Annotated in this window: 61 protein-coding genes (2 of these 61 only partly in view); 26 read left to right on the top strand and 35 right to left on the bottom strand. The window is 65.3% G+C overall.

Going from position 1 to position 53,736, the window contains the following annotated elements:
- The 13 genes from ABJO18_RS11595 to ABJO18_RS11655 form a co-directional block, all read right to left on the bottom strand.
- Nucleotides 1-63, bottom strand: the start of a protein-coding gene (locus ABJO18_RS11595) for a helix-turn-helix domain-containing protein (RefSeq protein WP_348515919.1). It extends 1,275 nt beyond the left edge of the window; 63 of the gene's 1,338 nt are visible here — the first part of the coding sequence; its start codon is at nt 61-63; its stop codon lies off the left edge, out of view.
- A complete protein-coding gene (locus ABJO18_RS11600; protein ID WP_348506998.1) occupies nt 60-536 on the bottom strand; it encodes a hypothetical protein in 477 nt (158 codons plus the stop codon). Before ABJO18_RS11600 ends, ABJO18_RS11595 begins: the two co-directional genes overlap by 4 nt.
- Nucleotides 529-888, bottom strand: a complete 360-nt coding sequence (locus tag ABJO18_RS11605) for a hypothetical protein (protein ID WP_348506999.1) — start codon at nt 886-888, stop codon at nt 529-531. The genes ABJO18_RS11600 and ABJO18_RS11605 overlap by 8 nt, the downstream gene beginning before the upstream one ends.
- Entirely contained in the window at nt 885-2,531 is a 1,647-nt protein-coding gene (locus ABJO18_RS11610) for a DEAD/DEAH box helicase (protein ID WP_348507000.1), read from the bottom strand. Before ABJO18_RS11610 ends, ABJO18_RS11605 begins: the two co-directional genes overlap by 4 nt.
- Nucleotides 2,528-2,914 (bottom strand): hypothetical protein, encoded by a 387-nt coding sequence (locus ABJO18_RS11615; protein ID WP_348507001.1) that lies wholly within the window; start codon nt 2,912-2,914, stop codon nt 2,528-2,530. Before ABJO18_RS11615 ends, ABJO18_RS11610 begins: the two co-directional genes overlap by 4 nt.
- Complete coding sequence (locus ABJO18_RS11620) at nt 2,911-3,387, bottom strand: DUF4326 domain-containing protein (protein WP_348507002.1); 477 nt, start codon at nt 3,385-3,387, stop codon at nt 2,911-2,913. The genes ABJO18_RS11615 and ABJO18_RS11620 overlap by 4 nt, the downstream gene beginning before the upstream one ends.
- Nucleotides 3,380-3,763: a hypothetical protein gene (locus tag ABJO18_RS11625; protein WP_348507003.1), complete on the bottom strand. Its 384-nt coding sequence runs from the start codon at nt 3,761-3,763 to the stop codon at nt 3,380-3,382. The genes ABJO18_RS11620 and ABJO18_RS11625 overlap by 8 nt, the downstream gene beginning before the upstream one ends.
- Entirely contained in the window at nt 3,760-4,014 is a 255-nt protein-coding gene (locus ABJO18_RS11630) for a hypothetical protein (RefSeq protein WP_348507004.1), read from the bottom strand. The genes ABJO18_RS11625 and ABJO18_RS11630 overlap by 4 nt, the downstream gene beginning before the upstream one ends.
- A complete protein-coding gene (locus ABJO18_RS11635) occupies nt 4,011-4,262 on the bottom strand; it encodes a hypothetical protein (RefSeq protein ID WP_348507005.1) in 252 nt (83 codons plus the stop codon). Before ABJO18_RS11635 ends, ABJO18_RS11630 begins: the two co-directional genes overlap by 4 nt.
- Nucleotides 4,259-4,486, bottom strand: a complete 228-nt coding sequence (locus ABJO18_RS11640) for a hypothetical protein (RefSeq protein ID WP_348507006.1) — start codon at nt 4,484-4,486, stop codon at nt 4,259-4,261. Before ABJO18_RS11640 ends, ABJO18_RS11635 begins: the two co-directional genes overlap by 4 nt.
- A complete protein-coding gene (locus tag ABJO18_RS11645; protein WP_348507007.1) occupies nt 4,483-5,082 on the bottom strand; it encodes a hypothetical protein in 600 nt (199 codons plus the stop codon). Before ABJO18_RS11645 ends, ABJO18_RS11640 begins: the two co-directional genes overlap by 4 nt.
- On the bottom strand, nt 5,075-5,482 hold the full coding sequence (locus ABJO18_RS11650) for a hypothetical protein (RefSeq protein WP_348507008.1): 408 nt from the start codon (nt 5,480-5,482) through the stop codon (nt 5,075-5,077). Before ABJO18_RS11650 ends, ABJO18_RS11645 begins: the two co-directional genes overlap by 8 nt.
- A 106-nt stretch (nt 5,483-5,588) precedes the next feature.
- Nucleotides 5,589-6,095 carry a phage regulatory CII family protein gene (locus ABJO18_RS11655; protein ID WP_348507009.1) on the bottom strand — a complete coding sequence of 169 codons (507 nt, stop codon included), beginning with the start codon at nt 6,093-6,095 and terminating at the stop codon, nt 5,589-5,591.
- Nucleotides 6,096-6,733: 638 nt separating this feature from the next.
- Between ABJO18_RS11655 and ABJO18_RS11660 the strand changes: the two genes are divergently transcribed.
- Nucleotides 6,734-6,949, top strand: coding sequence for a hypothetical protein (locus ABJO18_RS11660; RefSeq protein WP_348335913.1), 216 nt, complete (start codon nt 6,734-6,736; stop codon nt 6,947-6,949).
- On the opposite strand, the gene ABJO18_RS11665 is transcribed toward ABJO18_RS11660, so the two are convergent.
- Both ABJO18_RS11665 and ABJO18_RS11670 read right to left on the bottom strand, forming a co-directional pair.
- The gene (locus tag ABJO18_RS11665; RefSeq protein ID WP_348515920.1) at nt 6,925-7,569 is read right to left on the bottom strand and encodes a hypothetical protein; all 645 of its coding nucleotides are present in this window, start codon (nt 7,567-7,569) and stop codon (nt 6,925-6,927) included. The two genes, ABJO18_RS11660 and ABJO18_RS11665, sit on opposite strands and share 25 nt — an antisense overlap.
- Nucleotides 7,570-7,794 carry a hypothetical protein gene (locus tag ABJO18_RS11670; protein ID WP_348335915.1) on the bottom strand — a complete coding sequence of 75 codons (225 nt, stop codon included), beginning with the start codon at nt 7,792-7,794 and terminating at the stop codon, nt 7,570-7,572.
- A gap of 58 nt (nt 7,795-7,852) precedes the next feature.
- On the opposite strand from ABJO18_RS11670, the gene ABJO18_RS11675 reads away from it, so the two are divergent.
- Entirely contained in the window at nt 7,853-8,533 is a 681-nt protein-coding gene (locus tag ABJO18_RS11675) for a helix-turn-helix transcriptional regulator (RefSeq protein ID WP_348335916.1), read from the top strand.
- Here the strand turns inward: ABJO18_RS11675 and ABJO18_RS11680 are convergent, their stop codons facing one another.
- Nucleotides 8,534-9,307, bottom strand: coding sequence for a TerB family tellurite resistance protein (locus tag ABJO18_RS11680; protein ID WP_348335917.1), 774 nt, complete (start codon nt 9,305-9,307; stop codon nt 8,534-8,536).
- Between the two features lie 142 nt (nt 9,308-9,449).
- On the opposite strand from ABJO18_RS11680, the gene ABJO18_RS11685 reads away from it, so the two are divergent.
- The 7 genes from ABJO18_RS11685 to ABJO18_RS11715 all read left to right on the top strand — a co-directional run bounded on the left by ABJO18_RS11685 (nt 9,450) and on the right by ABJO18_RS11715 (nt 15,089).
- On the top strand, nt 9,450-9,815 hold the full coding sequence (locus ABJO18_RS11685) for a hypothetical protein (protein WP_348335918.1): 366 nt from the start codon (nt 9,450-9,452) through the stop codon (nt 9,813-9,815).
- The gene (locus ABJO18_RS11690; RefSeq protein ID WP_348335919.1) at nt 9,812-10,282 is read left to right on the top strand and encodes a helix-turn-helix domain-containing protein; all 471 of its coding nucleotides are present in this window, start codon (nt 9,812-9,814) and stop codon (nt 10,280-10,282) included. Before ABJO18_RS11685 ends, ABJO18_RS11690 begins: the two co-directional genes overlap by 4 nt.
- Entirely contained in the window at nt 10,279-12,387 is a 2,109-nt protein-coding gene (locus ABJO18_RS11695; RefSeq protein ID WP_348335920.1) for a ParB/RepB/Spo0J family partition protein, read from the top strand. The genes ABJO18_RS11690 and ABJO18_RS11695 overlap by 4 nt, the downstream gene beginning before the upstream one ends.
- The gene (locus ABJO18_RS11700; RefSeq protein WP_348335921.1) at nt 12,384-12,710 is read left to right on the top strand and encodes a hypothetical protein; all 327 of its coding nucleotides are present in this window, start codon (nt 12,384-12,386) and stop codon (nt 12,708-12,710) included. Before ABJO18_RS11695 ends, ABJO18_RS11700 begins: the two co-directional genes overlap by 4 nt.
- Complete coding sequence (locus ABJO18_RS11705; protein WP_348335922.1) at nt 12,707-12,967, top strand: hypothetical protein; 261 nt, start codon at nt 12,707-12,709, stop codon at nt 12,965-12,967. Before ABJO18_RS11700 ends, ABJO18_RS11705 begins: the two co-directional genes overlap by 4 nt.
- A 210-nt stretch (nt 12,968-13,177) precedes the next feature.
- Nucleotides 13,178-14,302 carry a tyrosine-type recombinase/integrase gene (locus tag ABJO18_RS11710; protein ID WP_348335923.1) on the top strand — a complete coding sequence of 375 codons (1,125 nt, stop codon included), beginning with the start codon at nt 13,178-13,180 and terminating at the stop codon, nt 14,300-14,302.
- 10 nt (nt 14,303-14,312) lie between these two features.
- Nucleotides 14,313-15,089 carry a hypothetical protein gene (locus tag ABJO18_RS11715; RefSeq protein WP_348515921.1) on the top strand — a complete coding sequence of 259 codons (777 nt, stop codon included), beginning with the start codon at nt 14,313-14,315 and terminating at the stop codon, nt 15,087-15,089.
- A gap of 270 nt (nt 15,090-15,359) precedes the next feature.
- Here the strand turns inward: ABJO18_RS11715 and ABJO18_RS11720 are convergent, their stop codons facing one another.
- Nucleotides 15,360-16,370 (bottom strand): helix-turn-helix domain-containing protein, encoded by a 1,011-nt coding sequence (locus ABJO18_RS11720; protein WP_348335925.1) that lies wholly within the window; start codon nt 16,368-16,370, stop codon nt 15,360-15,362.
- A gap of 103 nt (nt 16,371-16,473) precedes the next feature.
- On the opposite strand from ABJO18_RS11720, the gene ABJO18_RS11725 reads away from it, so the two are divergent.
- The gene (locus ABJO18_RS11725) at nt 16,474-18,027 is read left to right on the top strand and encodes an amidohydrolase family protein (protein ID WP_348335926.1); all 1,554 of its coding nucleotides are present in this window, start codon (nt 16,474-16,476) and stop codon (nt 18,025-18,027) included.
- A gap of 70 nt (nt 18,028-18,097) precedes the next feature.
- Here ABJO18_RS11725 and egtD read toward each other — a convergent pair whose 3' ends face one another.
- Nucleotides 18,098-19,009 (bottom strand): L-histidine N(alpha)-methyltransferase, encoded by a 912-nt coding sequence (egtD, locus tag ABJO18_RS11730; protein WP_348515922.1) that lies wholly within the window; start codon nt 19,007-19,009, stop codon nt 18,098-18,100.
- Between the two features lie 57 nt (nt 19,010-19,066).
- The gene (gene egtB, locus ABJO18_RS11735) at nt 19,067-20,338 is read right to left on the bottom strand and encodes an ergothioneine biosynthesis protein EgtB (protein ID WP_348335928.1); all 1,272 of its coding nucleotides are present in this window, start codon (nt 20,336-20,338) and stop codon (nt 19,067-19,069) included.
- A gap of 242 nt (nt 20,339-20,580) precedes the next feature.
- On the opposite strand from egtB, the gene ABJO18_RS11740 reads away from it, so the two are divergent.
- The 5 genes from ABJO18_RS11740 to ABJO18_RS11760 all read left to right on the top strand — a co-directional run bounded on the left by ABJO18_RS11740 (nt 20,581) and on the right by ABJO18_RS11760 (nt 26,748).
- On the top strand, nt 20,581-21,705 hold the full coding sequence (locus ABJO18_RS11740) for a class I SAM-dependent RNA methyltransferase (protein WP_348335929.1): 1,125 nt from the start codon (nt 20,581-20,583) through the stop codon (nt 21,703-21,705).
- A 61-nt stretch (nt 21,706-21,766) separates the two neighbouring features.
- Nucleotides 21,767-22,822 (top strand): SMP-30/gluconolactonase/LRE family protein, encoded by a 1,056-nt coding sequence (locus ABJO18_RS11745; RefSeq protein ID WP_348335930.1) that lies wholly within the window; start codon nt 21,767-21,769, stop codon nt 22,820-22,822.
- A 70-nt stretch (nt 22,823-22,892) separates the two neighbouring features.
- Entirely contained in the window at nt 22,893-24,974 is a 2,082-nt protein-coding gene (locus ABJO18_RS11750) for an amidohydrolase family protein (protein WP_348335931.1), read from the top strand.
- Nucleotides 24,975-25,105: 131 nt separating this feature from the next.
- On the top strand, nt 25,106-25,957 hold the full coding sequence (locus tag ABJO18_RS11755; RefSeq protein ID WP_348335932.1) for a diacylglycerol kinase family protein: 852 nt from the start codon (nt 25,106-25,108) through the stop codon (nt 25,955-25,957).
- Nucleotides 25,954-26,748 carry a metallophosphoesterase gene (locus ABJO18_RS11760; RefSeq protein ID WP_348335933.1) on the top strand — a complete coding sequence of 265 codons (795 nt, stop codon included), beginning with the start codon at nt 25,954-25,956 and terminating at the stop codon, nt 26,746-26,748. Before ABJO18_RS11755 ends, ABJO18_RS11760 begins: the two co-directional genes overlap by 4 nt.
- Here the strand turns inward: ABJO18_RS11760 and ABJO18_RS11765 are convergent.
- On the bottom strand, nt 26,739-27,377 hold the full coding sequence (locus tag ABJO18_RS11765; RefSeq protein WP_348335934.1) for a response regulator transcription factor: 639 nt from the start codon (nt 27,375-27,377) through the stop codon (nt 26,739-26,741). The two genes, ABJO18_RS11760 and ABJO18_RS11765, sit on opposite strands and share 10 nt — an antisense overlap.
- Nucleotides 27,378-27,471: 94 nt before the next feature.
- Here ABJO18_RS11765 and ABJO18_RS11770 point away from each other — a divergent pair, with 94 nt between their 5' ends.
- From ABJO18_RS11770 to ABJO18_RS11785, 4 genes are all read left to right on the top strand, one after another.
- Entirely contained in the window at nt 27,472-28,842 is a 1,371-nt protein-coding gene (locus ABJO18_RS11770) for a HAMP domain-containing sensor histidine kinase (protein WP_348335935.1), read from the top strand.
- Between the two features lie 101 nt (nt 28,843-28,943).
- A complete protein-coding gene (locus ABJO18_RS11775; RefSeq protein WP_348515923.1) occupies nt 28,944-32,675 on the top strand; it encodes an autotransporter domain-containing protein in 3,732 nt (1,243 codons plus the stop codon).
- 165 nt (nt 32,676-32,840) lie between these two features.
- A complete protein-coding gene (locus ABJO18_RS11780; protein ID WP_348506789.1) occupies nt 32,841-32,993 on the top strand; it encodes a hypothetical protein in 153 nt (50 codons plus the stop codon).
- Nucleotides 32,994-33,009: 16 nt separating this feature from the next.
- Entirely contained in the window at nt 33,010-33,312 is a 303-nt protein-coding gene (locus ABJO18_RS11785; protein WP_348506790.1) for a GNAT family N-acetyltransferase, read from the top strand.
- A 36-nt stretch (nt 33,313-33,348) separates the two neighbouring features.
- Here the strand turns inward: ABJO18_RS11785 and ABJO18_RS11790 are convergent, their stop codons facing one another.
- The 4 genes from ABJO18_RS11790 to ABJO18_RS11805 all read right to left on the bottom strand — a co-directional run bounded on the left by ABJO18_RS11790 (nt 33,349) and on the right by ABJO18_RS11805 (nt 37,514).
- Entirely contained in the window at nt 33,349-34,413 is a 1,065-nt protein-coding gene (locus ABJO18_RS11790; RefSeq protein WP_348515924.1) for an ISAs1 family transposase, read from the bottom strand.
- Between the two features lie 297 nt (nt 34,414-34,710).
- Nucleotides 34,711-35,235 (bottom strand): hypothetical protein, encoded by a 525-nt coding sequence (locus tag ABJO18_RS11795; RefSeq protein ID WP_348506687.1) that lies wholly within the window; start codon nt 35,233-35,235, stop codon nt 34,711-34,713.
- Between the two features lie 117 nt (nt 35,236-35,352).
- The gene (locus ABJO18_RS11800) at nt 35,353-36,732 is read right to left on the bottom strand and encodes an L-serine ammonia-lyase (protein WP_348506689.1); all 1,380 of its coding nucleotides are present in this window, start codon (nt 36,730-36,732) and stop codon (nt 35,353-35,355) included.
- 107 nt (nt 36,733-36,839) lie between these two features.
- Complete coding sequence (locus tag ABJO18_RS11805) at nt 36,840-37,514, bottom strand: TetR/AcrR family transcriptional regulator (RefSeq protein ID WP_348506691.1); 675 nt, start codon at nt 37,512-37,514, stop codon at nt 36,840-36,842.
- A 35-nt stretch (nt 37,515-37,549) separates the two neighbouring features.
- Between ABJO18_RS11805 and ABJO18_RS11810 the strand changes: the two genes are divergently transcribed.
- The gene (locus ABJO18_RS11810; RefSeq protein WP_348506693.1) at nt 37,550-38,638 is read left to right on the top strand and encodes a DUF2855 family protein; all 1,089 of its coding nucleotides are present in this window, start codon (nt 37,550-37,552) and stop codon (nt 38,636-38,638) included.
- A 189-nt stretch (nt 38,639-38,827) separates the two neighbouring features.
- On the opposite strand, the gene kynU is transcribed toward ABJO18_RS11810, so the two are convergent.
- Both kynU and kynA read right to left on the bottom strand, forming a co-directional pair.
- Nucleotides 38,828-40,063 carry a kynureninase gene (gene kynU / locus ABJO18_RS11815; RefSeq protein WP_348506695.1) on the bottom strand — a complete coding sequence of 412 codons (1,236 nt, stop codon included), beginning with the start codon at nt 40,061-40,063 and terminating at the stop codon, nt 38,828-38,830.
- Between the two features lie 18 nt (nt 40,064-40,081).
- Nucleotides 40,082-40,930, bottom strand: coding sequence for a tryptophan 2,3-dioxygenase (gene kynA, locus ABJO18_RS11820; RefSeq protein ID WP_348506697.1), 849 nt, complete (start codon nt 40,928-40,930; stop codon nt 40,082-40,084).
- Between the two features lie 154 nt (nt 40,931-41,084).
- Between kynA and ABJO18_RS11825 the strand changes: the two genes are divergently transcribed.
- A complete protein-coding gene (locus ABJO18_RS11825; RefSeq protein WP_348506699.1) occupies nt 41,085-41,675 on the top strand; it encodes a HupE/UreJ family protein in 591 nt (196 codons plus the stop codon).
- A 55-nt stretch (nt 41,676-41,730) separates the two neighbouring features.
- Here ABJO18_RS11825 and ABJO18_RS11830 read toward each other — a convergent pair whose 3' ends face one another.
- From ABJO18_RS11830 to ABJO18_RS11845, 4 genes are all read right to left on the bottom strand, one after another.
- Nucleotides 41,731-42,657, bottom strand: coding sequence for a peptidase (locus ABJO18_RS11830; protein WP_348506701.1), 927 nt, complete (start codon nt 42,655-42,657; stop codon nt 41,731-41,733).
- A 165-nt stretch (nt 42,658-42,822) separates the two neighbouring features.
- Nucleotides 42,823-44,718: a M2 family metallopeptidase gene (locus tag ABJO18_RS11835; RefSeq protein ID WP_348506702.1), complete on the bottom strand. Its 1,896-nt coding sequence runs from the start codon at nt 44,716-44,718 to the stop codon at nt 42,823-42,825.
- Nucleotides 44,719-44,791: 73 nt separating this feature from the next.
- A complete protein-coding gene (locus ABJO18_RS11840; RefSeq protein ID WP_271186606.1) occupies nt 44,792-45,247 on the bottom strand; it encodes a YaiI/YqxD family protein in 456 nt (151 codons plus the stop codon).
- On the bottom strand, nt 45,244-46,377 hold the full coding sequence (locus tag ABJO18_RS11845) for a M14-type cytosolic carboxypeptidase (RefSeq protein WP_348506705.1): 1,134 nt from the start codon (nt 46,375-46,377) through the stop codon (nt 45,244-45,246). The genes ABJO18_RS11840 and ABJO18_RS11845 overlap by 4 nt, the downstream gene beginning before the upstream one ends.
- 119 nt (nt 46,378-46,496) lie before the next feature.
- On the opposite strand from ABJO18_RS11845, the gene ABJO18_RS11850 reads away from it, so the two are divergent.
- The gene (locus ABJO18_RS11850) at nt 46,497-46,979 is read left to right on the top strand and encodes a hypothetical protein (RefSeq protein ID WP_348506707.1); all 483 of its coding nucleotides are present in this window, start codon (nt 46,497-46,499) and stop codon (nt 46,977-46,979) included.
- Here the strand turns inward: ABJO18_RS11850 and ABJO18_RS11855 are convergent.
- Both ABJO18_RS11855 and msrP read right to left on the bottom strand, forming a co-directional pair.
- The gene (locus tag ABJO18_RS11855; protein ID WP_348506708.1) at nt 46,922-47,596 is read right to left on the bottom strand and encodes a protein-methionine-sulfoxide reductase heme-binding subunit MsrQ; all 675 of its coding nucleotides are present in this window, start codon (nt 47,594-47,596) and stop codon (nt 46,922-46,924) included. The genes ABJO18_RS11850 and ABJO18_RS11855 overlap by 58 nt on opposite strands.
- Nucleotides 47,597-47,599: 3 nt before the next feature.
- Nucleotides 47,600-48,613 (bottom strand): protein-methionine-sulfoxide reductase catalytic subunit MsrP, encoded by a 1,014-nt coding sequence (gene msrP / locus ABJO18_RS11860; RefSeq protein WP_348506710.1) that lies wholly within the window; start codon nt 48,611-48,613, stop codon nt 47,600-47,602.
- 178 nt (nt 48,614-48,791) lie between these two features.
- Between msrP and ABJO18_RS11865 the strand changes: the two genes are divergently transcribed.
- From ABJO18_RS11865 to ABJO18_RS11880, 4 genes are read left to right on the top strand one after another with little or no spacing between them, the layout of a single operon-like run.
- The gene (locus ABJO18_RS11865) at nt 48,792-50,336 is read left to right on the top strand and encodes a GNAT family N-acetyltransferase (RefSeq protein WP_348506712.1); all 1,545 of its coding nucleotides are present in this window, start codon (nt 48,792-48,794) and stop codon (nt 50,334-50,336) included.
- Nucleotides 50,324-50,806 carry a GNAT family N-acetyltransferase gene (locus ABJO18_RS11870; RefSeq protein WP_348506714.1) on the top strand — a complete coding sequence of 161 codons (483 nt, stop codon included), beginning with the start codon at nt 50,324-50,326 and terminating at the stop codon, nt 50,804-50,806. Before ABJO18_RS11865 ends, ABJO18_RS11870 begins: the two co-directional genes overlap by 13 nt.
- The gene (locus tag ABJO18_RS11875; RefSeq protein ID WP_348506716.1) at nt 50,803-52,293 is read left to right on the top strand and encodes a RimK family protein; all 1,491 of its coding nucleotides are present in this window, start codon (nt 50,803-50,805) and stop codon (nt 52,291-52,293) included. Before ABJO18_RS11870 ends, ABJO18_RS11875 begins: the two co-directional genes overlap by 4 nt.
- 2 nt (nt 52,294-52,295) lie before the next feature.
- Nucleotides 52,296-52,676, top strand: coding sequence for a GFA family protein (locus tag ABJO18_RS11880; protein WP_348506718.1), 381 nt, complete (start codon nt 52,296-52,298; stop codon nt 52,674-52,676).
- A 9-nt stretch (nt 52,677-52,685) separates the two neighbouring features.
- On the opposite strand, the gene ABJO18_RS11885 is transcribed toward ABJO18_RS11880, so the two are convergent.
- The 3 genes from ABJO18_RS11885 to ABJO18_RS11895 all read right to left on the bottom strand — a co-directional run.
- Nucleotides 52,686-52,814 (bottom strand): entericidin A/B family lipoprotein, encoded by a 129-nt coding sequence (locus ABJO18_RS11885; protein ID WP_271186615.1) that lies wholly within the window; start codon nt 52,812-52,814, stop codon nt 52,686-52,688.
- 113 nt (nt 52,815-52,927) lie between these two features.
- Nucleotides 52,928-53,056 (bottom strand): entericidin A/B family lipoprotein, encoded by a 129-nt coding sequence (locus ABJO18_RS11890; RefSeq protein ID WP_348506720.1) that lies wholly within the window; start codon nt 53,054-53,056, stop codon nt 52,928-52,930.
- Nucleotides 53,057-53,131: 75 nt separating this feature from the next.
- Nucleotides 53,132-53,736, bottom strand: partial view of a pentapeptide repeat-containing protein gene (locus ABJO18_RS11895; protein WP_348506722.1) — the 3' portion only. The gene runs 502 nt beyond the window's last position; only the last 605 of its 1,107 coding nucleotides appear in the window; its start codon lies beyond the right edge, outside the window — the gene reads right to left on this strand; the stop codon is at nt 53,132-53,134.

Here is a 53,736-nt window from a genome sequence, read left to right on the forward strand (position 1 = left end):
GGAAATGCGCTTTTCGGCAACATCATCCAGGGCCGCGACCGGAATAACGGACAATCGGCTCACGAAACGGCCTCCTTTCGGCGATAGGCCCGCGCACCCGGCGGGATCGGCCGGTGCGCCACGGGCGGCGCACCGGGATCCCCCTCGCCGCCCAGGGCGGCCCGGAAGGCAGTCAACTGGTCAGGGTGCAGGGCATGCGTGTCGGACAGGCGCGCCGGCCGATCCGCGGGTGTGCCGCTTCGCACCAGCCAGCCCCACTCGATCAGACGATGCGCCAAGGCCGCCACAAGCGCCGCCACGGCGCGCGCATCGTGCGTGCGGCCGTGAATGCCCAGATCCAGCGACATGGCGGCCCGTGCGGCCTCCACGGGCCCGCGCGCCAGGCAATGGGCCAGGATGGCCTGCGGCCGGTCCAGCGCCCATTCCCAGGGCGCGAAGGGCACGGCCGGGTCGGTCAAGGCCTCCAGATGCGCCACACGTTCGCGCAGATCGGCCAGCATGTCGGCTTGGGCACGATAGAGCGGACAATCACACATCGCCGCCCTCCCGCTTCAAGAGGGCCGCATCGGTGCGCAATTCGCCGCCTTCCAATCGGCCCCGCCACCCCGGGCAGCTGCCATGCGGCCGGATCACGATGGGGCCATAGACCGTTGGCGCCAGTATGGTGCCGTCCCAGCGCAACTCGCCGGCGGCGGGCTTCACATGCCCGGCCGGCGCCAGCAGCAGCTCGTGCGCCTTGCCGCATCGCGGGCAGGCCAGCTCGAGGCGGCGGGCATACAGCCGCCCGCGCGTCACATTCCATCGCCCGTCCAGAAACTGAAATTCGCCCGGCGCGCCCACATCCTGATCGTCACAGATCAGCCGGCCCGGGATGGTGGCGCGGATCATGGCTTGCCCCCCTTGAGATATCGGGCAACTAGCGCCTGCAAGCGGGTGCGGTCACTGCTGGCCACCGTCCCCACGCCGCGATCGATGATCCCGGCCGACTGGCTGGCCTTCAGCCCGTTCAATTCCATCATGGGCGGGTCGGACCCGTCGTTTGCGACGGGAAAGATCGCCGTCACGGGCTGGGTCTGCCCTTCCCGGTCCAGCCGGCCGATGATCTGGGTGTGCGTTGCCGGCGACCAGTCGAGCTCGCCGACGATCAGGGTCGAGCATCTGTGCTGCAGCCCGTCGACGCCGGCTCCGGACCGCAAAGACATGAACATCAGGTCGGTCTGGCCGGAAACGAAGCGGTCGACCTCGCGCTGCTTGGCGGCGGCCGTCTCCGTGCCCGTGTAGTACGCGGGCTCGAACTCGCCCAGGGCCTCGGTCCAGATGTCGTACACTTCGCGATGCCACGCCGCCATGATCACCGGCTCGCCGCTCTCCAGCAGCACCCGCGCCATGTTCGCAACCGCCCCGGCCTTCGCCACCCCTGTGGCCTGCCGCAGCTTCAGGTCCAGTTCCATCGCGGCCTGCCCGCGCTCCTGGTATGATTTGGCGGTGGTGGCGGTCACCGCCAGCTGCCGGGCAATATCGTCGATCCGCGCCAGCGCACCGGCATCGTGATCGACGTATTCGACGATCCGGCTGACTTTGGGCAGCTCCTGCCCGATATCGGCCTTCGTCCGTCGCAGGAAGACATGCGCATCGCGCAGGTAATCGCCCAGCGCCACCGGATCATTGACCCAGTAGGACAGGCCGCACCATTCGCGCACAAAGTCCTCGAACGGCCCCAGCACGTCCGGCGAGAGATACTGGTAGATCGTCCAGATCTCGGCGCCCTTGTTATAGATCGGCGTGGCCGACAGGCCGATCTTGATGGCCGCCGGCTTCACTAGCTCCAGCGCGGCGGCACCCTTCGCGGCCTTGTCGCCCGTGCGCAGCTCCTGGATCTCGTCAAAGGCCACCAGCTGCGGCGCCATTTCGGGGAATTGTTCGACCCAGCCGGCCAGCTGGGTATAGCGAAACACCAGCACATCGGCCCGCGGCAGGGTGTAGGGCCGGGTTTTCTTGACGGCGTGCGCCTTCAGACTGGTGAAGGACTCGATCACGCGGCACCACTGCTGCTGCAGGTGCGGCTGACACACCACGACAGCCGGCAGCGCCCCGGGCGTCAGCATGGCCGCACATGTGGTGTAGGTCTTGCCCAGCCCGACATCATCGCCCAGCAGCAAGCCGCCCGACAGGCGCGCCATCTCCACGGCCTGCGCCTGATAGCGCCTCACCTTCTGCCCCGGCTGCAGGCCCGCATAGGCCGGCACCTTGAACCCGTCCAGAAACAGACGCTCTGTCTCCGCCTGCGACTCTTCATGCGCCAGGCGCGACCGGATCAGCGCCTGGTTGTCCGCCGGATCGATCAGCAGCGGATAGCGGTCGCGAAACCAGTCCAGATCGGCGGCCGTGCGATTGTCGGCCGGAAACTCGAACGTGCCCCGGGCGCCCTTGTTGATGCGCGGAAACACCTGTTTCAACCGCAGCGAGACATGCGCCGGCACATCCTCCATGCGCCATCCGGTCTCGGTGCGGATCAATCGGCCATACTTCACAGCCAGGCCCTCCCCAAAGACGCAAAGGCCAGCGGCTTGCCGTCGATTTCGGGCACCAGCCGCATGGCGCGATTGGAGGCCAGCACCAGGCCTTCGACCCGGCCGTGCCCGGCATAGCGGCCCAGCTGGCGCAGCGTGGCCTTCCGGCCGGCGGAATTGCGCTTCACCTCCACGCCCACCGGGCCGACCATGATGTCGATCCGCTCGCCGGGGCCGAGCACCACCTCGCGCTCGACCGGCATGGGGTGAAAGGCCCGGGACAACGCATCGGCCAACGCCTCCTGCGCACGGTCCTCGAGTGATAGGTCCACCCGGGTGGCCTCGATCACGGCCACGACCCGCGCCACCAGATCGCGCGCCGATGGCGATGCAGCCACCGTCATGTCGCCACCTCATCCAGCACGAAGTCCCATCGTGTCGGCAGCGGATCGCCCCGATGGTCCCGCGCCCGGCAATCCCCGTCGGGATGCGCAGCGGCCAGGCTGGGCTTTGCGCCCACCCCCATCCCGCCGGTGACCGAGCGTTTGCGCTTCAGCGGGCCGCGGCTGTTGGCGATCGCCATCAGAACATCGCCATGGCAGGCGCCGTGGTGATCGCAGAAACAGGCCAGGTCGCGCCCTTTCAGCTCGGCGCGGATCATCTCCACCGTCACCGGCCCGCGCGGCCCCTCCACCACGCCCCGCTCGTACAGGTCTTCGCGGAACCGCGAGACGGCCCGCTGGCGCCCCCATTCATCCACCCGATAGGGATTGCCCCATCTGGTGGCACGGGTGACGGTCACCGCCTCTTTCGGCTTGCGAAACCCCTTGGTGCGTTTCAGCTGGATCCGTTGCGGCTTGCGGCGGGCTCTAGGCATGGGGACGCCACTCCTCAGGCGGCCGCCAACACTCCTCACGGTCGAAGCCAAAGCCGGTCAGCTGGCAGCCCCAACCCCACCGCCGCAGGATTCCGGTCATTTCATTGAACGGTTCCACCACGACCGGCCGCATCCGAACGGCGTATATGCCCTTCAGCAAACGGCGGAAGGCGCCACGCCCGGGCGTTGACGCCGCAACGGCAACAATTCTCACCTCTTCAAGGACGGGATCGATGGAAATCACGCTGGCCCGCATCCAGTCCGACACCGTGAACCAGTACCGGTCGCCCGGCCGGAGGACCGTCCGGCCCGCCGCGACCTCACCATCGGCCATCGCATTGGCCGTGATCGTCATCGTGACAGGCTCGCCGATCATGCGCGCCTCCCCGGCAGCGGCGCCAGGTTCAGCTCCCCGCGCTCGATCTGGAGGGCCAGCTGATCCAGCTGGGCTTCCACCAGGGCGCGATAGCTGCCCTGCCATTCCGCCGGCGTTTCGCCCGGCTGTGGATCCCGAACAGGCAAGCGCGCGATCAGCGCGCCGGCATATTGCAGCGCCTTGCCGGCGCCTTCGCGCCGCAGGCCGTCACGTTCGCGGGCGCTGTCAGAAGCGGGGAGAGGCGCCGTCATGCCGGCGCCCCCGCACTTGCGCCGGAGAACAGGGCCATTTTGAGTGCGCAATGCGCCGTCACAGCAGACGTGTGCCAGCCCAACGCCATGATTGCGATGCCATGCTGATCGGCGATCTGCCACAGACTGTCGGGCGCTTCGCGAACGCTGACCGGCTGGATCCATGTCGGCTTGCGGTCACTCGCGGCTGTGCCATGCGGCGCCACGAGGCGGGCCGCGTGGAGGGTGATCATCGGTCCCAGGTTCATCCCCGCCCCTCCCCGTCCAGGAGGCGCCAGACCATCGCCCAGGCGAGGCGCGCGAGACCGGCCAGCCATCCGATCGCCAGCAGTCCCGCCGGCACAGGCCACAGGACAGACCAGACGAGGCGGGCGCGGCAGGGCCGCGGGTAAACCCATGCCAGATGGCGCCAGGCCAGCACGGCCGACACGGCCCAGACCGCCGCGAGAGACACCACCACCAACACACTCACGACCGCACCTGCGCCAACCAGTCTTGGGTGCGGCGTATGTTCTGCTCGGCTTCCAGATGGTGCAGGACTTCCTTGTCCGTGTGTCCCTTGCGCAGAAGGTCAGTGGCAATCTTCCGGGCCGCGACCTCTGCAGGCGATATTTCGGGCTCAAGCCCGGGCACGCTCCGGCCCGCGCGCGCCTTCACCCGTTCAAGCTGCAGGTCCAGCGCACTGCGCACGCCCGCGGATGCAATCCGGTACTCCACCGCCGCGCGGCGGTATTCCTTCATCGGCGCATCGCAGATCCAGCCGACACGCAGCAGGCCGCGCGACTTGTCGGCCGATCCGCCCGGCGGGGTATGCAGCCGGTACCCGCCCAGCGGGTCTGGCTGCAAGCGCAGAAAGACCGCGCGATCCGTGACATGCACCAGCCCGCACGCCCGCTCGCCGATCGACCATCCCAGCTCTTTCAGGATCTCGGCCGCGATCGAAACGGTCACGGACTGGGTGCCCTTATTGTCACTGACGGTGACCGCCACCGGCTCACGCTTGGCGGCCGATGTCGCGCGCTTCACCACCTCGTCAAACACGCCATCCTCTGGCCAGACATCAAGCATCGCTTCTCTCCTTCTGAGATTGATCCACCGAACGCCGTTCGCCGGCGCCGGTCAGGGCGCCCGCTTCCAGGCGGGCCAGAACCTTGACGATTTCCAGAAAGGCCGAAGGCCCGTTCGCCTTCAGCACCACGGCCAGATCGGCCAGTGTCACCAGCGGCCGCGCTTCGCCGCCGCCCTTGCCCGGCGGGTTCAGCGGCGCGGCCAGATATCGATCGACGCTCGCCACCGCTTCGGCCAGGGCGCCCATGGCGGCCGTCTTGCCGCCGCGCCCGCCGGGAAAGCGCACCTCGCCCAGGGCGGTAATGCGCCCGGCGCCATCGCGGAACGCCTCGATCTGCGCCGTCAGCCCGGCCCATTCCACTTCGCACAAGACGGGCGCGTTTCCGGGTGCCGCCGTCATGACAGCCACCCCGCCGCCAGCCACACCAGGCCCGCCGCACACATCGCAACGCACAGCCAGCCGGCCGGCGGCATGTTCAGGCCCAGCACCTGTCCGCGGCGCACCTTCATGGCTCGCCCCTTTCCGGCCGGATGCCGGGAAAGCGCCGCTCCAGATCCTCGTCAAAGGCGAACAGGGCCAGGATCGCCTCGCGCACCTCGCGGCGCACATGCGCCACCTCGTGCCGCTCGACACCCTTGCCCGTGGCCTGCGCCTCGCTGATCGCGGCCACGGCTTCGGCCGCTTCCTTGATCGACTTCATGGCCAGGCCCTCGCCGCGGATCCGGTCGGGCGACGGGATCAGCAGATAGCCGCTGGCCGCGGCCAGTTCGGCCGTCACGAAGGGAAATTCGCAGCGCGGTTCCAGATCGACCAGCTGGTCCACCCCCAGCCAGTTATCCTCCCAGTCATGGCGGATCGCCTTGCGCAGGGTTTCATCGCTGCCGCGCGTGCGCCGCGCCGCCTTCACCGTGCCGCCATTGCGGTCCATCACATCGGCGCTCGCCGATTTCAGCGATTGGTACACGCGCGCGGGGTGCACCCGCTGCTCTGGCGATCTGGCAACACCGCTCATCGGCGGGCCCTCCGGCTGGTGATCGATTGGACGGCCAGCGCCGATTCCACACTCAGGCCCGCATCGCGGCGATAGGCTCGCCGGCAGTTACGCAGAGCATGGAGGCGGTTCTGGCCAGACAGGATGACATGACGGCACCCGGCCCGCTTGCGGCCCTCGCCACGGCGATGGGCCTGCCGGCCGACACCGCGCGCGATGCCCGCATTGCCGCCTGGCTGGACGGCGACGGGCCCAACGCACAGGGCGCGCCCCGGGCGGAACCGGATCGGGGGTCTGCCCTGCACCGCGCGGCCCCGGGCGGCTGTACCCGGCAAGCCGGGACGGCAGAAGCAGACCCCCGCCCCACCCGTGAGACGCGGCAGGCCGGCGCAACGGGCGCAGCGCACGGCCCACACGGGCAGAGACAGGTAATCAAGGACGAAAAGGCGGGGGCATCCGCCGCGCACCCGGCCGGTCAGTCGTGGCCGGGCGTGAACGCCGCAACGGATGCCCCCTCCCCTCGCGTTGTTCGGCTGGCCGGCGGCGTTCATGGGGGCGAACGCCCGGGGGGCACGCGAGGGGTATGGGAATGAACGGACAAGCGCATGACGCCGGACCGCGGGCATGGCAGGCTGCGCCCTCAGAACGGAGCGCCCGCCATGAACTACGAAAGAGAAAACTGGCACATCGCCGAAATCGACGGCCTGCAGGTCCGCACCGATCCGGGCTACGAGGGTATGATGGAAGTCCGGGTCATGCGGCCCGAAGGCCCGGCCAGCCTCACGATCTCCGCCGCCACACTGCAGGCCCTGGCCGATCTGGCCACCCGGGCGGGTGTCTATCCGCCCCGTCATGCCGGCAACCCGCGGGAATAGTCCTGCCAAAGGGCCAGAGACCGGGCGAGATTGCGGGTGAACACGGTCGCACACCCCGGCACAATCCGCCGGCGCACAAACCCTTCTTCGGACGGCGGCAGCTCTTCAACGGCGAGCGCGGCGAGCGCGTCCAATGCCTCGCTACCGGCGTCTTCCGGCAGGCGCACGCGCCCCTCGCCCACTCGCGTCAGCACCAGAGACAGCGGCTCCCAGATGCCCAGCCGCAACACCGGGCCCCCGGCACCGGCACCGGCACCGGCATCGGCACCGGCACACCATGCTTCACGCTCCTCGATCCGCATGCCCGGCAGATCGGCGCCACCCGCCTCACCGGCCGGCACAGCGCAACCGGGCCGCGGCCCGCACGGATCGCACACCCAGTCGCACATCGCCCGGAAGTCCTGATCGTCCGCCACGCCCCAGTCGCAAACCCGCACGACACCCGCCGCGCCCGGCTGCCACTGGCTCACCATCCACGCCCACCCCTGCGGACCGTCTTCCGCCGCCACCACGGGCCACCAGCCGTGCGCACTGGCCACCGGAAAGTCCTGATCCAGACCGCGATTTCGCCAGCCATCGACGCACAACTCACGGACACGGTTTGCATCCAGCCCGGTCATCTAGGCGCCCTCCCCGACCGGAAGAGGGGCGGCCGGGGCCTCAAGACCCAGCGCGCGCTCTACAGCAATGAGGTTTTTGATCGAACGAGGTCGCCACCCGGGGCGCGCCATATCGTACAGAGTGGCGGCCGGCACCCCGGCTTCGGCGGCAACCTCGCCGAGCTTGCGCGCTTTGTTCTTTGCCGCTTCCTGCAGTCTGGCGATGTTCGCTTCGGTCGGTGTCATGACCGTATGAATTACGGTTTTTCGTAATCACGTCAACCGAAATTCGGATTTTCCGCAAATGCTCTATGCAAAAGCGTGTGCTACCTCACATATCATGACGACCTTGGATGATGCTGATACGCGCCGTGAGAGCGTCCGCAACGCAATGCGTCGGGCAGGTATAAACGTAAACAACTGGGCCAAATCGGCTGGCGTGCCGGCATCCACCATTTATTCCTATCTCGACGGAAAAACCCGATCCTTGAGAGAGGACACGGCCCGAAAACTCGCGGCGGCAATTGGCCTTAGCCTTGACCAACTTTATGATGAACACTCACAGTACCACACTCGAAAAGTGTGGGTTAAAGGTCTGGTTGGAGCAGGTGCTGTGGTTCAAGTTATGGATGGCGTCGGGAAAGACGAAGGCATTTACGAGGTCGCACTGCCGCCCGGATTGAACCAAGACCTAGACTACGTTGCCTTCGAGATTAGGGGCTTCTCGATGCCCCCGGCACAAGATCGATGGATCATCTATTGCCTAGATCGCCAGACATTCCAACCGGACGAAGTGCTTGGCAAAGCCTGTATAATCGAGCTGTCTGATCAGAGACTACTGTTCAAAGTCGTGCGCCGCGGATACACCCCCGGCCGCTACAACCTGGAAAGCTGGGATGGCGCACCACTGATTGAAGACGTAGAGATCGTGCGCGCCCTTCCCTTTGTCAGCATCGCGGACCCAAGCGTCGTAGCGCGGCTTTAGCTACACCGCTATCAGATCGTGCACGCTTAGCCCCAGCAGCTCCTCGGCAAGATCATCCAGCATCTCAAGTTCTTCCGGCTTGACCTTCTTGTCGGCACGAACAACTGCCACCGCAGCTATCATGAAGGCCGTCAGCTCTTGAGGTGTTCGGCGGCGAAGATCCTCATAGGCCTCCGCTATTCCGCCACTTGATGGCCTCACCCTGCGTATGCGCGTTTCAATCTGCTTCCACTCGTCATCTGAAATTCTGCTACTAGCCAGCAGCCCAACAAGGTGCCCCCTGATCACCTCCACTTCAGCAACGTGCATATATCGATCGCACTTCGATAACGCGCCGAGCAAAACAACATGCGGCCGAATGAGCTCAAACACGTCTCGCATCTTGCGCGGGTCTATATCGGCAGGATGGGCGCGCTGACTAATATCGAAACCAATGGTTTCGAGGAGGAAAACCCGCGGATCCTCAGTCTCACCGGTTTCCGCATCCCAGCACTCCACGATCCGGTCAACACGAAACTCCCGGTAGGCCCGGCGCTCACAACAGAACACGCATAGATATGGAACCCCGTCAGCGTTGAACTTAACCGCCCTGGCGATAACCGCGCGCGTGCTCTCAAATCCCTCTGGGTCCTGGTAGATGATTCCAAAGTACTGATCTTCTAGCGCCAACGGCTCGCGGGACAGCAATGCCTGATCCCGCACCTCGTCTTCACACGGTAGCACCGCCGCCCTGACGCTTTTGGGAGGATTTGACGCCGTAAGACCCAATACCATCTGCCACCTCCGTCACATATCAACCAGAAATTTTACCAAACCTAGTCGCTATGTCCGCACATAGTAATTACGGTTTTTCGTATTTTTGAGTTGTCATTACGATTTTTCGTGATTACGGTCCCTCCGAACCACGGAGGGCCACATGGCTAACGAACCCGATATTTCCGCATTCTGCCCGCAGGACGGCGATCTGCCGCCGACAGTGCGGGCACTCTTCCATCCGGACGCCGCCGAACGCCGTTCGGCAGCCGCAAATGATGCCGCCAATGATGGGGGCCGCGCGCGCCTGTCCGGCCATCTGGTGGTCGGCCGCCGCGTTGCCTTCCTGCTGCAACGGCGCGAGGTCGAGGGCCGGATCGAGGCGATGGATTTCGCCACCGGCGAAGCGAATGTGCGGCTCACCACGGCGCCTTTCACCGGCCAGCTTCACTTCGAACGCCTCGCCCATCTGGTGCCGATCGACGCCAATGGCGACCCGCTGGATGAAGACGGGGGCGAGCCGTCATGAGCGCCCAGTACATCAACACCAATGCCGCCTCCCTGCGCATGGGGTTTTCCGCTTCAACGCTCAAGCGCATGCGCGACGATGGCACGGGCCCCAATTTCTTCCGGGTCGGCAGCAAGATCATGTATGATGTCGACGATCTCGACCGCTGGGCCGCGGCCCGCAAACGCTCGAAAGCGGCCGCGGGCAGCACGCCGGAACTCAAACCCGGCCGCCTGGTCTCCGCCGCCGATCTGCCCGTGCTTCTGGAACTCTACCGCCAGCGCGCCGACGGGCTGGATTTCCCCGATTATGCCGAAGCCGTCTCCCGCACGGGCAAGTCCGACACGGCCGTGCGCCATGCCGCCCGCCGCATGGCCGAGACCGGCATCATCTCCCTGTCCCCCTTCCGCGTCTGCGGCGTCGAGGCCGACAGCATCCGCCTCGATCAGACCCCCGTCGCGGCCAGCCCTCAAGGAGCCGCGCAATGAACGCCATGACCACACCCTCGGCTGAGGCCTTCCGTCTCTTCGATCCGCAGCTGATCGCCCTTCTGATCGAGCTGGCCGACAACGGTCAGGGCGAAACCGCCCTGCCCTGGACCCAGATGGGCGAACGCCTCGGGCGCGACCCGTCCAATGTCACACGCTCGACGCGGCGCATGGCCGACACCGGCCTGATCTCGCTCTGCCCGCTCACGATCAGCGACAAGGCCCGGTCCATCCTGGCCGCCTGGAATGGCGAGACACGCCCGGTCGCCCCTGCCGGCGCCGCGCCGGCAGACGGCGGCGAGCAGGCCATCCCGCACAATCTCATTCACGCCTCGCCGCTGAACCCGCGCAAGACGTTCGATGCGGCCGAACTCGACGAGCTCGCCGGTTCGATCGCGGAAAAGGGCCTGCTTCAAAACATCGTGCTGCGCCCGCACCCGGGCAAGCCGGGGGAATACGAGATCGCCGCCGGTGAGCGGCGCTGGCGCGCCACCGGCCTCCTCATCGAGCGCGGCGATGTGCCGGCCGATTTCGGCATGCGCGCGCTGGTGCAGGATCTTTCCGACAAGGATCTGTTGCTGGTCGCCCTCGCCGAGAACCGCGACCGCAAGGATCCCCCGCCCATGGAGGAAGCCCGCGGCATCGCCGCCTTCCGCGAATTGCGGGTCGGACAGGTCCTGTCCGAGATCTACAAGGGCGACCCCATCGAAAAGGGTTTCACCGAAGACCAGATCAAGCATGAACGACGCCTCGCCGAAGGTGTGGCCACCAAGGAATTGGCGGCCGCCATGGGCAAGACCGAGCGGTGGGTGCAGATCCGTTTCAACCTGGTCAGCAATCTGGATCCGGAGCTGCAGACCGCGCTGTCCGACAGCCGCATCACCCTCGCCCAGGCCCGCGCCATCTGCACCGCACCGGCCGAGATGCAGCGCAACGCGCTTTCGTCAATGGAGTATGGCTATCACGGATGGTCGACCGCCGACCAGATCGCCAAGAGCCTGCGCCAGAAGGGCCTGCCCGTTTCCGAGGCCCGCTTCGATGTGGCCGACTATTCCGGCCCCACCATGGAAGACCAGGAGACCGGCGAGACGATCCTGCTCGACACGGCTTTGGTCACCACCCTCTCCATGGGCTGGATCAAGCGGCGGCGTAAAGAGCTGCTGGCCGAAGGCTTCGCCTTTGTGGAAATCCTCGACGATCCCTACAAGCGCCATCAATGGCACGACGCACCGGCCGAGGCCGCGCCGGCCGAGTGCGGCGCTCTGCTCTGGCTCGAGTGCGGCCGCATCCACGAGCGCCGCGTCGAGCCGAAAACCAGCGGGCCGGGCGCCCAGCCCATCAAGGCCACCACCGAAACCGCCAGCGGCCAGGTCAGGGAAGAGGCGATCCAGCCCTTTGCCAAGCGCAACTGGCTGGCTGCCAGCCTCGACCTCACGGCCCGCCTGCGCCAGGGCCTGGCCGATGCCGGCCCGCAACTGGCCATGGCGCTCACCATCGCCGGCCTGATCGATCGGGATATGGGCGTTGGCTATGACGCGCCGGGCAGCTGGTTCCAGCGGCCGACGCGCAATTCCCATGATGGCGAGGTGCCGCTCTTTGCCGTGGTCGCCGAACGCATTGCCGCCCTCTCGCCGGACGGCCAGCCGAAAGGCTTCAAGGTCAAGGTTCCGGCCGTGCTGCTGTCCAATTATGCGGCCGCCGTCGACACGTTGATGGAGGCCGAATTTGACGATGTGGCCGCGGTGTTCACCGCCCTCATCGCCGCCCAGGCCGGCGTGTGGCCGGGCTATAATCCCGGGCCGGGCTGTGACGATTTCACCCGCAAGCTGGCCAGGCGGGTCGACCACCTTGTGCCCGAATTCGAATTGACGGCCGACTATCTCGCCGCCTTCACCCTTGCCCAGCTGCGCCAGATCGCCCGGGCCTGCGGCATCGGCGCGGCTGCCGCCGACATGCCGGCGAAAAAGGCCGAGGCCATCGCCTGGATCATGGAACACACCGGCCGCAAGCCCGGCTGGCGCCCGCCCGAAATGACGTTCGACAGCCCCGCCAGGATCAAGAAATCGGTCACGGCCATGCTGGCCGGGAAAGGCGGTGCGGCATGAACCCGCAACCCTACACTACCCGCCCCACCCGCATCCGCGGGCCGTTCGAAACCTTCGAGCGCGGCGACGTGGTCGAGGTGACCGCCCGCGTCATCGTGCCGGATGCCGCCAGTCCCGACCAGGTGGCCGAATGGGTGGCCAGCACCGCCTTCGGCTATGGATCGATGGCCGAACACAATCCGCTCTATGGCGCGGCCTGCACGCTTCTGGACGCGCCCGCGGTACAGTCGGCCGGCCTGCGCACCAACAAGCTCGACGTCATCCGCCGGTTGATGCAGCGCGCCGCACGCCAATGGCGGCAGAATGCGGGAGAGATGGCATGAGCGCCCAGACCCTCGCCTGGCGCCGGAAGCGCGCCTTCTCAAAAGCAATCGATCGCATATGGGATCACTTCAATTCGATTGATCTGCGTTTCGTGATCGCAATCGACCACGAGGTGCGACCGGCCCCGGACAGCCCGCATCTACAAACCGAGCGCGCCGCCCTGATCTGCGAAGAGATGGCGACCGACAGCACCCTCTTCCTGTGCGAGCGAAACAAGCTGCTGGAAGCCGCCCGCCGGATCCGGGAGGCCGGGTGACGCCATGGCCGCCGCTCCCGTAACCCTCTACACGCTGCACGAAATCGCCCGGGTCTTCCGCCTGATCGATGAAACGGGTAACACTAGCGTTGCGCATCCAGAACGGGTGATCCGCGACATGATCCGCAGGCACGGGGCCGCCTTCACCCGCGTCGGCCGGGACGTGTGCATGACGCCCGACCAGCTGAAAGAACTTCAGAGACTTGCGACATGCCGCTCCGACTGCACCAGAACCTCAACAAATCCCCAAACTTCTACATCCGCGGTACGGTTACCCGATTTGTCGACGGCCGCGCCGTTAATGTTCCCTTCCCGGAGCGAAGCACGGGCACTGCTTGCGAAGCGACAGCGCTCGCGATCAAGTCGCGACTCGAAGCCCAGCTGAACCAGCAGAATTTCACGGGCGATTTCTCCACCCGCAAGACGTTCGGCGATGCCGCCGCGCACTATCTCAAATGCGGCGGCTCCGGCCGGTTTCTCGACAAGGTCCTGGACCAGATCGAGCACACCCATCTGGACGCGCTCGACCAGGCCACCGTGGATGCGGCCGCAGTCCGCGCCTACCCCAATGCCGCCCCGGCCACCCGCCGGCGCCAGTTTCACAGCGTCGTCAGCGCCGTCACGCGCAAGTACGGCCAGCCGATCCTGCTCACCCTGCCCCCGCAATCGAAACCGCGCCTGGTCTATTTCCGGCCGGCCCAGGTGGAGGAGTTGATCCGCCGGGCCATGCCGCATGCGCGCTTTCGAAAGGCCGCGCCGCCGCCCTGGCGTGCCGCCCTGATCACCTTCCTTGTCGGCCAGGGCACACGCATGGGAGAGACCCTGTCGATCGACGCCCGGGACGATCTCTTCATGGATTACGGCTATGCCGTGCTGCGTGACACCAAGACCGATGCCGAGCGCGTGGTCTGGCTGCAGCCGCGCGTCAAGGCGGCCCTGTCCCGCCTGCCCAATATCGGCGAACGCGGCCCGCTCTTCCGCCGGCAGGACGGCCAGCCCTATGCCGATCGCGACGATCGCGGCGGCCAGCTCAAGGCCTTCCTCGACCGCACCCTGCCGCAGATGGATCTGGATCCGCGCGTCTTCACCGCGCACGTCACCCGGCATACCTGGGCAACCTGGCATTTCGCCTGCGAGCGCAACCTCCTGCGCCTGCGCAATGAGGGCGGCTGGACCACGGCCGCCATGCCGGAACGCTACGCGAAGATTGCCTCGCCCGGCCTGGCCGATGAAGTGCGAACCCACCGCTGGGAATTCCCCGACCCGCTAACCCTGCAGGGCAAGCGCAACGCCGATGAGGATTTCATCGGCCCGCGGCGCTTGGCGTGGATTTGAGGAGCAAGATGTGGATCTGAACTTTCAGGGGTTGGACCGCCTTGTTCAGCTGGCGGCCGCGGGACGCGCGCTCGCCGGCGATAACGAAAGCACGCTCGCGCTCTTTGTCGATGCCGGGATTCCGCTACTCAGTACGCTTCTGGGCGGCGGCATAGTGATTGCCGCGAACTGGTACACTGAGCTCCGAGCCGACAAGCGCAAGCTCAGTGAAAGCCTCTTCGGCGTAATGTCTGTTACACGCCAACTCTGCAACAACGCCATCGCCGTCCATGGCGCTCTGCAACAGATGCAAGAACAGGCCAAACAATATCCCAAGCACGAGCAGTGGCGCATGATCCAATCTGTTGCCGGTCTAGAGCCAACCCGAGGTCTCACCGACACCGAAACCGCCAGCCTTCTCAGGTGTGACGAAGCCGACCTCTGCAACCTCCTTCACCAACTGCGGGCGAGATGGGTCGCCTTGGAAGATAATCTCGAAGACTACAGCCAGACCCGAAACAGATACCTCGCCGCAACAGACGAAGGCGCAAACTTTACCTATGAGAATGGCCGGAAGATCGGGCTCGCTGTACCTGAGACACAAGGCCACCCCCACTACCCGCTATCCTTAGAGGCCAGAGCTTCGGCCCATCAGCTGTTCGCAATTGCCGAGGACACGATGGCGGTCACCGCCGAAGTTCTGGGCTGCTGCAATGACCGCTTCAAAGCCATATGGAAACGATATCGGCTCCCGCGCCCAGTCCCCCACCTTGGCTCCGCGCCTCCCCCCAACAAAGGGGAAGAATAAGGGGAAGCCTCTCACGGATGTCACCACACGATCTGCGAATGCCTTGATATTTCTAGTTAATTTCCACCAGACCAGACCATCCGACCTCCCCTGCTAAGGGAGTATACGTCAAAAGCGTATCGTGGGTTCGAATCCCATCCTCTCCGCCACTCCTTTCATGGCGGCAAAAGCGCAATAAAAGCTGCGGCACGCAGAGGCCGTGGTGGTCGCCAAGCATGAGGCGATGCAGGCTTTCGTCGCGCACGAGCGTCTGGACCGATCGTCCCAGTATCAGGGCCGCCCTTCGGGGTGGTTTTTTTTGTTGTTGCGCCGCCAGGCCGACGGCGTCTCACCGACAATCTCCTTGAAAGCCCGGTTGAAATTGGACCGGGTCTGAAAACCGCAATCCAGCATGAGCTCGACCAGCGGGCGGTCCGGTTTCCCTGCCATCAGCGCCTGTGCCTCGGAAATGCGGTACTCATTGATCCATCGGCTGGCAGATACGCGCCAATGCGCGTTGATCGTCTCCGATACCGCTCGCTGCGGGGAACCGATCTGCCGGGCCAGACGGGCAACCGTCAGCTCCGGGTCGCGCCAGACCTCCCGTTCGCGCATATGCGTATCCAGACGCTGGGCAAGATCGGAGACCGGTGTGCGGAGCCGCGCGGCCATCCAGGCAATCGGTCCGGTCCTATGCAGGCTGGAAAACAGGAAATAGCCGAGAAAACCGATCAGGCCGATGAGCGCCGCCAGCAGGCTGATGGAACCGGACAAGGGCGTGTCGCCGGCCAGTTCGAGCGCGACGACGATGTCGATCAGGACCAGGGCGAACAGCCACAACGTCACGTTTCGCAGCCAATGCCGGGCCGACGGGTGGAGATCGCGCCGGGTCTGCGCAAAGACGCCACAGCCATAGGCCAGGGTCGAGATCATCACGGCCAGATCGAGCGTCCAGCCATAGGCCGGCGCCCAGCGCATCCCGAAGACCTGCCAAGCCGCCACGAGGGCGGGCCCGGTCAGATGCCACAGGTCGGCGAGGCCCGGCCGGCGCGCCGCGTGCGCCAGGGCTCGCGCGTGGAGAAAGACCAATGGCGGAAAGCCCATGGCAACCACAGGCCGGGCTGCCTGCAAGGCCCCGGCCTGTCCCTGCACGACCAGACCGGTCATCAGGTGCAGGATCGCAAGGATCGCAAACGCTGCCGCGAGCCAGAGATAGGCGAGCCGTCTCTGCCCCGTCAGGGAGGCCAGATAGAGCGCCATCAACGCTGAAAGCGAAATCGAAACGGGGAGCAGCCACGCCATGTCCTAGCTCTACTGCGCCAGGTGCGCGTGTCCAAGATCGCGTTTCAGGAAGCGGCATGCGCCTGCCGGCTGCTAGGCCAGACCTTCCAATGGAGGTTTCCCCGTGTTTCCCAGATCTATTGTTTCCATGACCGCCACCGCCTTGCTTCTGGCATCGGCGAGTATTCCCGAAACGCTGGCACAAGCCTTGGTGCTGACTCACGCGCGGATTGTCGATGTCGAAGCGGGTCGGGTTCGTGAGGGTCTGACTGTAGTGGTCGAGGATGGCCGCATCCGTGCCGTCGGCGAGGCTCCCGACATCCCGGCCGGAGCGGAGATTGTCGACCTGGAAGGCCGCTTCCTGATGCCGGGTCTCATTGACAGCCACGTCCACGTCAATGGCTCTGCCGGTATCCGCGGCGACCAGATCGCAGCCCATCGCGATCTGGTCCTGGCCTATCGCGACCAGGAGCCGCGCAGCTATCTGTATTGGGGTTTCACAACGCTGATCGACCTCAATCAGGATGACGCCACTGTCCGGCGCTGGAACGCTCGCGAGGCCGCACCCTGGCTCTTAGCCTGTCAGGGCGCGCCCTATACCGACGGCTACGGCATGGCCTTCAATCCTGACCCTGCGCGCTATGACGATCCCTACCACATCGTCGACCCCGACCGTCTGGATCACCTCCCCGCGGGTTTCGATGCCGGGGCACATACGCCGGAGGCCGTGATCGAGCGTATCCGCTTCGATACGGACGCGATCTGCGTCAAGCTCTACCATGAGCCGGGATTTGCCGGGCTGTTCGACTTCAACACGGCGGATTCACAGACGCTGCGCCGCGCTGTCGAGGCGGCCGAAACCGCCGGGCTGGTGCCGTTGATCCACGCCAACAGCCTTGCGTCCTGGGAAACAGCCGAGGCTGCCGGTTTTCCGGTTCTCGCCCACGGGTTATGGCATTGGGACGACGAAAATGGCGCCGGCACCGATGCGGGCACCGCGCTGCCTGCCCGCATTGCCGCGCTCCTCGATCGCCTCGCTGCCCGCGGCGCATCCATCCAGCTCACGACGCGCGTCATCGGCGGGGAAATCGATCTCTATCGGCCGGAACTTCTGGCCGGGGACAGCATGGCGCACACGCTGCCCGCAGGTCTGCTGGCCTGGTATGCCAGCCCGCAGGGCGGCTGGTTCCAGGAAGAACTGGAGACCCGGATCGCGGAGCATCCCGAAATCGTGGCCTACTTTCTCGGCGAGGCCCCATCCGGGGAGCCTGCCGAGACATCGCGCCGCGCACTCGAACGATTGGTGCGCCTGAATGAGGGCCTCGAGGCGCGTGGGATCGAGCGATTGTTCGCGTCCGACACCCCTTCGAGCCCGACCTGGACCAACCCGCCCGGTCTGAATGGCTATTGGGAAATGCAACAGATGGTGGCCATGGGCATGAGCCCGCTGGCCGTCCTGCGCTCTGCGACGATCCTCAACGCCGTGCGCTTCGGACTGGCCGGCGAGGTGGGACGTATCCAGCCGGGCCTGCGCGCCAACCTCCTTGTGCTCGAACACAATCCGCTGCAAAGCCTCGACGTGTTCGATGACGGGCTGGTCGAGATCATCCTTGATGGCCAGCGCTTTCCCAGGGCGCTTCTGAGCGCCATGGAGACCGGACAACAAAACACGGACTGACCGCTCAGACGAGCAGACAGGCCGCGCTCCCATGCGGATCAGGGCAGATCCGGTGGGAGCGCCACCTGCGCTATTTGCGTTCCAGCAGCAGGACCGAGAACAGGTCCTTGCTGTCGCGATAGTCATGGCTGATCTGCCACGGGCTGGCGGCCAGCAGACGCTCGATCTGCGCCTGGTCGAACTTGCGGGAGTTTTCCGTATGGATGGTTTCGCCTGCCGCGAAATCGAAGCGCCGCCCGCCGATCGTCACGCTCTGGTCGGCGAGGCTGACGAGATGCATCTCCATCCGGCTCTCCGCCTCGTTCCAGCGCGCCTCGTGCCGGAAGGCATCGAGATTGAAATCGGCACCCAGCTCGCGATTGATCCGCACGAGAAGATTGCGGTTGAAGTCCGCGGTCACGCCCTGGGCATCGTCATAGGCGGGGATCAGGATGTCCGGGCTCTTTTTCAGATCGACGCCGAGTACCAGAAGCCCGTCCGGTCCCAGCTCCTCGGCGGCACCGGCCAGGAAGGTCTCGATATCGGCATCGTCAAGATTGCCGATGGTGGAACCGGGAAAGAAGCCGACCCGGCGCGCCCGCGGATCGATGTCGGGCAGTGGCGGCGGCACGAGGAAATTGCCGACGACGGGATGGATGGGCAGGTCGGGATAATCCTGCTGCAGGAGCGGTTTGGTCTTGGCCAGCATGTCGTCGGACACGTCGATCGGCACATAGCCGGCCGGCGCCTCCAGGGCGTCGAGCAGGATCCGCGTCTTCACCGACGCCCCGGCACCGTATTCCACCAGAACCGCGCCTGCCCCGATCCGCCGCGACAGGTCGGGCGCCGCTTCGGTCAGGATCGCTCTCTCGGTGCGCGTGGGATAGTATTCCGGCAGCACCGTGATGTCCTCGAACAGGTCCGAGCCGCGCGCATCGTAGAGCAGGCGCGAGGGCAGCGTTTTCTGGCGGCCGGAAAGGCCTTCGAGAACATCGTACAGCATGATTTCTCCGCTTGGGGTGGTCTGGATGAAAAGGGAAGACGGGATGGCCCGGCCGCGTCAGCGTGTGTCGCGGGCCAGCCGGAGTCCCGAGAATTGCCAGCGTTTCGCCGGGTGAAAGAAATTGCGATAGCCGGGACGCGCATGGCCCTCGGCGGTGGCGCAGGACGCACCGCGCAGCACCATCGTGCCGCTCATGAACTTGCCATTGTATTCGCCGATCGCGCCGTCCGGCGGGCGATAGCCGGGATAGGCCGCAAAGGCGCTGGACGTCCATTCCCAGACATCCGTGTAAAGCCCGTGCAGCGCGCCCGGCTTTGCCGTGCGGGCGGCATGCTCCCACTCCTGTTCGGTCGGCAGGCGCGCCCCGGCCCAGCGGGCAAAGGCGTCGGCCTCATAGTGGGAGACATGACAGACCGGCGCATCCGGATCGACCGGCTGCGCCCCGCACAGGGTCATCGTGTACCAGCCATCTGGCGTGGAGACCCAGTAGAGCGGCGCCTGCCAGCTCCCGGCCTGGCATTGCGCAAAACCGTCCGACATCCAGAAGGCCGGGCGCGCATAGCCGCCATCGGCCATGAATTCGAGCCACTCGCGATTGGTCACGACGCGGCTGGCCAGTTCGAACGGGTAGAGCCTTGCCTCGTGTACCGGCCCTTCGCAATCATAGTGGAAGCTGTCCGGATCGCTGCCGATTGCGGCCAGCCCGCCCTCGAACGCCACCCACTGCGCCTGGCCCGCGACGGGCCGCGGCTGCGGTGCATCCGCATCGTAAGCCGGCTTCAGCGGATTCTGGGCAAACAGGTGGAGTATGTCCGTCAGGAAAAGTTCCTGGTGCTGTTCCTCATGGGCCAGGCCCAGTTCCAGCATGGCGAGCGCACGGGCATTGCCGGCCGAGAGGAGCGCGTGCATGTGCCGGTCGACATGCCGGCGATACTCAAGCACCGCCTCCAGCGTCGGCCGGGTCAGCATGCCACGATGGGGCCGGGCATGCCGGTCGCCGACGGCGTCGTAATAGGAATTGAACAGGAAGGCATAGTCCGCGTCGAACCGCGCGGTCTCGCCACACTCCGGGGCGATCACGAATTCCTCGAAGAACCAGCCCGTATGCGCCAGATGCCATTTGGCCGGACTGGCATCGGGCATCGACTGGACCGTCGCATCGGCATCACTCAACGGCGCGGCAAGGGCGACGGTCCGGCCGCGCACACGGGCAAACCGGTCAACCGCGCTGGCGGCGCTTGAAGAACGGGCCGGTTCACCGGCCTCGCCACTGCCTGGCCGGAGAGCCTGGATACGGTCTTCGATCGTCTCGGAGATGTCGTGTGCCATCGCCTGCTCCGTCGCGCTCGTTGCGTCCGCATAGCGGAGCGCCGGAGGGATATCCACCCCTTGCAGGCCGCGATGCCGGGATCGGTCTACACAAACAGGTGAGGTCGCGGCGTGCAACCGCAACCTCCTGCAAACCGGGCCTTGTTCGGTCTATCCGGTCACAACGGTGTCAGGAGGTTCCGGTTCCGCTTCCACCGCACGGCAGCGTCGCGCCCGCCCCCGAACGCCGCTAAACAGAAGACATGAGCATGGACGAGACTTTCGAGATTTTCCTGGCAACGGCCCCCGGTCTGGAAACCGCCCTCGCGGCCGAGCTGGACGCAAACGGTTTTGCCGGTGCCACGGCCTCACCGGGCGGTGTCATCCTGCAGGGCGGGTGGCCGGATGTCTGGCGGGCCAATCTTGTGGTGCGCGGCGCCAGCCGCGTCCTGGCTCGCATCGGGGCCTTCCGGGTCGTCCACCTCGCGCAGCTGGACAAGCTGTCGCGCAAGTTCGACTGGGGCCAGGTCCTGCGCAAGGACGTGCCGGTGCGCGTCGAGGCCAGCTGCCGCCGCTCGAAAATCTATCATGCGGGCGCCGCGGCCCAGCGGGTCGAAACCGCGCTGCGCGAAAGCTTCGGCGTGACGGTCGAGGAAACCGCACCGGTCTGCGTACGGGTGCGCATCGAGGACAATGTCTGCACGCTCAGCGTCGACACGTCCGGCGAGCTCCTGCACCGGCGCGGCCAGAAGGAAGCCGTCGCCAAGGCGCCGATGCGCGAAACCCTGGCTGCCCTTTTCCTGCGCGAATGCGGCTATGACGGCCACGAACCCGTGCTTGATCCGATGTGCGGCTCGGGCACTTTCGTGATCGAGGCCGCCGAGATCGCGGCCGGTCTGCCGGCCGGACGTTCGCGCGCCTTTGCTTTCGAGCAATTGGCGACATTCGACCCCGCGGCGTGGGACACAATGAAGTCGCAGGTGCTGGCGGCGGCATCTCCTCCCGGTGCCTTGCGCTTTTCCGGCTCCGATCGCGATCCCGGCGCAGTCCGTATGGCGACGGCCAACGCCGCGCGCGCCGGGGTCGATGGCTGGACGGACTTCTCTCAATGCCCGGTCGCCGACCTGCAGCGCCCGGATGGCCCGCCCGGCCTGGTGATCGTCAATCCGCCCTATGGCGGCCGCATCGGCAAGAAGGCGGCGCTCGTGACCCTGCACGGCACGCTGGGCCAGGTCCTGCGCAGCCGGTTTTCCGGCTGGCGGGTCGGCCTGATCACGACGGATCCCGCTCTGGCGCGCGCCACACGCCTGCCCTTCGGACCGCCCGGCCGGCCGGTCGATCATGGCGGACTGAAGGTGCGTCTTTATACGACCGGCACGCTTAAATAGTCATCGCATCTTCCCTGCCCCCGGGCTTGGCGGATATTCTCCGGCAAAACGGGAGGGGCGCATGCGCTTTGTCATCATCATTGCAGCCATACTGGCCGCCATACTTGGCCTGGCCGCCTGGGGGCCTGGCTCGCTCAATGCCATGCATTTCGAGCCGCCCCTGCCCGATCCGGCACTTGCCACCCGGTTCGAGACCGAGACGGCGCCCCTGCGCCAGGAGCGCGAGGACCTGCATGGCGCGGAAGATCTGGAACCCGGTCCGGACGGCCGTCTCTATGCCAGTCTCGCCGACGGGCGGATCATGGCGCGCGGCCCGTCAGGCGACTGGGAAATGGTGGCGGAAACGGGTGGGCGCCCGCTCGGCCTTGCCTTCGGGCCCGACGGAACCCTGTTCGTGGCCGATGCGCGGCTGGGCCTGTTGCGCCAGACGGAGGGCGGCTGGCAGACCTGGCTCGCGCCCGCACCGGACGGTCCGCTGGTCTTTCCCGACGATCTCACCGTGCTGGAAGACGGGCGGATCGTGCTGACCGACGCCTCGTTGCGTCACGGCTATGGCGATCACATGGCGTCCTTCTTCGAGGGCGACCAGACCGGCCGGGTCCTGCTGGTCACCGGGTCCGGCGCCTATGCGGAGATCGCGGGCGGGCTCGGCTTCATCAATGGTGTCGACCACGACCCGGAGACGGGCCTCGTCTATCTCAACGAGACCTGGACCGGCCGCATCTGGCAACTCGATCCGGATACCGGCGAGATGTCGGTCCTGATCGAGGGCCTGCCGGGCTATCCGGACAATCTGGAATTCGACCCGGAGAGCGGGCTGGTCTGGGCCGCCATGCCCTCGCCGCGCGCCATGGACCTGGAGGCGCTGCATCCGCGCCCCTTCGTCAAACGCCTGGCCTGGCGCTGGATCCAGCTGGCCGGGCCGCCACCCCTGCCCGCACGTCCGCCCATGGCCATCGCCATCGACACGGACGGCCGCCCGGCGCTCGCGCTGCGCGGTCCGGATGACGGGGCCGACGGCATCACGACCGCCCTCGTCTGGAATGACGAACTCTGGACAGCAGGGCTTGCACGCGACGGGATCACGGTGTTTCCGGTACCGGGTGTACCCGACTAGTCTTGCAAGAAGACTCGCTGGCAACAGGGTGATACCGGTACAATCGACGAGTCTTCCAGGAGGGGAAATCATGCGTTTGCCGACACAGCCGGCCCTGGCCGCCGGCCTAGCCTTTGCGCTTTTTGCCTGCAGCCCGGCACCGGACACCGAGACTGCGACGACAGAGGCTGCCGGAACTGCCGCCCAGGCCGCCGAGGCGACCCGCTTCACCGTCATGGTCGGCGGAACGGCGATCGGCGCGCTGGAGGTCACCCCGTCCGGCGACAGCTATTCGCTGGACTATGAGTACCGCAATAATGGCCGCGGACCGACGCTGGCCGAAGAGATCACACTGGACGGCGCCGGCATGCCGCTGAACTGGACGATCGAGGGCGCCACGACCTTCGGCAATCCGGTCGATGAGAGCTTCGAATATGCCGACAGCGAGGCCCGCTGGACCGACACGACCGGGTCCGACCAGGCCATCCCGGCAGAACCGGCCTTCTACGTGCCCCAGAATGCCAGCCCCTACTGGCTCGCCATCGCGGCCCGCGCCCTGATGGACAGCGAGGACATGTCGCTGCCGGCCATCCCCGGCGGCACGCTGCGCCTGGCCGAAATGGAAACGCTGGACGTCTCCAACGGCACGGATACGCGCACGGTGACCAGCTATGCCCTGTCCGGCACCTCGCTCGATCCGACCTATTTCCTGATGGATGGCCGGGCCTTCTTCGGCGTCATCAGCCCGCGTTTCTCGGTGCTGGCCGAAGGGTTCGAGGGCGAGGACGAACGCCTGCGCCAGCGCGCGACGGACTATGGCGCCCAGCGCTATGAGGACATGCAGTCGCGCTACGCTCACAATTACGGTGCGCCGGTGCGGATCCGCAATGTGCGGGTCTTCGACTCGGTGAACGCCACCCTGGGCGAGCCGGTCTCCGTCGTGGTGGTCGACGACACGATTGCCGCCATCGAACCGCTCGATGCCGAGCCTGTCGACAACGAAGTGATCATCGACGGCAATGGCGGCACGCTGGTGCCCGGCCTGTTCGAGATGCACGGCCATGTCGGCGAGGACGACGCGATCCTCAATATCGCTGCCGGCGTCACCTCGATCCGTGACATGGGCAATGACAATGAAGTCCTGGGCGAACTGATCGAGCGCATCCGCGACGGCGAGATCGCAGGCCCGCGCATCTTCCGTTCCGGCTTCATCGAAGGCCGCAGCCAGTACAATTCCAACAATGGCATCATCGTCGAGAGCGAGGCGGAAGCCGTCGCTGCCGTCGAGACCTATGCCGAGGCCGGCGACTTCATCCAGATCAAGATCTACAACTCCATCAATCCGGACTGGGTGCCGGCGATGATCGAGACAGCGCACGCCAACGGGCTGCGCGTGTCGGGCCACGTCCCGGCCTTCACCAACGCCGATGCCATGATCGCGGCCGGCTATGACGAGCTGACCCATATCAACCAGCTCATGCTGGGCTGGGTGCTGGAAGACGGCGAGGATACCCGCACCCTGCTGCGCCTGACGGCCCTGCGCCGCCTGCCCGCCCTCGACCTGCAGAGTGCGCCGGTGCAGTTGACGCTGGATGCGATGGCGGAGCGCGGTGTGGCGATCGATCCCACCCTGGCCATTCACGAAGCCCTGCTGCTGTCGCGCAACGGCCAAGTCTCGCCGGGCACGGTGGACTATATCGACCACATGCCGGTGGGCGTCCAGCGCGCTGCCCGCAGTGCCTGGGCCGATATCGCGACGCCCGAGGACGACGCCAATTACGCCGGCGCCTTCGACCAGGTCCAGGAAACCATCCGCATGATGCACGAGCGCGGCATCTTCATGGTGCCCGGCACCGATCTGGGCGGCGCCTTTGCCTATCATCGCGAGCTGGAACTCTACCAGTCAGCCGGCATGAGCCCGGCTGAAATCCTGGCCTGGGCCAGCCATGGCATGGCCGATTATCTCGGTGTTGCCGACCGTCTCGGCTCGATCGCGCCGGGCATGCGGGCCGACTTCTTCCTGGTGCCCGGAAATCCGGTGGAAGACCTTGCCGACATCAAGACGATCTCGCTCGTCTCGTCCGATGGAACCTTCTACTACCCGACCGAAATCTATCCGGAATTCGGCATTGAACCCTTCACGGAACTGCCCGGCGTGGCCGTTCCGAACTGACCGGTTAGCCCGGACCTCTTCCCGCGCCGGGAAGAGGTCCGGACGGTCATCGCATCGCCAGCAGCGCCTGCAACCTGCAGTGCGCGGGAACGCTCACCCTATATCTGCGTTACATGTTCAGGAGGACGTAGATGGCGAAGCTGGCACTGGTGATCAACCGGACCTCGGGGCGTTTCGTACGCGGCGATGCCGATGCATTGGCCGAAGAACTGACAGCGCACCCGGCGATCGATACGGTCTGGGAGTTCGGCGAGAACGATGTCGAGGCCCGTATCCGCGATGCGGATTCGCAGGGTTTTGACGGGATTGCCATTGCCGGCGGTGACGGCACCATCCAGGCGGTTGCCTGCATGGCGCACCGCAATGGCGCCAAATGCCCGCTGCTGCCGCTGCCTCTGGGCACGGCCAACATGCTGGTCCACCGGCTCTACGGTCACCGCAGCGCCAGCGAGATGCTCGACACGGTCGACGATACACAAATCAAACCGTTCCGGCCGGGACTGGCCGGGGACGAGATCTTTCTGGTCGCGGCCGCGTTGGGCTTCCCGTCGACGGTCGCCCGGGCCCGCGAAATGGTGCGCGAGGCCGACGGCGTTCCGCCCCTGCCCTCCCTGTCACGACGGATCGCGGCGGCGGCGCGTCACGCTTTCCGGCCCCGTATCCGCTACTGGCTGGACGGGGACGACCGCGACCGCAAGCGGGCGAGCGGCATCTATGTCGACCTGGACGGTGAAGCCGAGGACATGGCCTATGTGGCCGTGCACTGGCGCAATATCGGCGATGTCGCCTGGGCCGGCCTGACCCTGCTGACCGATATCCATGATGGCGAGCGGCCCGGCGTCAGCGGCCGGACGGAATGCCTCGAGGCCCGGTCGCGCAAGCCACTGGCCCTGATGCTCGACGGTGAACCCGTCTTCATGCCGCGCAACCTCACCATCTCGCGCTCCGACACCCCTATCCGCTTCCTGAACTGGACAGAATGACCAAGCTTTTCCAGATCGCCGACCTCCATTTCGGTGCCGAGGACAGACATCTGGTCGATGCCTTTGTCGACCTGTGCAACGCCTCCCGGCCCGATGCTGTTATCGCCGCCGGGGACTTCACCCAGAGCGGCCGCAAGAGCGAGTTCGAGACCGCAGCGCGGTTCCTCGGGCGCCTCGAGGCGCCCGTTGTCGGTATTCCCGGCAATCATGATGTGCCCTCGCGCGCGCTGCACCGGCGCTTCACCACACCCTGGCGGCGCTATGAGCGCTCGGTGGGCCGTCACATGACATCCAGCTTGGAAGACGGGCCGCTGCACATTGAAGGCCTTCGAACGGCGCGGCGGGCGCAATGGCAGCCGGACTGGTCTCTGGGACGCATCGGCCGGCCCAGCCTGGGCCGCGCACTCGACCTGCTGGCAGAGCGCGATGCCGACATCCGGGTGCTCACCTGTCATCACCCCATCCTGGCACCGGGCGGAAACCGCGGCCGGGCCCGCACCGCGCGGGCCGGCGCGTCGGTCACCACGATTGCCGAACATTGCGACCTGGTGCTGACCGGCCATCTGCACGAGACCTTCGCCCTCCCTGCCGAGGGGCCGTCACACACCTGCTGGTTCGTCGGCGCGGGCACGACATTCTCGCGCCGCACGCGCGGCGAGCCGGCCGGCTTCAACGTGCTCGACATTTCCGCAGACACGATCCGCGTCACGCACCATATCGCAGACGAGGACCGGCCCGCCTTTATCGTCCGGGACAGCCGGGTCCTGCCCCGGCGTGACGGTCAGTACTGACCGATCTGCATCGCGGCGCGCACCAGCTGGGCCGTGGAATTGAGCCCGAGCTTGGCCATGATATTCTCGCGGTGCTTGCGGACGGTAGAGACGCGGACGGCCAGATTGTCCGCAATCGTGTCGACGGAATGCCCCCGCGCGATCTCGCGCAGCACGTCCCGCTCGCGCACCGTGAGGCTTCCGGCCTTGAGCACGCCCCCCTCTTCTTCATCAGCATCGGGCTGACGTTTCAGGGGCCGGTGCGGCGGCGTTTCAGCCACCGCGTCGATCGCGGCCAGCAGGCTGTCCCGCCCCGCTTCCTTGTGCATGAAACCGTCCGCGACGGCGGCCAAAGCCGCACGCTCGCGCTCATCCATGTGAGAGCCCGTCAGCAACAGGAAGCGCGTGTCCGAACCGGCTTCGCGCACGCGTTCGATCACTTCCAGCCCCGTCATGTCCGGCAGGGCGAAATCCACGACAGCGATATCGGGTTGCTGTTCCAGAAGAAGGGCAATGGCACTCTCGCCATCCTCGGCCGAGCCGGCGAGCTCATAGCCCGCCTGCATGGCGATCGTGCCGCCGACCGCCTCGCGCACGATGGCGTGGTCGTCGACCACCACGACGCGCCTGGAATTTTCCACCTTGCTCATGGTGTTGGCCTGTATCCCCGCTTGCCAGCCCGCGTCATCGACCGGTACACATTCACGCAGGGGATCATTGTACACCGTTAGCGTCTGGAAAAGTATGGATTATCCGCAGATTCGCCGGATCGACGGACGTTTTTCCGACGCCGCGCTCGAACAGGCCTTCCTGGCCGAAAGCTGGAGCGGAATCCGGCTGCAGGCCGGCATCACCCTGCTCGCCTTCTCGCTCGCCTGGCTGATCTCGACCAGTATCGACCTGTCCTACCTGCAGGGCACGGACCGCTTCGCAACGACGATCGCCAGCCGGATCGTGGCCGGAATTCTCGGCGTCACCATAGGCGGCTGGATGCTGATCGCGGCGCCGCGCAACCCGCAGGGCTGGGCCGGCCGGCTTGTGTTTGCCTGGGTCATCACCTCGACCATGGCCGCAGCCCTGGTCGCCTGTGCCTATCCCGCAGTGGAAACCACACCGGACGGTATTTCCGACGTACTGGTCTTCACCAGTTTCTGGATGTCGCTGCACATCATCATTCTGGGCGTCGCGCTCGCGTATTTCCCCTGGGCGATCATGATCTCGGCCACCGGCTATGCGGTGAGCTATCTCACCCTCACCGTGATGTGGTGGAACACCGCCGAACACCCGATGCTCGGCCAGTCGGTGATGATGGTCTCCTGCTGCGTCTTCGGCTGGGTGATGGCGATCATGCTGTCGATCCGCGCGCGACGGCGCTACTTCATCATGCGGCGCTATGAGGAGGCCAAGGAGGCCGCCGAACGGGCGCATGAATTCACCACCTTCCTGTTGGCCGCGACCGGTCATGACATCCGCCAGCCGGTCTTTGCCCTCGACCTCAATGCAGCGCGTCTGACCGAACTCCTCGAGCGCGGCGACACGGCGGCCGCCCTCGATGTCAGCCGCAGCCAGCAAATGGTGACGCGCAATGTCTCGCGCATGATCTCCTCGATCCTGGAAGTGGCGCATCTGGATGCGCGCAAACGCACGGTCAGCCCGGATCGCCTGCCGGTCTCCCGGCTGGCCGGCACGCTGGTCTCGGCCTTTGACGAGATCGCCTCGAACAAGAAGATTGCGCTGACAGCCGCCCGCTCGAGCGCCCATATCCATGCCGACCCGGGCATTGTCGAACACATCCTGGCCAATCTGGTGTCCAACGCCATCGCCCATTCCGGCGGCGACCGGATCGTGATCGGTGCTCGCCGCCGCGGCGAGACCGTCGACCTCATTGTCGCCGACAATGGCAAGGGCCTGCCCGCCGGCGATACCGAACTGACCGCCCGCGGTGCGCCACCAGAGGCCGGTGAAAAGAGCAGCGGAAAGCGCTCCGGCCTGGGGCTGGAGATCGTTTTCCGCCTGGCCGAGCATGGCGGTCTGAAGCTGCGTGTCGCATCGCGGGCGGGGCATGGCGTGATGGCCGTGCTGACCTGTCCGGCGCGCCGGACAGCCCGGTCATAACGACCGGCCGGGACAAGAAATCCGGCCGTCTACGATAATCGTCGAATTCTACCGGTCCGGTGCACCGGCTAAGCATCCCCCGCCTGACGCAGGGGGAAATCATGCCGCGCAACACATGCCTTTCGACCGCCAGCCGGTCGCTGACCGATACATTCCGCAACACGCTTCTGGCCACCTGCGCCGGTCTGGCCTTCATGGCCCCGGCCCTGGCCGACACCGAAGGCGACCCGGCCGATGACGGCCCCATCGCCCGTGGCACACCGCCGGAAGGCGGTACCATCGTCTACACGACCTGGCAGCCCGAACGCCGGATCTGGATGGAATTCTACTGGGTGGTGCCGGAGGGCTATGGCGACGCCCATGGCGTGTGCCTGTCGCAGAGCTATTCCACCTTTTCCTCTGCCGAGCCGGAAGCCCGTGGCAGCCTGCGCAACCAGCCGCTCAGCTTTTGCAACCGCAATGAATACGGCGAGTTGGAGCCCGGCCGCGCGCCCTGGGACCGGGCGAACCGCCAGAGCGCCGAGGCCGAGCAAACAGGGTCGCGTTTCATGCTGGACAATGGCGGCCGCGACGGCGACCTCCATCCGGCCTGCCTTCTGCCCTGGAACTGGTTCAAATGCGTGGCCGATCCCGATGCCGCGTCGGCGGCCAGCGGGGCCGGCGCCAGCACACAGGCCGGCAGCCCCCTCGCCTTCGCCCGCGACATGCCCGTCGCGCCCCACATCATCGCCGGCCCGGACACCACGATCGACGGCATTGTCGACACGGAGAACCAGTTCTCCAACGTGGTGCTGATCACGGTCGAGACGACGAGCGGCGCCTCGGTGTGCACAGGCACGCTGATCAATCGCCGCCAGGTCCTCGCCGCCGCCCACTGCTTTGCCGGCGGCGATGTGACCCGTGTCGAGGTGTCCTTCGATCCGGAAGGCCAGACCGGCTATTTCGGCGCGATGAGCGTGACGATCCACGAGAGCTATGATCCCGATACGTTCGGCGCCGATGTCGCCGTGATCACGCTCGATACCGCCTCGCTGGCCGCCGATCCGGTCACGCTGGAAGGCTCGGACGGCGCCAACACTACGGCCGGCAGCCGTATCGTGCTCGCAGGCTATGGCAGTTTCGGCACAGGCGAGACCGGTCAGCTCTCGATCGACGGCCGCCGGCGCCATGGCGTCAACACGCTCGACCTGATCGGCACCTGGGGCGATTTCTTCAACGAGATCGGCGAACCCCTGCCGCCCATCCTGTCCGGCGAGCCCGGCAATTTCCTGTTCGTCGATTTCGACGGCCCGGGCGGGATCAACCTGCTGGGCGGCGGTGCCATCGATGGCGAGGTCTCCTCGGCCCAGGGCGATAGCGGCGGCCCGCTCTTTGCCGACACGGCCAACGGCCTGATCCAGATCGGTATCGTCTCCAACGGCAATAACCCTTACGGCCCGCTGGGCGGTTACGGCACCTGGGTCGCCTATATCCCGGTCGCCGAATATATCGACTGGATCGAGGGGCTCGATCCCTTTATCGAGCGCCACGCCCTGGCCGGCGACGGCTATTGGCACGACGCCGCGCACTGGGAGTATGGCGATATCCCGGAGAACGACCGCGCCGAACCGGGCACGACCGTCGTCACCGACGAATACATCGTGCCGGAAATCTACGAGGTCTATCTGGACGCGCCGGGCATCACCCGGGTCGCCCAGGACGAATACGTCGATGCGGTCTATGTCTTCGACGGCGCGACCCTGATCGTCGAGGAAGGCGGCCAGCTGGCGCTGGACACCGGGATCGGCATGACCGGCGGCGAAATCCGCATCGAGGGCGATGTCATCGGCCAGGCGCTGGAACTGCATGGCGGCCTGTTCGATATCGCCGAGACCGGCAGCTACACCGACTTCTCGCCCTATTATTCCGGCGGCATGAACCTGACCGGCGCAGCGGTGCGCATCGCCGGCGAGCTGGCCACCGACTGGTTGCACCAGACGGGCGGTTCGCTGTGGGTGGCCGAGACCGGCGTCTTCTTCGACTATCTGGGCACGATGGTCGAAGGCGGCTCGATCGGCATTGACGGGATTTTCGACACCGCCTCCTTCAACCAGTTCGGCGGCTATACCTCGATCTTCTCGAACGGCGTGCTCTACGACGCCTCCGGCTCGACCTTCATTGCCGACAGCGAGCTTTATGTCGGCGGCATACTGGACACGCTGGAACTGCTGATCGCCGACAGCACGGTCATGGGCGACGGCATCATCTACGCGCCCTTCGGCGTCTACCAGCTCGGCGGAACGCTGCTGCCCGGCTACAGCCTCGACCGCGACACGCCCGGCGGATCGCTGATCATCGAGGGCGATTATCTGGCAGACGATGTCCTCTTCGTCGTCTCCACCGACGGCACGGCGACCGATTATCTCCATGTGCTCGGTTCTGCGAATGTCGCCGGCGAGGTCTCGCTCTTCCTGCGCGGCAACGCCCCGCTCGTCCGCAACAGCCGTTTCACCTTCCTGGAGGCGGAAGGCGGTCTGACACTCGGCGATCTCACCGTTGCCGACCCGCAGCTCTCGCCCGTCCTCTCGCTCTCACTCGGTCAGACCGCAAACTCGGCCTATCTCCAGATCGATGCCCGCGCCTATGCCGCGTTCGCCCAGACCGACCAGCAGCGCGCGCTGGCCACGGCGCTCGACGCCGCCGCCGGCGACGATGTGCCGTCCGGCGACTTCGCCGATCTCGTCAACACGCTGGACTACATGCCCAGCGAGGATGCACTACGAACCGCGCTGCAGACCGCCAATCCGGGCGACACCTTCGCCATGGACCGGATGGGTGAAGGCCTGTCACGCGCCATGGGCGATGTCATCGCCGGGCGCATGGCGCTGTTCGCCGAAGGCCGTCATGGCGGCGGAATGGACATGGCCGGCACGGGCGGCAGCGCCATCCAGCTGGCCTCGTCCAATGCCGGCAGCGTCGAGGTGCTCACGGCGCTGCAGGCGGCCACACGGGCGGCAAGCTCCGGCCAGATGGACCGGATCAATGACCGCACGGGCGTCTATTTCTCCGTCGAGGGCGGCTGGGGCGAGACCGACCTGCCCAACGGCACCACGGATCTGGAAAGCCATCACATCGTCGCCGGGGTCGATTTCGAACCGGCCGAGAACTGGCTGATCGGCGCCAATGCCGGCTTCTCGGATTATTCCGCCCACAGCGCGACAACCCATGTGCAGGGCGAATCCGTGTCGCTGGCCGCCTATGCCGGTTATGCCGGGTCATGGCTCTATGGCAGCGCCTATATCGGCGCCAGCCGGCTCGACTACGACCTCACCCGCTCCATCCTGCTGGGCGCGGCGGAGATGCGGGCCACCGCCTCGACGGACGCGAACCAGTTCGATGCCGGCTTCGACATCGGTGCCGACCTGGTCGACGGCGCTGCGGTGTTCGGCCCGGTCCTGCGCCTGCGTCACGGCAATACCGATATCGACGGCTATAGCGAGACCGGTGCGGGCGTGTTCAACGCCACGCTGGCGGCGCGCGAAAACGACCGGACCCTGCTGGGCGCCGGCGGCCGTTTCGCCAGCGGCGGCAAGACCCGCTTCTTCGGCCAGCTGACCTGGGAACAGGATCTCTCCGAGGGCGACGGCCAGACCAGCGCCAGCCTCGCCGGCGCGCCCTCGGCCGGCTTTGCCGTGCTGGACGGCCATCATGATGACGGCTTTGCCTCGCTGGCCCTGGGCATCGATATCGATGCCTCCGACCGGGTCGCGATCTCGGCCCGCGCGCGCAGCGATTTCGGGCGCGACACGGATGAGGACACAGCCCTCAGCCTGGCGATCAACTGGCGTTTCTGACCGCGACGCCCTCGCGGACAGACGGAGCACGGTCCGGCATTGCCGGGCCGTGCTTTTTCGTGCGCAGCGGGATTATCGCCCCGGACGCGGGACATTTGTTCCAACTATCCCCCTAATCGCTCCGCCCGGCTCTGCCTATATCGGCGCCACGAACAGGAGGGCGCCATGCGCTGGACGGGATTAGTCTTGTCACTTGCCATTCTCGGGCTGACGGTCAGCCTGCTTTTTGCCACGGGGTTCACCTCGTCCGGGCACCTGACCGTGCGGTCGGCGCCGGACATGAAGGAAGCCGCCCTGGTGAAACCGGTTATGAGCTGACACGGGAGACGTGCAGATGGATATCGAAATCACGCTTGAGGAAGACGGCTCCAAGGGCCGCTATGTCGCGCATGTCGCCGGACAGGCGGACACCGGCGAGATGACCTTCAGCCGGATCAGCCCGACGCGGGTGATCGTCGATCACACCGGCGTTCCGGACAGTCTGAAAGGCATGGGTGTCGGCTCGGCCCTGGCGCGCCATGTCGTCGCGCAAGCACGCGAAAAGGGATTCACCATCGTGCCGCTCTGCCCCTTCCTGAAAGCCCAGGCCGAACGCCATCCCGACTGGGACGACGTCATCGAGGGCATGAAGCGCTAGTTGTCCTTCGCACCTCCCTCTCCCCGGGGAGCAGGGCTATCGCATATGGGCGATGGCGTTGAGGAGGTAGTCGTTTTCCCAGGCGCAACGTTTCATGCGTCTTCGTATGGATGTTTTGGGGTCGTCGATGCGCTGCAGGAGGCTCATGGCGAGGCGGGTGATGAGGGCGATATTGGCCGGGGCATGGTCTTTTCGGGCGCGTGATCCATCTTCGGCGAAGGTGACGTCGAGGCCCCAGTGGAGTGTGTTCTCGACCGACCAGTGGGCCCTGACCGTGGTCAGGACCTCGGCGGCGCCCATCGGCCGTGAGAGCAGGAAGAGCCGTGTCTGTGGCGGCGCGTCGTCACGCTGGCTGGTCACGCTTGCGACCGCGGCGAGGCCTTCAAAATCGTGTCGTTGCGCCATCGCTCCAGCGGCGACGACGACGGCGCGACGCTGCTCCCGGCGGCCATGGGCCATCTCGTCGGTGGCGGCCCGGTCTGCTTCATCACCGGCTGCGTCCAACAGGGCGCTGGCCTCCCGCTTGAGGCTTGGCCGATTGCCCTTGAGGCTCAGGGCATAATCGCCGCCCTTCGCCCGGATCGCCGCCGCCATGCGGCGATGGCAATGCAGCGCATCGGCGGTGACCGTGGCCCCGTCCAGATCGAGCAGGCCAATCAGCCGGATCGCCGTCTCCGCCTCGCCATCGCCCGCCGGGCCGGCCGTCAGGCACCCCAGCACCAGGCGCATGTCGGCCGCCCAGGCGCTGACCACGATCGGCGGCCAAGCCCGGCCGCCCGCATCATAGGCCCGCCGCATCGCCTTGCCGTCGATGGCCACCACCCCTTCGAGCGCTCCGGCAAAGCCGCGCGCGAAGGCCGCAAACGCCTCGGCGAACGCCGCCGGCTCGAGCAGGCGAAAGACCCGGCTGAACGTATCGTGGCTGGGCGGATCGAACGGCCCGATCACCTCTTCGAGCAGGGCCTGCTTGGAGCGCGCAAACTGGGCGTAGTCCGTCGCGCCTTGTGCGCCGCAAAGACTGGCGGCGAGCGCAATCAACAGCAGGTCACAAAGGCGATGACGGGCATTGGCCGCTCGCGGATCGGGAAGCTCGGAAAACATCGGCAGCACTCCAAAACAAGACACCAACCGAATCCGCAACACCAATCAACGCAACCTCAAATCTCATATGCGATTCCCCTGCTCTCCCAGGGGGAGAGGGATCGAGGGAGAGGGGGGAGACACCGGCCTTTGCGATCAACGCGCCAGCACTCGACTTTCCCCCTCATCCGCCCCTGCGGGGCACCTTCTCCCCGTGGGAGAAGGGGGAGCCGGGGCACAGGGTCGGGGAAAAGGGTGTGAGGAGGGCGGAACACGGCCACCCGCTTGGCGAGGCGGCCGTGTATGCGATCTTCGCCGCTATTCCGCGCTGGCGAGGGCGGCTTTCCTGGCGCCGGCGGCGAGGGTCTCGAAGACGAATTCCGAGGTCGAGCCGGACATGCGCAGCACCTGGGTGGGCAGATTGTTGGAGATCAGCACCAGGTCGGGCTTGCCGTCATTGATCACGTTCTGGCCGCCGATCCACCAGTTATTGGTGGAGGAATAGGAACCCTGGGCCAAATAGAGCGTGATCGGCGCCGCATTGGAGAAGGCCACGGTGACGCCGAACATGAAGTTCAGCTCGTCCGGCGTGCCGCCGCCGCCCTTGGGGGCGTATTCATGATACTCGCCGCCGGCCAGGCTGTTGAATTTCTGGGCCACGGCGTCGGATTTCTTGCGGCCGCAATTGACCGTGATCTCCCAGACGCCCTTGCCCTTGTTCTTGGCCGTCGGGCCTGACTCATAGGGCTGTCCGTCGGTGATCACGAAGGTACCGTCGATATAGCTGATGCTCTCGATCTGGTCGGATTCGAGGGTCACGGTGTTGGAATGGGAAGAAGTCATCTCGTTCGCCTTTTCATTTCTGACAGTCAGAAGAGGGGGAATGCGAACTACACACCCGGAGCGGGCCGGGTTGCATGATGCTACTATAAATTATTCCCGTTCACAACGAATCACGCGTCAGCAATAGACGACATTCACCGCGAGACCGCCTTTCGAGGTCTCCTTGTACTTTTCCTGCATGTCCTCGCCGGTCTGGCGCATCGTCTCGATGACCTGGTCGAGCGAGACTTTCATGTCGGCGGAGGTGGCGCGCAGGGCAAGGCGCGCCGCGTCGATCGCCTTGATGGCGCCGATGGCATTGCGCTCGATACAGGGGATCTGCACCAGACCGCCGACCGGATCGCAGGTCAGGCCCAGATTGTGCTCCATGCCGATCTCGGCGGCATCCTCGATCTGGTGATTATTGGCGCCCATGGCGGCGGCCAGCGCCGCAGCCGCCATCGAACAGGCCACGCCGACCTCGCCCTGACAGCCGGCCTCGGCGCCGGAGATCGAGGCATTCTTCTTGTAGAGCGAGCCGATCGCGGCGGCGGTCAGGAAGAAGCGCTGCAGCGCCTCCTCGTCGTCGGGATCGCGGTGATACTTGTCGAAATAGCGCGCCACGGCGGGGATGATGCCGGCTGCGCCATTGGTCGGTGCGGTGACGACGCGGCCGCCGGCGGCGTTTTCCTCGTTCACCGCCATCGCCCACAGATTGATCCAGTCCATCGGGGCGAGGGGATCCTGTTCCGGGCTGACCGGATTGGCCAGGATATCGCGATGCATTTTGGGCGCGCGCCGCTTGACGCCCAGCCCGCCGGGCAGCACGCCGTCCTCGGTGAGGCCGCGATCGATACAATCCTCCATCGCCCGCCACAGGCCCTCAATGCCGGCGCGGATCGTGTCCTCGGGCAGGAAGGTGCGCTCGTTTGCCAGCATGATGCGGTGGATGGACAGGCCTTCGCGTTCGCCGATCTCCAGCAGCTCGGCCGCGGAGTTGAAGGGGAAGGGTTCGCCCTCCTTTACGTCAGCCGCGGAATTGCGCCCGGCCTCGTGCTCGTCGATCACGAAACCGCCGCCGATCGAATACCAGATCTCCTCGCGCACGACATCGCCATGCTGGTCATAGGCAAAGAATTTCAGCGCGTTGGAGTGGAAGGGCAGGCGCACATCGCCGCGAAAATCCAGATCGGCCTTTTCCTCGAAAGCGATTTGCTGGCCATTGGCCAGTTTCAGCGTCTTCTCGCTGCGGATACGGGCCAGCCGGTCCGGAATCGTGTCCGGATTGATCTTGGCCGGATCGCTGCCCTCAAGGCCCAGCAACACGGCCGTATCGGTGCCATGGCCCAGACCGGTCAGGGCGAGCGAACCGTAGAGCTCGGTTTTCAGGCGCGCGACAGACGCGCCATCAGCCAGACAGCGCTCGACAAAGATTCTCGCCGCCTTCATCGGCCCGACCGTGTGCGAGCTGGAGGGACCGACACCGATCTTGAACAGGTCGAAGACACCGAAATGCATGGCGCGAACTCCTTGAAACCGCTGCGGGGTTGATCAGCGGCGCGACGCGAAACTAGTCGGCCTGACGAGCACGCGAAACCCCGTTTCGCCATTGCCGCAATGTGCGGTCAGGCCGGTGCCAGGGTGCGTTCGCAGATTTCGCGGATCTCGGCGAGCCAGAGGGCCTCGTCGGTCTTCACCGGGTCGGCCAGCAGGCGATAGCGCATGGCGCTCCAGACCAGGAAGATCAGCATGCGCACGCGCTCCGGCGCCGGCTGCGGCACCAGATCCTCCCAGCCCGCCACGGCATCGCACCACACATCGGCCAGCGCGTCGAAGGAGCGCTGATGGTGTTCCGGCGCCGCAATCTGGGCTTCCAGATAGTGCATGTCGGTGTCGAAGAAGGCCGCATCGCCATCGGCGGCGCAGGTGATCGCCACCATGCGGGCCAGTTGCTCGCGCCAGGGACCGTGTCCGGCCTCGACGATCTGTTCGCGGATCCGTGCGCGCAAACCGTCCATCACATGGCGGACATAGCCGGAGTGCAGCGCCGCCTTGTTGGGGAAATACTCGTAGATCGTGCCGATGGCGAAACCGGATTCATCCGCCAGCGCCCGCATGGTCAGCGCCTCCGGACCGTCACGCCGCCAAATCCGAACATAGGCGTCATAGATCGCCTGGACGGTGAAGCGGGCCCGCGCCTGGACCGGGCGTTTTCGCGGGCGGGGCAGGGCATCTGCCGACGGCGTGCGCGCGGTCGAGAAATCCGAACCCCGTACGGGCCGCGACCTGCTATCACTCATGGCACATCTTCCACTTCCCGACCGGCAGGACCGATATGAGCGAGTATACCCGTCTTCTCACCGACAAGGGCGATCTTGGCAGCACCCGTCTGGAAACCGGTCCCGCACCGCAGGCCGGGCCGGGCGAGATCGTGCTGAAACTCGACCGTTTCTCGCTGACGACCAACAATATCACCTATGCCGCCTTCGGCGACGCCATGCAGTACTGGCATTTCTTCCCGACCGGCCAGGAGGGCTGGGGCCATATGCCGGTCTGGGGTTTTGCCGATATCGTCGCTTCGGATATCCCCGGTCTGGAAGCCGGCGAGCGCTTCTATGGCTATTTCCCGATCGCCAGCCATGTCGTGATGAAGCCGGAGCGGATTTCCGAGCGCGGCTTCTATGACGGCGCCGATCACCGCCAGGCGCTGGTCTCGGCCTATAACCAGTATACGCGCTGCAGCGCCGATACCGTTTATGCGCCGGAGCGCGAGGCCTTCCAGGCGCTCTACCGGCCGCTCTTCATCACCTCTTTCATGCTGGCCGACTATCTCGTCGACAATGATTTCTTCGGCGCGCGCCAGCTGATCATCTCAAGCGCCTCGAGCAAGACCGCCTATGGCACCGCCTTCTGCCTCGGCGCCGACCGCATCCCGGCGACCGGTCTGACCTCGCCGCGCAATGCGGCCTATGTCGAAGGGCTGGGCTGTTATGACGGCGTGGTGGCCTATGGCGATGTCGAAAGCCTCGATGCTGGCATACCGGCCATCTATGTCGACTTTTCCGGCGATAACGGGCTGCGCGAACGCATCCACCGGCATTTCGGCGACAATCTCGTGCATGACTGTTTTGCCGGCTCGGCCGCCAATACCGATTTCATCGGCGAGCAGGATCTGCCCGGGCCCAAGCCGGTCTTCTATTTCGCACCCAACCAGATCAAGAAGCGCAACAAGGACTGGGGACCCGCCGAGGTTACCCGCCGCTACAACCAGGCCGAATCCGACTTCTTCGCCCATCTCGACAGCGCCAGCCCGGCCTGGGTCAGCCTCGATGAAGCCAGCGGTTTTGCCGGCGCCCAGGCCGTCATTGCCGATCTTGCTGCCAATGGCGGCGATCCGGCGGTCGGCCATGTGATTGCGCTGTAGTGTGTTCCTGCCCCTCGATGGGGCAGGGGGACCGCGCCGAAGGCGTGGTGGATGGGGTGGGGGCAAGGTGCCTGCCATTTCGCACCTGGAAGGCTCACACCGGGCTTCACCCCTTCCGACCCGAGGCTGCGCCTCGGCCCACCTTCCCCATCGAGGGGAAGGACGATGGGAACAGCAGCTTATCCCCGCCTAGGTCACGGCAGCACGGGCGTGGAAGTGCGGCTTATCCCACGCCTGCGTGGCCATGATATCCTGCAGAATTTCAACGGCCTGCCACACATCCTCGTAGCTGACATAAAGCGGGGTGAAGCCGAAACGCATGATGCCCGGATCGCGGTAATCGCCGATCACACCGCGATCGATCAGCGCCTGGACGATCGGATAGCCGTGTTCATGGGTGAAGGAGACCTGGCTGCCGCGGATCGAGGCGTCGCGCGGGCTGGCCAGCGTGAAGCCGTGCCCGGCCAGACGCGCTTCGATCTGCTCGATGAAAAGGTCACACAATGCAACAGATTTGGTGCGGATATGGGTCATCTGTGTATCCGCAAAGATGTCCAGACCGCACTCCAATGAGGCCATTGCGAGGATGCTCGGCGAGGAACATCTGAACCGGTCGATGCCGGCAGCCGGCTCATATATGTCATTGAAATCAAATGGCCTTGCATGCCCAAGCCAGCCACTGAGCACCGGCATGACGCGGTCCTGGTGACGCTCGGCGACGAAAATGAAAGCCGGGGCACCCGGTCCGCCATTGAGATATTTATAGCCGCAGCCCACCGCGAAATCGGCATTGCAGCCATTCAGATCGATCGGCAGGGCGCCGGCCGAATGGCACAGATCCCAGATCACCAGCACGCCCTTGTCCTGGGCCGCGCGCGTGATTGCCTGCATGTCGTGCAGATAGCCGGTCTTGTAGTGGGCCTGGGTGATCAGCAGCGCCGCGACCGTCTCGTCGAGCGCATCGACCAGGTCCTCTGTCGCAACCAGCCTGTGTTCCACCCGGCCGCCGGAGGCCGCGGCCAGACCCTGCATCATGTAGACATTGGTCGGGAAATTGCCGGTCTCGGACAGGATGACGGACCGTTCGGGCTGCAATTGAATACAGGCCGACAGCGCCTTGAAAATATTGATGGACGTCGAATCGGCGACAACGACCTCCTCCGGCTTCGCCCCGATCAGCGGGGCCAACTTGCCGCCCAGCCGGCGCGGCATGTCCATCCAGTGATTGGTGTTCCAGGAGCGGATCAGGTCCTGGCCCCATTCGCGTTCGACCACATCGGCCATCCGCGCCGCGGCCGTCTTGGGCCGGGCGCCCAGCGAATTGCCATCCAGATAGATCACCCCGTCGGGCAGGTCGAACCGGTCGCGGAAACTGCGCAGCGGGTCGGCGGCATCGAGGGCGCGGACGTCTTCGAGCGTTTTCATGTGAGGCCTCGTGAAGCTTCAGAGCGTGGTGCGCACGGTCCAGATTTCCGGGAAGAAGCGCAGGTCCAGCGCCTTGACGAGATAGGACACACCCGACGTGCCGCCGGTGCCCTTGCGATAGCCGATAATGCGCTCGACCGTCTTCATGTGGTTGAAGCGCCATTGCTGGAACTTGTGCTCCAGATCGACCAGCTTCTCGCCCAGCTCATAGGCTTCCCAATGGGTCTCGCTGTCGCGATAGATGGTGCGCCAGACATCCTCGACCGCTTCGGACGGCGCATAGGGCTGTGTCCAGTCACGCTCGACCAGCTCGGCCGGAATGGCATAGCCGCGGCGGGCGAGCAGGCGCAGGGTCTCGTCCCACAGGCTAGGCAGTTCCAGCGCCCGCGTCACCATCTTGTGGGCCGGCGGATTGTGCTTGTGCACGCGGGCGAGGGCGGCGTTCTTGTTGCCCAGCCGGTATTCCAGCGTGCGGTACTGGAAGGACTGGAAGCCCGAGCTCTGGCCCAGCGCATCGCGGAAGGCGAGATAGTCGGCCGGGGTCATGGTGGAGAGCACGTCCCAGGCATGGATCAGCTGTTCCTGGATCCGGCTGACGCGGGCAAACATCTTCAGCGCCGGCCCGACCTCGTCACGCTGCAGATGGGCGATCCCGCCCTCGGTCTCGTGCAGCACCAGCTTCATCCACAGCTCGCCGACCTGGTGGATGACGATGAACAGCATCTCGTCATGCTCTTCGGTCAGGCATTTCTGCGAGGTGAGGAGTCGCTCCAGCCCCAGATATCCGCCATAGGACATGGCGTCCTTGAAGTCCCAGTGGATGTCCTCGCCGGACACGTCCACGCTGGACGAGAATTGCTCGCTCATTCTGCCTCTCCCGCGGATCGTTTCGGGCGGATCGGGCCGCCGTCTTGTTCGTGTTGCCCCGGTCTAGCCTGCTTCGCCGCCAACCGCGAGCCGCGCTTGAAGCGGGGTGCGGGTGTGGCTAGCGTCTGCGCGCATCATGCCGGGGGAGACAGCCATGCTTGCCGAAGTCAGCGAACAGACCGTGTGGGACGTGATCGGGCTCTATCTGCAGCTGGGCTATACCCACATCCTGCCCAAGGGGCTGGACCATATCCTGTTCGTCCTGGCGCTGTTTTTCGCCTCGACCCGCCTGAAGCCGCTGGTCTGGCAGATCTCGGCCTTCACGGTGGCCCACACGCTGACCCTGGGCCTGGCAACGCTGGGCCTGGTGACACTGCCGGGTTCGATCGTCGAGCCGATCATCGCCCTGTCGATCGCCTTCGTCGCGGTGGAGAACCTGGTCTTCAAGGACATGACCCGCTGGCGGCCGCTGGTCGTCTTCATTTTCGGTCTCTTCCACGGGCTCGGCTTTGCCGGCGTGCTCTCCGAACTCGGCCTGCCCGCCGGACAACTGGTGCCGGCCCTCTTGAGCTTCAATGTCGGTGTGGAATTGGGACAGTTGACGATTGTGCTCGGCTGCTGGCTCGCGCTGCACCGCTTCCGCGACGCCACCTGGTATCCCTGGCTGGTGCGGATTGTGTCTGTCGGCATTGCACTGATCGCGCTCTGGTGGACGCTGGAGCGGACGGTGCTGGCCGCCGGCTAGCGCACATGAAAAGGGCGGCCCTCAAGCCGCCCTTCCAATCAGCTGAAAGACGGCGCTATTTCCCGCCTGGCGCGTAACCAAGCCGGATTTCGGAAATCCGCAGCGTGGTGTCCGCCCGGCCGGAGCTGTAGGTCCCGACATAGATGTCGTAGACGCCGCGCGTGCCGGCCGTGAAGCTGATACCGGCATCGGTACCGATGGCGTCGTCATTGCAGAACCACTGACCGTCCGGCGCATTGATCGCCAGCGTCGTGTCGGCATTGCCGTCGGTATAGATGTGCAGCGAGCCCGAGCCGTTATAGGTCAGCTGGACCGTCGGCGCGTAATCGACATAGCCGCGGCACTGGCTGGAAATCGCGTCGGCCGCGCGGATATTGCCGCCCGCCTGCAGGTGGATCTGTTCCGGATCCGGCAGGAAGCCGCCATTCAGGGTGACATTGTAGCGGGCCGGCGCCGAGATATCGACGCCGCTCGCGCTTTGCATGTTGAGGCCGCCGCGCACAGTGGCTTCGCCGAGCTCCGAAATGAACAGCGTGGCCGGAACGCCTGATCCCGATGAGTAGGTGCCGACCCAGATGTCATAGCGGCCCGACTGGGGCGTCTGCCAGTGGAGGAGGGGGTTGAACGGTGCATCGGCACCGTCATCGTCGCAATACCAGCGCCCGTCCGGCCCGTTCACCACCAGCGTGGTGTCGGACTCGGAGTCGACATTGATGAAGAGGTCCTGCGAACCGGCCGTGTAGTAGAGCGAGAAGTCCGGTGCATTGGCGATATAGCCGCGGCAGTTGGAAAACCGGTTCTGCGCCCGGATCGATCCGCCGGCGGTCAGGCGCCGCTCATACGGGTCGGGCAAAAAGCCGGAGGACAGGTTGATCGAACCGAAGGACGGCTGAAGCGAGTAGTCCTGGGCTGACACCACCGGCGTGAAGACCAGCGCGGCGGCGATTCCGGCGGCAGCCGGGCGAAGGAAATCCTGGAACATGAGCAACCCCCTGTCTGCTGTTGTAACAGGGTAGTCCGTCGCGCCTGCACGCGGCAATTGCAGAATGGTCAGTTGTGACAATTTGCCGATCTGCGAAACGGCCTTCCGGATACGAAAAAGGCGGCCCCGAAGGACCGCCTTTCCCGATTTGCAATGAAGCGGAGCCTACCAGCCGCAATTGCGGTCGGCATTTTCCTCTTCCAGATAGGTCATGAGCGGCTGGAAGTAGGAGATGATGGCCGAGCCATCCATCTCGCGGGTGCCGGTGAAGGCTTCCAGTGCGTCCGGCCAGGGCTGGGACGCGCCCATTTCCATCATCGCATTGAAGCGTGCGCCGACTTCCTCGTTTCCATAGATCGAGCAGCGGTGCAGCGGGCCTTCCCAACCGGCCATCTCGCAGGCCGCTTCGTGGAACTGGAACTGCATGATGAAGCTCAGGAAATACCGCAGATACGGCACATTGTTCGCAATGTGATATTTCGAGCCCGGATCGAAGGCGTCGCCCGGCCGGTCCGTCGGCGGCACAATGCCCTGATAGCTCTCGCGCAGCGCCCACCACTGCTCGTTATACTCTTCCGGCGTGATCTCGCCGCGCAGGACCTGCCAGCGCCACTGATCCATCATCACCGCGAAGGGCAGGAAGGCGATCTTGTCGAGCGCCGTATCCATCAGCAGTGACAGGTCGGCACTTTCGTCCGGCATGTCGGCCTCGTCGAGCAGACCGATCTGCACCAGATATTCCGGCGTCACGGACAGTGCGATGAAATCACCGATGGCTTCGTGGAAACCGTCATGGGCGCCGGTCTGGAACAGGACATCCTGTTCGTTGTAGGCGCGCTGGTAGAAATTGTGGCCGAGCTCGTGGTGCACGGTGACGAAGTCGTCGCCATTGACGCGGGTGCACATCTTGATGCGCAGATCGTCTTCGTAATCCATGTTCCAGGCCGAGGCGTGGCAGGCCACCTGGCGGTCACGCGGCTGGGTGATCAGCGAGCGTTCCCAGAAGGTGTCGGGCAGCGGTTCCATGCCCAGCGAGGTGAAGAAGCTTTCCGCCGTTTCCACCATCTGGTGCTGGTCATAGCCGGCCTCGACGAGCAGGTCGTCGAGATTATAGGCCGGGCCGCTCTCGCTGACCGAGGCCACATCGCTGAGCGACGCCCAGGACTGGGCCCACATATTGCCCAGAAGGTCGGCCCGGATCGGGCCTTCGGCTGCCTGGATCTCGTCGCCATAGAGTTCGTTCAGATTGGCGCGAACATGGCAGTGCAGCTGCTGGTAAAGCGGCTCCACCTGGCCCCACAGGCGCTCGACTTCCGCTTCCATCTCGTCAGCCGGCATGTCGTAATTGGACAGCCACATCTGGGCGAGGTTGTCGAAGCCCAGGTCGCGCGCGCCCTGATTGGCGATCTCGACCATCTCGGCATAGTCCGTCGACATCTGTTCGGGATCGTAGGCGCGGCGCCAGCCATCCCAGACATGTGCCAGGAATTCCGGGTCGCGGCTGGTCCGCATGATGTTTTCCAGCTCGTTGTGGTCGACCATCTCGCCGTCGATTTCCATCAGGCCGGACGAGTAGGACGAGCCCATGCGCGTCGTCAGCTCGGACAGGCGCGCTGCCGCTGCGCTGTCGGCCGGGGCGGGCAGGGTGATGCCGGCGCGCAGGAAGTTCATTTTCCGCGCCATCGTCTCGGGCAGATCGAGATCGGCATAGCGGGCCGTCTCGCCGGCGGCCGCGACGGACATTTCCGTGGCCTGCGTCGACATGCGTTCGAGCAGCCAGTTGGTGTCGTAGGTGATGAAGTTGTTCTGGACCCAGGCCGTGCGCGAAGCGAATTCGCCGAATTCGCGCATCTCAGCCTCGGTCTCGGCCAGGAAGGCTTCGGCGTCGGCGACGGTCACATCGCCGGTCTCAGCGCCCCCGGCGCCGGAGGCCGCGCTGCCTGTCTCGCTTGCAGCCGGTTCGCTGGCATCCGGCACGGAGCCGAAGCCCGGTGCGAAATAATAGACGCCGGCGCCGGCCAGAATGGCGCCGATCGCGACGCCGCCCAGTAGTGCTCTCATTGGTCTCTCCCCTTCATGCCCGGAACGGGCGATTTGCTTACCCGCGCCCATCCTCGACTTATCGGCTTGCGGGTCAAGCGCCGCGCGCCGAGGCAGCCTGCCGCATGACGCGCTCCATGCCGTCGAGAAAGGCGGATCTGTCCTTCGGTCCGAACGGACGGGCGCCGCTGGTCACGGTTCCCGCCTCGCGCAGATCGCTCATCAGGTTCCGCGTCGCCAAAGAGGCACCGATATTGTCCACGGTCCAGAGCTTGCCGCGCGGATCGATCCCAATGGCCCCCGCCTTGATGCAGCGGTCGGCGAGGGGGATGTCGGCCGTCACGAAGACATCGCCCGGACCGATCTGTTCGGCGATCCAGTTGTCCGCGGCGTCGAGGCCTTCATTGACGATCACCAGCCGCGCCCATTGGGAGTTGGGCCGGCGCAGCCCGCCATCGCACACGAACAGCATTTCGGTGCGGTGGCGTTCACCGACCCGGATGATCTCGTCCTTCACCGGACAGGCATCGGCATCGACATAGATGGTCACCGCAGGCGATCCACCAGGGCCAGCATGGCGTCGAGATTGGCCGCGCCCAGCTTGCGGCAGCGCTCCGGCGACCAGCCATGCTCGCTGTCCGGCAGGTCGGCATTGTCCTTGAAGGGCATTTCCAGCGTCATCGCCAGGCAACGGAATTCGTTGGCAAGATAATTGGTGCAGACGGACAGGTTTGCGGTCCCCGGCGCGTCGACGGCATAGCCATGTGCGGTCTGGAAGTCCGGGCTCGCCGTCTTCAGCGCCGCCTTGTAGGCGTCCAGCAATTCCTGGCCCTTCGCGTCGAAATTCGGCGCGCCTTCGCCGCCAGCGATGAAGTTATAGGGCAGGGCCTCGTCGCCATGGACATCGAGGGCGAGGTCGATCCCGGTCTCGCGCATGTGGTTGAGCACATGGAAGACCTCGGGCGAGTTCTCGACGCTGGCCTTGTCCCATTCGCGATTGAGATTGACGCCTTTGGCATTGGTGCGCAGGTGCCCGCGTTTACTGCCATCCGGGTTCATATTCGGAACGATGTGGAAAACGGCGCGGTCTCGCAGGACACGGGCGACCGGATCCTCATCGTCGAGCAGGCGGCCGATAAACCCTTCCATCCACCATTCCGCCATGGTCTCGCCGGGGTGCTGGCGGGCCGTGACCCAGATCGTGCGCTTGCCGCTGCCCGGCGTGCCGACGCGCAGGAGGTCTATCGCCTGACCGTCGAGGGTCTCGCCGAGGACTTCAAGATCGACATCGACATGGGTCTGCGCCCAGGCAATCAGGTTCTGGTGGCGCTCCATCGAGTAGGGCGCGAAATAGGCATACCAGACCGTGTCGCATTCCGGCGTGTGGCGCAGCGTCAGGACGCCGTCGGCATAATCGGTGTCGATCCGGAACCAGGTCTCCCGGTCATAGGATGCGCAGGCGCGATAGTCCGGCCAGCCTTCCAGATAGGCGGCCCCGCCGGCATTCTCGATCGCCATGGACAGCGCCGAGCCGCGCGCGCCGGTCACCCGGAAATGGAACCATTGATAGAAATCAGACCCGTTATCCTTGCGGATTTCCAGGCGGATGCGTTGCGGATCGGCGGCATCGAGAACCTCGATATTGCCGCTGTCGAAAGCGTCGGTGATGTGAAGGCTCATGGGGTCGTCTCCGGCAGCTCGCGAAAGGGTGACTGGCTTGTGAGGGAGATAGCCCATAATGCCCGTCCGAGATACGGGGCGGCGGCATGTGCCGGTTCGCCAGGAGCCTGGAGGCCTGAATGAAGACCTGGATCTGGCGGATCGTCACGATCGGACTGCCGCTTTTCGTCTGCGCGATCTTTCTCGATTCGCTGCGCTACAAATTCACCGATGCCGCGGAGACGCAGGTGATATTCGGCCTGCTCGACGATTGGGCGGCCAGCTGGGGCGCGGCGGGCCTGTTCGGCCATACCGGCCTGTTCAGCCAGTATGTGATCGGCTCGGCCGAGCTCGTCGCTTCGACGCTCCTGCTGACCGGTTTCCTGCCGGGACTGAAACGCCTGCAGGCGCTGGGCAGTCTTCTCGGTCTCGCCATCATGACCGGCGCGGTGAATTTCCATCTGTTCACGCCGTTGGGCATCGACCCGAACAATGATGGCGGCGGCTTGTTCGTGGCGGCCTGCCTGGTCTGGCTGTCCTGTCTTGCCTTGCTGGTGATCAACCGTCACGAGGCCGCAGGGCTGGGCCGCGATCTGTTGCGGGCACTGCGCACCAGCCGGTAGCCCAGCAGCAGGGCCAGAATGCCGCCATGGATCCAGGGCATCGGCTGATTGCCCTTTTCCATGAAACCGTGATGCAGCACGGCCAGGATCGCGATGGGATAGATCGCCCAGTGCAGCTGCTGCCAGCGCCGGGCACCCAGCCATCGCACCATCGCGTTGAACGAGGTGACGGCCAGCGGGATGAGGCCGACAAAGGCCGCCATGCCCAGCGTGATGTAGATCCGCTTGGCGACATCCTCCCACAGGTCCGCAAACATGCCGGAAACGCTCATATTCGCCGCGATCAGGAGATCGAGCCCCAGATAGGCGGCAACGTGCAGCAGGGCATACCAGAATGCCGCCAGCCCGATGCGCCGGCGCACCTTCATGACGGGTAGCCAGCGCGTGATATCCCGGAACGGCGTTACGGCCAGCGAGATCAGGAGGATCCGCAGCGCCGTATCGCCCAGGAAACGGTGCGTCGTCTCGATCGGATTGAAACCCAGCGCGTGCGGCTGGCCGTTGAGCAGCATCGCCCAATGCCAGCCCAGCCAGAGCCCGGGCAGGGCCAGCAGCCAGAAGGTGAGGGGTTTCAGCCAGTGACGGCCGAAACTGCGCAGAACGGCGCTCTTGGCCATGTTTCAGTGGTTCTCGATCAGATCCATGCCGGCATAGAGATGCGCGACCTGTTCGGAATAGCCGTTGAACATCTCCGTCTCGCGGCGATTGAACAGATTGCCGCCGATCACGCGTTCGGTCTGCTGGCTCCAGCGCGGATGGGCGCGGTTCGGATTGACGTTGGAATAGAAGCCATACTCGTTCGGCGCCGCCTTGTTCCAGGCCGTTTCGGGCTGCTGGGAGACAAAGCTGATCCGGGTGATCGACTTGATCGACTTGTAGCCATACTTCCACGGCACGACGAGCCGCACCGGAGCGCCATTCTGGTTGGGCAGGACATCGCCATAGAGGCCGACCGCCAGGAAGGCGAGCTCGTTCATCGCCTCATCCATGCGCAGGCCTTCGACATAGGGCCAGTCCAGCACCGGGAAGCGCGTACCGCGCATCTCGCGCCGGTCGAGATAGGTTTCGAAGGCGACATAGCGCGCGTCCGCGGTCGGTTCGAACTGCTGCAGCACGCTGGCCAGCGGCACGCCGATCCACGGGATCACCATCGACCAGGCCTCGACACAGCGCAGCCGGTAGATGCGTTCCTCAAGAGCGCCGAAATCGACGACGTCTTCCAGCGCGAAACGTCCCGTTCGTCCGGCATGCCCGTCGACCTCGATCGACCAGGGATCGACCGACATTTCATGCGCGTGGCGGGCAGGGTCCGACTTGTCGACGCCGAACTCGTAGAAATTATTGTAGCCGGTGACGGCATCGACGGGGGTGAGCGGATCGGGAACGCTGTAGCCGGTCTCGGCGTATTGCAGCCCGCCTGAAACCGGTGCCGGCTGACGGGCCGCGGCTGTGCTGGAAGCCGTGGTCGCAGCGCTCGTGGAGGCTTCGGTCTCCGCCCCGCCGCAACCGACCAGGCCGGTCACCGCAGCGGCGCCACCGGCCGCCATGATCTGCCGCCGGTTGATGTAGAGCGCACGCGGCGTCACGTCCGCTTCGCGCCCCTGCCAGGGTTTGGGTTTGCGATAGAAAAACATGGCTTCGGTCCACAGCTGGTGTTGTTGATCCTGATAATAGGGCGCAAACGCGCCGCGTCTTCCCGGTCCACGCGATCGTGATGAGGATGTCAGGCTGTCGTGCGGCCTGAATGCCGGATGGCTTGACGCCGGCACCGGCTTGAGACCAGTTGAAGGAGACAGCAGATCGATCGGTCCCATGCCCCGCCACACATCCCGCTCCGCCCTCAATGTCCGCAATGCCACCTTGCAGGACATTCCCGGCATCGTTGCCCTTTCCGGCAAGGTCTATCCCGTCATGGGGGCCTATTCGGAAAGCGAGATCCAGGGCCAGCTCATCAATTTTCCCGAAGGACAGGTCGTCGTCGAGTATGAGGGCGAGGTCGTCGGCTATGCCGCCAGTTTCATCATCGACGAAGCCGCTGCGCTGTCGCCGCACACCTGGGATGCGATCACGGGCAATGGCTATGCCTCGCGGCACAATCCCAAGGGTGACTGGCTCTATGGCATGGAAATCTGTGTCGATCCGGACCGCCGCCGCCTGCGCATCGGCCAGCGCCTCTATGATGCCCGGCGCGAACTGGCCGAGCGGATGGAGCTGAAGGGCATCGTGTTCGGCGGCCGGATGCCGCACTGGAAACGCCGCCGGAAACAGTATTCGACGCCCCGGGCCTATCTCGCCGCCGTGATGGCCCAGGAAGTCGCCGACCCGGTGATCCGTTTCCAGACCCGCATGGGGTTCGAGCCGATCGGTGTGCTCAAGGCCTATCTGCCGTCGGACCGGGAGTCGGGCGGCTATGCCACCCACATGGTCTGGCGCAATCCCTATGCGATCGAGCAGACCAAGAGCGACAGCGCGCCGCCGGGATCGAAGGACGTCGTGCGCGTCGCCACGGTCCAGTTCCAGCAGCGGCGCGTGTCGAGCTTCGAGGAATTCATCGGCAATATCGAATACTTCGTCTCGGTGACCTCGGATTATCGCTCCGACTTCGTTGTCTTCCCCGAGCTTTTCACCCTCCAGCTCCTCGCGCTGGAGGAGACGCGTCTGACGCATGCCCAGTCGATCGAACGGCTCACCGAGTACACGCCGCGCTTTGTCGAGGAAATGCGGCAGATGGCGATCAGCTACAACATCAACATCATCGGCGGCTCGCACCCGACACGTACAGATGACGGCGACATCCAGAATGTCGCCTATGTCTTCCTGCGCGACGGTTCCGTTCACGCCCAGGAGAAGATCCACCCGACACCGTCCGAACGTCACTGGTGGAATATCAAGGGTGGCGACCAGATCGGCACGATCCAGACCGATTGCGGCCCGGTGGGCATCCTGATCTGCTATGACAGCGAATTCCCCGAGCTCGCCCGCAAGCTGGCGGATGAAGGCGCGAAACTCTTCTTCGTACCGTTCTGCACCGATAACCGGCAGGGCTATATGCGGGTGCGTTACTGCTCCCAGGCCCGGGCCATCGAGAACCAGTGCTATGTCGTAATGTCCGGCAATGTGGGAAATCTGCCGGGTGTGGAAAACATGGACATCCAGTACGCCAAATCCTGCATCCTGACGCCGTGCGACTTCAACTTTGCCCGCGACGGGATCGCCGAGGAATGTTCGGAAAATGTCGAGACGGTGTCGATTGCCGATCTCGATCTGACCGATCTCGACTGGGCGCGCCAGGAAGGCACCGTCCGCAATCTGCGCGATCGCCGCTTCGACCTCTACGCCATTCGATGGAAGCGGTAGCCGTCCGCGAAGCCGGTCCGGGCGATCTCCCGGCAATCGACGCGATCGAAGCCGCCAGCTTCGACCGTGACCGCTTTCCGCGTCGCAACCTCGCCCGGATGCTGAAGGGTGGCCGGACCCGTTTTTTCCTGGCGGACGAAGGCGCCGGCTACCTGGCGCTGAGCCTGCGGCGCGGCGGCCGCACCGGGCGGATTTATTCGCTGGCGGTCCATCCCGACGCGCGCGGACGAGGGGCGGCGAGCGCCCTGATCGCCGCCGCGCGCAAGCTGGCTCTGTGTGAAGGACTGCGCGCGCTGCGCCTTGAGGTCAGGGAGAGCAATCCGGCTGCACGCCGGCTCTATGAACGCGAAGGATTTTGCTTGCGTGAGCGGCGTCCGGCCTATTACGAGGACGGCGAAGCGGCCCTGCAACTCGAAGCGCTCCTTGAACCTCTGGAGCCGGCACGGACCCGGGAGACACCGATCTCGTGAGCGACTGGCTCATTCTCGTCGAACACGCCACCGACGTGGCGCAGCACGAAACGCCGCACAAGGTTCTGCGTGTGCGGGACTATCTGGCGAACCCGCGGCTCTTCATGTCGCGCCGTCCCAACATCATCAACCTCGCCCGCTCCTATGCCTATCAGTCCAACGGCTACTACGCGTCGCTGCTGGCCGAGGCGCGCGGGCACCGGATCGTGCCGACGGCCCAGTCGATGGTCGAGCTGTCGCGCAAGACGCTCTACGCCCAGGCATTGCCGGAACTCGATGCGGCCCTGGCGCGGGAGACCGAAGGGCGGGATATCCCGGCCGGTTCGCTCCTTGTGGCTTTCGGACGTGTGCGTGAACCGGGACTGAAACGGTTCGGGCGCCTGCTGTTCGACTGGTTCCGGGTTCCCGTGCTTGAGGTGAGCCTCAATCCGGGCGGCCGGATCGAACGTATCCGTCCGGTCCCGCCCAACACGCTGAAAGGCGAGGCGCGGGACTTTTTCCTCGAGAGCCTGGATGCCCATACGGGCCGGGCCTGGACGGCCCAGAAGGACCGGGTGCCGGCGCGCTGGTCCCTGGCAGTACTGGCCGACCCAAAGGAAGCTCTGCCGCCCTCAAGCCCGGCCTCGCTGAAACGCCTCGCGGCGGTTGCTGCGAAAATGGGCGTTGAAGTTGCCCCCATCGGTCCCAACGACCTGTCCAGCCTGGCCGAATACGACGCGCTGTTTATCCGGGCGACGACGGCGATCGACAATTACACCTACCGGTTCGCACGGCGTGCAGAGCAGGAAGGCATGCCGGTCATCGATGACACGGCCTCAATGATCCGCTGCACCAACAAGGTCTTCCTGAAGGAGCTGATGGAGCTTGGCGGTGTGCCGTGTCCGCGCACCGAAGTGCTGGACGAAAACCAATCCCTGGACGGGCTGATCGAGCGGCTGGGCAGCCCGGTCGTGCTCAAGGCGCCGGATGGCTCCTTCAGCCGCTCTGTCCACAAGGTTTCGAGTGAAGCCGAGCTCAAGGAGCGCGCAAAAGCGCTGTTCAAGGACACGGCCCTGATCATCGCCCAGGAATACATGCCCACCGCCTATGACTGGCGCGTCGGCGTACTGGATGGCAAACCCCTCTATGCCTGCAAGTACAAGATGGCGCGCGGCCACTGGCAGATCATCAAGCATGGCGAGGGCGGCAAGGTCACCGAGGGAGGTTCGGAAACCGTCGCCGTGGAGGAGGCCCCGGCCGAGGTCATCGAGGTCGCGGTGAAGGCTGCGCGCATGATCGGGCAGGGGCTTTACGGCATCGACCTCAAGCAGAATGACCGCGGCGTCTTTGTCATCGAGGTCAATGACAATCCCAATCTCGACGGGGAGGTGGAAGGCCTGGTGCTGAAGGACGCGCTCTGGCAGTCCATCATCAGCTGGTTCGCAGACCGGCTGGAGCGCCGTATCGGCGGTGCACCGGGCCAGGCCGCACGGGACCCGGGGGCCTAGCCGTGCCTTACGAAGGTCACTGTCATTGCGGGCGCGTGGGCTGGACGCTGAACGCCGAGCCACAATGGCTGACCCGCTGCAACTGCTCCTATTGCCGGCGAAGCGGTGCGCTCTGGGCGCATGCGAGCCTGGCCGAGATCAGCGTGCATGGAAATCCCGCCGACAGGATCCGCTACACGCACGGCGAGGCAATGCTCGCCTTCGTGTCATGCCGGCATTGCGGCTGCACGACGCATTGGGAAAACCTGTCCGCGGGTTCCGGCGGCCAGAAGCCGGAAGAGACGCGTATGGCCGTCAACGCCGCCATGCTGGACCCTGACCAGATTTCGCATCTGCGGGTCCGGCACTTTGACGGCGCTGACAGCTGGGACTTCCTGGACTAGCGCTGCTTGTTAGTCCGCGGCGTCCTGGACGGCTTCACCCGCGTCCTCGACATCCTGTCCGGCACCACGAACAGTGTTGCAGGCGGCCAGCGAAAGCGTGGTCAGGGCAAGAAGAAGGCCGATCACAAGGTTTTTCATCGCAACAATCTCCATTTGCAGAACATGTGCAGGAGATACGCATAAGTGCAGGAAAGGGTTCCACACCCCATCCCAAAAACCGTGCGAAAACCGTATCGGCCTGCCGGCCGTGCCTAGTTCGAGGCGTCCTGGACGGCCTCGCCGGCGCGTTCGACATCCTGCCCGATCCCGCGGATCGTGTTGCAGGCAGCAAGCGAAAGGGCAGTCAGGGCGATCAGGACGCCGGTAGCAAGCTTTTTCACGGGACGATTTCCTCTTTGGAATACCCCGGGAGATTAGCATGTGCGGGCCGCTTGGGAAGCCGGATAGGCCCGGTTTCACGACGCGATGAAAATCTGGCCCTGCTGGCGCACGCGTGCGTCGGTCTCGCAACGGGAAAACCAGGCAAGCTCCGGGGCGCTGTCATCGAAACGCGGAGCAAAGCGGCGTCCGCCCGATCCTTCCAGGCTGCGAAGGTCGCAGCCGGAAAAACGCGCATGGGCGAGCTTGCAGTTCCGGAAGGACGCGCCGCGCAGGTCGGCGCCAGTAAAATCGGCATCGCGCAAGTCAGCGCCGTCAAAGACCGCTCCGATCAGCCGGGCGCCGGTGAACGGCACCCCGACAGCGCAACAGTTCCGGAAGGAGGCGCCGGCAAGGGCGGTTCCGGAAAAATCCCGGCCGCAAACCCGTAGGTCTTCACCGTCAAAGCGGGGGACTTCTCCCTCGCACCCATGTGTCAGCGTCCACAGATTGCCGGCCCGGATACGGTCCTGCAGGCCGGGCCGCGCGTCGTGCGCCTTCGATGTCGGATCCTGCAACGCGCCTGACAGCGCGTTGGCGTCCAGCCGGGTGTTCGCAAGGGCTACGCCAGTCATGATGGCACCGTCGAAACGGGCACCGAGAAGGTTGGCACCACTGAGATCGGCTTCCGACAGGATCGCGT

Source organism: Maricaulis sp., assembly GCF_039978735.1.
Classification (GTDB): Bacteria; Pseudomonadota; Alphaproteobacteria; order Caulobacterales; family Maricaulaceae; genus Maricaulis.

Excerpts from the sequence above, each read along its gene's own strand:
- egtD (WP_348515922.1), bottom strand. The coding sequence starts at position 19,009 with ATGCTGTACGATGTTCTCGAAGGCCTTTCCGGCCGCCAGAAAACGCTG.
- ABJO18_RS11605 (WP_348506999.1), bottom strand. The coding sequence starts at position 888 with ATGATCCGCGCCACCATCCCGGGCCGGCTGATCTGTGACGATCAGGAT.
- ABJO18_RS11760 (WP_348335933.1), top strand. The coding sequence starts at position 25,954 with ATGACCAAGCTTTTCCAGATCGCCGACCTCCATTTCGGTGCCGAGGAC.
- kynA (WP_348506697.1), bottom strand. The coding sequence starts at position 40,930 with ATGAGCGAGCAATTCTCGTCCAGCGTGGACGTGTCCGGCGAGGACATC.
- kynU (WP_348506695.1), bottom strand. The coding sequence starts at position 40,063 with ATGAAAACGCTCGAAGACGTCCGCGCCCTCGATGCCGCCGACCCGCTG.
- ABJO18_RS11795 (WP_348506687.1), bottom strand. The coding sequence starts at position 35,235 with ATGACTTCTTCCCATTCCAACACCGTGACCCTCGAATCCGACCAGATC.
- ABJO18_RS11805 (WP_348506691.1), bottom strand. The coding sequence starts at position 37,514 with ATGAGTGATAGCAGGTCGCGGCCCGTACGGGGTTCGGATTTCTCGACC.
- ABJO18_RS11650 (WP_348507008.1), bottom strand. The coding sequence starts at position 5,482 with ATGACGGCGGCACCCGGAAACGCGCCCGTCTTGTGCGAAGTGGAATGG.
- ABJO18_RS11615 (WP_348507001.1), bottom strand. The coding sequence starts at position 2,914 with ATGACGGTGGCTGCATCGCCATCGGCGCGCGATCTGGTGGCGCGGGTC.
- ABJO18_RS11810 (WP_348506693.1), top strand. The coding sequence starts at position 37,550 with ATGAGCGAGTATACCCGTCTTCTCACCGACAAGGGCGATCTTGGCAGC.
- ABJO18_RS11720 (WP_348335925.1), bottom strand. The coding sequence starts at position 16,370 with ATGGCGTGGCTGCTCCCCGTTTCGATTTCGCTTTCAGCGTTGATGGCG.
- msrP (WP_348506710.1), bottom strand. The coding sequence starts at position 48,613 with ATGTTTTTCTATCGCAAACCCAAACCCTGGCAGGGGCGCGAAGCGGAC.
- ABJO18_RS11765 (WP_348335934.1), bottom strand. The coding sequence starts at position 27,377 with ATGAGCAAGGTGGAAAATTCCAGGCGCGTCGTGGTGGTCGACGACCAC.
- ABJO18_RS11785 (WP_348506790.1), top strand. The coding sequence starts at position 33,010 with ATGGATATCGAAATCACGCTTGAGGAAGACGGCTCCAAGGGCCGCTAT.
- ABJO18_RS11770 (WP_348335935.1), top strand. The coding sequence starts at position 27,472 with ATGGATTATCCGCAGATTCGCCGGATCGACGGACGTTTTTCCGACGCC.
- ABJO18_RS11800 (WP_348506689.1), bottom strand. The coding sequence starts at position 36,732 with ATGCATTTCGGTGTCTTCGACCTGTTCAAGATCGGTGTCGGTCCCTCC.
- ABJO18_RS11835 (WP_348506702.1), bottom strand. The coding sequence starts at position 44,718 with ATGAGAGCACTACTGGGCGGCGTCGCGATCGGCGCCATTCTGGCCGGC.
- ABJO18_RS11885 (WP_271186615.1), bottom strand. The coding sequence starts at position 52,814 with ATGAAAAACCTTGTGATCGGCCTTCTTCTTGCCCTGACCACGCTTTCG.
- ABJO18_RS11855 (WP_348506708.1), bottom strand. The coding sequence starts at position 47,596 with ATGGCCAAGAGCGCCGTTCTGCGCAGTTTCGGCCGTCACTGGCTGAAA.
- ABJO18_RS11660 (WP_348335913.1), top strand. The coding sequence starts at position 6,734 with ATGAACTACGAAAGAGAAAACTGGCACATCGCCGAAATCGACGGCCTG.
- ABJO18_RS11755 (WP_348335932.1), top strand. The coding sequence starts at position 25,106 with ATGGCGAAGCTGGCACTGGTGATCAACCGGACCTCGGGGCGTTTCGTA.
- ABJO18_RS11780 (WP_348506789.1), top strand. The coding sequence starts at position 32,841 with ATGCGCTGGACGGGATTAGTCTTGTCACTTGCCATTCTCGGGCTGACG.
- ABJO18_RS11775 (WP_348515923.1), top strand. The coding sequence starts at position 28,944 with ATGCCGCGCAACACATGCCTTTCGACCGCCAGCCGGTCGCTGACCGAT.
- ABJO18_RS11655 (WP_348507009.1), bottom strand. The coding sequence starts at position 6,095 with ATGAGCGGTGTTGCCAGATCGCCAGAGCAGCGGGTGCACCCCGCGCGC.
- ABJO18_RS11620 (WP_348507002.1), bottom strand. The coding sequence starts at position 3,387 with ATGCCTAGAGCCCGCCGCAAGCCGCAACGGATCCAGCTGAAACGCACC.
- ABJO18_RS11665 (WP_348515920.1), bottom strand. The coding sequence starts at position 7,569 with ATGACCGGGCTGGATGCAAACCGTGTCCGTGAGTTGTGCGTCGATGGC.
- ABJO18_RS11695 (WP_348335920.1), top strand. The coding sequence starts at position 10,279 with ATGAACGCCATGACCACACCCTCGGCTGAGGCCTTCCGTCTCTTCGAT.
- ABJO18_RS11670 (WP_348335915.1), bottom strand. The coding sequence starts at position 7,794 with ATGACACCGACCGAAGCGAACATCGCCAGACTGCAGGAAGCGGCAAAG.
- ABJO18_RS11635 (WP_348507005.1), bottom strand. The coding sequence starts at position 4,262 with ATGAACCTGGGACCGATGATCACCCTCCACGCGGCCCGCCTCGTGGCG.
- ABJO18_RS11685 (WP_348335918.1), top strand. The coding sequence starts at position 9,450 with ATGGCTAACGAACCCGATATTTCCGCATTCTGCCCGCAGGACGGCGAT.
- ABJO18_RS11825 (WP_348506699.1), top strand. The coding sequence starts at position 41,085 with ATGCTTGCCGAAGTCAGCGAACAGACCGTGTGGGACGTGATCGGGCTC.
- egtB (WP_348335928.1), bottom strand. The coding sequence starts at position 20,338 with ATGGCACACGACATCTCCGAGACGATCGAAGACCGTATCCAGGCTCTC.
- ABJO18_RS11845 (WP_348506705.1), bottom strand. The coding sequence starts at position 46,377 with ATGAGCCTTCACATCACCGACGCTTTCGACAGCGGCAATATCGAGGTT.
- ABJO18_RS11705 (WP_348335922.1), top strand. The coding sequence starts at position 12,707 with ATGAGCGCCCAGACCCTCGCCTGGCGCCGGAAGCGCGCCTTCTCAAAA.
- ABJO18_RS11790 (WP_348515924.1), bottom strand. The coding sequence starts at position 34,413 with ATGTTTTCCGAGCTTCCCGATCCGCGAGCGGCCAATGCCCGTCATCGC.
- ABJO18_RS11830 (WP_348506701.1), bottom strand. The coding sequence starts at position 42,657 with ATGTTCCAGGATTTCCTTCGCCCGGCTGCCGCCGGAATCGCCGCCGCG.
- ABJO18_RS11645 (WP_348507007.1), bottom strand. The coding sequence starts at position 5,082 with ATGCTTGATGTCTGGCCAGAGGATGGCGTGTTTGACGAGGTGGTGAAG.
- ABJO18_RS11630 (WP_348507004.1), bottom strand. The coding sequence starts at position 4,014 with ATGACGGCGCCTCTCCCCGCTTCTGACAGCGCCCGCGAACGTGACGGC.
- ABJO18_RS11690 (WP_348335919.1), top strand. The coding sequence starts at position 9,812 with ATGAGCGCCCAGTACATCAACACCAATGCCGCCTCCCTGCGCATGGGG.
- ABJO18_RS11740 (WP_348335929.1), top strand. The coding sequence starts at position 20,581 with ATGAGCATGGACGAGACTTTCGAGATTTTCCTGGCAACGGCCCCCGGT.
- ABJO18_RS11870 (WP_348506714.1), top strand. The coding sequence starts at position 50,324 with ATGGAAGCGGTAGCCGTCCGCGAAGCCGGTCCGGGCGATCTCCCGGCA.
- ABJO18_RS11600 (WP_348506998.1), bottom strand. The coding sequence starts at position 536 with ATGTGTGATTGTCCGCTCTATCGTGCCCAAGCCGACATGCTGGCCGAT.
- ABJO18_RS11850 (WP_348506707.1), top strand. The coding sequence starts at position 46,497 with ATGAAGACCTGGATCTGGCGGATCGTCACGATCGGACTGCCGCTTTTC.
- ABJO18_RS11750 (WP_348335931.1), top strand. The coding sequence starts at position 22,893 with ATGCGTTTGCCGACACAGCCGGCCCTGGCCGCCGGCCTAGCCTTTGCG.
- ABJO18_RS11745 (WP_348335930.1), top strand. The coding sequence starts at position 21,767 with ATGCGCTTTGTCATCATCATTGCAGCCATACTGGCCGCCATACTTGGC.
- ABJO18_RS11675 (WP_348335916.1), top strand. The coding sequence starts at position 7,853 with ATGCTCTATGCAAAAGCGTGTGCTACCTCACATATCATGACGACCTTG.
- ABJO18_RS11625 (WP_348507003.1), bottom strand. The coding sequence starts at position 3,763 with ATGATCGGCGAGCCTGTCACGATGACGATCACGGCCAATGCGATGGCC.
- ABJO18_RS11700 (WP_348335921.1), top strand. The coding sequence starts at position 12,384 with ATGAACCCGCAACCCTACACTACCCGCCCCACCCGCATCCGCGGGCCG.
- ABJO18_RS11680 (WP_348335917.1), bottom strand. The coding sequence starts at position 9,307 with ATGGTATTGGGTCTTACGGCGTCAAATCCTCCCAAAAGCGTCAGGGCG.
- ABJO18_RS11710 (WP_348335923.1), top strand. The coding sequence starts at position 13,178 with ATGCCGCTCCGACTGCACCAGAACCTCAACAAATCCCCAAACTTCTAC.
- ABJO18_RS11865 (WP_348506712.1), top strand. The coding sequence starts at position 48,792 with ATGCCCCGCCACACATCCCGCTCCGCCCTCAATGTCCGCAATGCCACC.